This window comes from Mesorhizobium denitrificans (assembly GCF_003403035.1).
GTDB classification, from domain to species: domain Bacteria; phylum Pseudomonadota; class Alphaproteobacteria; order Rhizobiales; family Rhizobiaceae; genus Mesorhizobium_G; species Mesorhizobium_G denitrificans.
Genome location: NZ_QURN01000021.1, coordinates 1 through 49,280 on the forward strand (window position 1 = coordinate 1; position 49,280 = coordinate 49,280).

Genomic DNA, 49,280 nt, shown 5'->3' on the forward strand with positions numbered 1-49,280 from the left:
TGACCGGGCGCTAATCGGCGTGCCCTTCAACGCCCCTAAACAGGGGTCCCTTTTGCGCGAAAATACGGGGTCCCAATTCCACGGTCATTGACAGTCATACTTCTCACTGCAAATGTTGCGCTGCTCATTTGAGGAAACCCAATTGCGCACTCAATGCATCTCAAGTTGTTTTTATATCTCGATTTTTATCTGTCGTTTAATAAATGATAGTTGTATTCAAAAGTTCCTTGAAGCGTAAGTTTTAATGGAAATTTGTATTTCTTTATTTTCTAAAGTAACCATAGGTTGTATTTCAGTGATTTATAATATGCTTTTTGCATCGCGATATAATTTGTTTTCAGGCCATCACGGTTCGGCCTTTATTGCGGCGCAGCACGCATAAGTTGCTATCTAGCAAAATCCGGAGAATTTCTGAAATGCCGAAAAATCTCGTCTCACTCGCGGCAGCGCTAACGCTAACCGTCAGCGCTTGCACCCTGCCCTCAACATTGACGTTCGCGGCTGACACGCAGGCTCGCGAAACTCCGCCAGCAGCAGACGATTTCGGTGGGGTGAAGATTGGCACGCTCCGCTGCGAAGTAGGCGGCGGGATAGGCTATGTGTTCGGTTCGGCCAAGCAAATCGATTGCACATTCCGCTCAGTCCACGGCGGCAGCGACAGCTATTCAGGCGTTATTCGCAAGCTCGGCGTTGATCTTGGCTTTACGACGCATGGGCGACTCGTGTGGGCTGTGTTTGCGCCGACGGCAGGTTATCACCACGGTTCGCTCGCAGGGCGCTATCGCGGCGCAACTGCCGAGGCCACCGTGGGGCTGGGCGCGGGCGCGAATGTGCTCGTGGGCGGAACGACCGGCTCGGTGCATCTGCAGCTTTTGAGCCTGACCGGCCAAACCGGGCTGAATGTCGCCGCCACCGGTACGTCAATGACGCTTAATCCTGCTTGACGGTTTCTTAGCCGGCAGTGGCACGGAATCTACGACTTTGGCTGCGTCACCAAGCAGCCAAAGCTGACCGAGCGGCTCGCCACCTTCAAGCGGCGCGCGCGGCACGCCATCTACGCTCGTGCGCTCCAGAACGGCGGGCGTGACCACCACGACAACCGCGACCTCCAGCGGAACGACACGGCCAGCGCCCTCGGTGCGCTTGGCCATGTTAACGGTGTCGCCGACAACCGTGTAGTTGATGCGCCCGCCATATCCCAAATCGCCGACAACGGCTTCGCCGGAATGGATGCCGATGCGAATGCGGCAGTAATCGACACCAGCCAAGCGCTGCTGCTCAATATAGGGCGTGAGTTCGCGCGATATAGTCAGAGCCGCGGCTACCGCGTGTTTCGCGTGATCTTCATCCGGGACAGGCGCTCCCCAGAATGCCATCAGGCCATCGCCGGTATATTTGTCGATAGTACCGCTGTTTTCCTCGATTATTGGCCCTATTTTGCTGAATATCGCATCCAGATAATTCGCGACTTCATCCGCCGGGCGATCTTTTGCGAAGCGGGTGTAGCCTTGCAGGTCGAGAAACATGACGCTCATGTCGCGGCGAACCGGGCGGCTACTATCGCTGCCAAGCGAGAGCAATTGACGGACAAGCGACTTCGGCACATAGCGCTCGAATGCGGTAAGCGCGCGTGTGGTGCGGCGCATGGCGGCGGCGGTTTCGGCCACCTCCTCAACGCGGCTGTGCTCCCACTGCTGCAGCCCGCGCTCCCTGAAATCAAACTCGCCAATGGCGCGCGAGGCTGCGCCAAAATCCGTAATGGGTCTGGCAAGACCGCGCGCCAGACGCGTGGCGGCAAGGATAGCGAGCAGCATCAACGCCAACCCAACGCCGGTGACAGTGGCACTGAGCCAGCGGTCGCCCTGTGTCGCGGAAGACGGCAGATAGAAGCCCGCCATCATGTCCGCCTGTCCGGGCAAAGCCAGCTTGCGGTAGATGAACGTATAGCTGGTGCCGTCCACATTGGCCCGATGGCCGGTTGCCTCTCGCAACGGCGACGAACCGCCGAGCGGGCTCGTGCTGTCCCACATATGCGCCAGAACCGGATCGCCCAATGTTTTTATCGTCGGAAGTTGCTCGTCATCGACCGCTTTCTTCATAAGCTCCCGCGAAATCATGGCCGGGTGCGCGATAACATATTCGCGGTCTGCGATAACGAACGGCGTCACGTCGAATTGCTTGCCGATGTCGGCGAGATCTTCCGATAGCGCGCGGGCGAGCATAAAGGCACTAAGAACGCCGATAAGCTCATTGTTGCGACGAATCGGCGCCGCGTAGGTGAATATGATCTCACCCGTGACATGAGAAAAGGCAGGCGGCGACCAGCGGCCGGGACCGCCCTCTTTCATAAGTTCCAGTATGCGCTGTCGATATGCATCGCCCGTGGCCTCGGCCAACGCTTCTTCGCCGCTGCGATTCCATCGCCTGAGCGAGCCGTCCGTGCCGATCAAGGCGATGCCGCTGACGCCCGGTGAGGCGGCGAGCAGGCCACGCACGAAGGCACCGAACTCGCCTGTGTTGTCAGGCGAGATTATACCGGTTGCGATGGTAGAAGCGGCCGCGTCGATCTGCTGGGAAACCGGGAGCGTGAGTCGCTCGATGGGCGTAACCACCGATTCGACCAACAGGTCGCCACGATCACGCAGGAGCCAGCCTGTGACCTCGCGCGCGGCGATTGCGCCGACAATAATGACCGGCAGCATGACCGCCAAAATGAGCAGCGCCAGCACCACGGGCAGGAATTTGCCAATAGCCCAGCGCTTTGGCGCGCCCGCATTTGATTCTGTCCGTGCCGTCATCCGCTCTTTCGCTAACGCCCTCTTCCGACACGTCTGTACCTTGTCATGAACAAGCATTATGGGGAAGTGTTGCCACCGAGAGCCTTAAAATCGCGTACAAACATTATGTTACAGCAAACGCTGAATTGTTTTTCGATTGGTTGCAATATTTGCGCACGAGTGGTGTATTCACCGCGACGGAGCGTTCGAACCGCCTGACCGGCCGAACGAAAAGGTATCTGAGGCCATGAAGCGGCGTTTCGACGAAGCTCGTATTCTTATGTACAGTCACGACACGTTCGGTCTGGGCCATCTGCGCCGCTGCCGAACAATAGCGCATGCGCTGGTCGAGGACTATCGCGGGCTGAATGTGCTCATCATTTCCGGCTCGCCGATCGCCGGCGCGTTCGAATATCGCGCGCGCGTGGATTTCGTGAAGATTCCCAGCGTTATCAAGCTGCGCAACGGCGAATATACCTCGCTGGAAAAGCACATCGACCTGCAAGACACACTGACGATGCGGCAGTCGATTATCCGCAGCACGGCGGAAACATTCCGGCCGGATATATTCATCGTCGACAAGGAGCCGTTGGGTCTGCGCGGCGAAGTGGAAGACACGCTCTCCTACCTGAAAACGCGTGGAACGGCGCTGGTTCTGGGTCTGCGCGAGGTGATGGACGCGCCGCAATTGCTGGAAGCCGAATGGAAGCGCGCGGACGTGATGCGCAAAATCGGCATGTTCTACGATTCGATCTGGGTCTATGGACCACCGGATTTTTACGATCCGCTGACCGGTCTTGATGTGCCGCAAGCGGTAAGCTCAAAGATGGATTTCGTAGGCTTCCTGCAGCGCAAGGTGCCGGACGTACAAGCGCCGGACCATCGACCGGAGGGCAACTATCTGCTGGTTACAACCGGCGGTGGCGGCGATGGCGCCGACCTCGTTCACAACGTAATCCATGCATACCAGAGCGACCCAGACCTTACGCACCCCGCGCTGATTGTGCTTGGGCCTTATATGCCTGCGAAAAAGCGTCGCAAACTGATGCGCAAGAGTGCGCCAATCAGCCAAATCCGCATGATCGAGTTCGACAACCGCATGGAGGATTTGATCGCGGGCGCGAGCGGCGTCGTCGCAATGGGCGGCTACAACACCTATTGCGAAATAATGTCGTTCGACAAGCCAGCGCTGATCGTGCCGCGCGTTGCGCCACGGCAGGAACAGCTTATTCGCGCAAAACGCGCCTCCGAACTCGGCCTGCTCGATATGTTGCTGCCGGAGCAGGCGGAAGATCCGGCGATTATGGCCGCGAAGCTAAAAGAGTTGCCGAGTCGCCCCCGCCCCTCTCAAAGCGCACCGAATTTGCGGCTTGAAGGGCTTTCGCGAATCTCAGATCTCGTTGGCGACTGGCTGGAGCGCAGCGAGCGGCGTCATTTCTCCGTTGTCGACGGCGGAAGCTGAGTATAGCGGCCTTCGGAATGAACAACAGAAAACTCGTGATCGTGCTGAAAGGTTATCCGCGTCTTTCGGAAACCTTCATCGCTCAAGAGCTTCGCGGGCTGGAAAAGGCCGGGTTCAAGCTCAACATCGTTGCGTTGCGGCGGCCGACCGACACAAAGCGGCATCCTATCCATGACGAGATAGAAGCCGAGGTTCACTACCTTCCCGAATATCTGCATGATGAGCCGTGGCGCGTGTTGCGTGCGTTCCTGGCCACATTGCCCACCGCCGGATTCTGGCGCGCGTTTGCGGCATTTGCGCGAGATTTGCCGCGGGATTTCACGCGCAACCGCGTGCGCAGGTTCGGTCAGGCGCTGGTGCTGACGCATGAATGGCCGCAGGATGGCTTTTGGCTGCACGCGCACTTCGCGCATACGCCTGCCTCGGTTACGCGCTATGCGGCGCTGATGCTTGGAATGGCGTGGACATGCTCCGCGCATGCAAAGGACATATGGACCTCTCCGGACTGGGAGCTTTCGGAAAAGCTTGCGGATGCGCGCTGGACAGTGACCTGCACACAAAGCGGCTTCGAGCATTTGCGCGATCTGGTGGGTGGACGGTCGGCGGTGCATCTGAGCTATCACGGCCTCGATCTGGATCGGTTCGGGCCATATGATCAGCGACGTCAAATGCGCGACGGGTCTGACGCTGAACAACCGGTGCGAATAGTGAGTGTCGGGCGCGCGGTGGAGAAAAAGGGCTTTGATACGCTGCTGGACGCGCTGGCGCTGCTTCCGCCTGACTTGCATTGGCGGCTGACGCAGATTGGCGCGGGCGAAAAGCTGGCCGAGCTGAAGGCACAGGCCCAGCGGCTGGGAATTGCTGACCGGATTGAATGGAAAGGCGCGCTGGCACAGGCCGAAGTGCTCGCGCAATATCGCGAGTCGGACATTTTCACGCTCGCCTGCCGGATTGCACATGATGGCGACCGTGACGGCTTGCCGAATGTGCTGGTAGAGGCCGCGAGCCAGGCCCTTGCGTGCGTTGCCACCGATGTTTCCGGCATACCGGAATTGCTGACAGACGGCGAAAACGGGCTGGTCGTTCCGTCGGAAAACCCAACCGCGCTTGCGGCGGCATTGGAGCGCGCCGTACGAGAACCGACGCTGCGCGCCAAGCTCGGCAAGGCGGCGGAGCAGCGCGTGCGTCAACATTTCGACCATCATTCGAGCATTGATCAGCTGAAGAAGCTGTTTGATCAGGAATGGGCGAAGGTATGAGCGGTCCGCGCGTTCTGTTCTACGTGCAGCACTTGCTAGGCATCGGGCATTTGGCGCGCGCGAGCCGCATTGCATCTGCGCTGCAAGCAGCGGGCTTTGATCTTACACTCGTTACCGGCGGGACCGCGGTGGATGGATTTCCGGCGCCGGACATCAGGCATTTCGCGCTTGCGCCGGTGATTGCGAGTGAGGGCTTTTCAGGGCTGGCTCAGCCGGACGGAACGCCGGTTGACGATGCGTTTTTGGCGCGGCGGCGAGAGCAGCTTCTGGCTATTTTTGCCGAGTTGCATCCCGACATCGTCATCACCGAGGCGTTTCCGTTTGGACGGAGGCAGATGCGGTTTGAACTGCTGCCCCTGCTTGACGCGATCGAAGCACGAGCGGACCGACCGATGCTGTCGGCGTCCATCCGCGACATTATGCAGGAGCGCGTCAAGCCCGGACGAAATGAAGAAACCGCCGAACTTGTGCGCGAACATTTCGACCTCGTGCTGGTGCATGGCGATGAACGCTTTGCGAAGCTGGAGGAGACATTTCCGCTGGCGGGGTCCATTGCAGACCGAATTGAATATACCGGCCTCGTCGCCGGCCCACCACCAGAGCCGACAACCGAGCGCTTCGATGTGCTGGTTTCGGCGGGAGGCGGTGCCGCCGGGCGCGCGCTGGTGGAGGCGACCGCAGGTGCGGCGCGGAGCGCAAGTCGCAGCCAACAATGGGCGCTGATTACGGGGCCGAACCTGCCGCAAGCCGACTTCGACGCAGCCTTGCGAAATGCGCCTGCGCATCTTTCCATCTACCGATTCAGGCGGGATTTTTCGAGCCTGCTCACGGGTGCGGAACTGTCCGTTTCGCAAGCGGGTTACAATACGGTGTGCGACATTCTGCGAGCGGGTTGCCGGTCGTTGCTGGTGCCGTTTGCCGCGGGTGGCGAGACGGAGCAGACAAGCCGCGCTGAGCGGCTCGCGGCAATGGGATTGGCAAGCGTTCTAACGGAGGCGGAGCTCACCGCGGATTCGCTTTCGAGCGCCATCCAAAACGAGCTTTCCAAGCCACGGCCGCCGTCAAATGCGCTCGATCTGGACGGAGCAAAAAAGACGGCGGACGCGCTTCGGAAACGCTGGACCACTTTCAGAAAATAGGCATTCAACTCAACTGCTTATGCATATTATATTATGCATTATCTGAGGAACTTAAACTGATCCTATAAGCATGAAGCGGTTGTATTTCTTCTGTGGCAAGGTGCCTGAAAAACGTATATCGGCCAGGCGCGCAAGCTGCTCAAATGCCTGTTGCGACTCGACGCAGTTAATGTGGGTCGGCTCGGCAAAATAATCGTTCGATTGCAGCAACACCTTCGTGCCTTTGGGCAGCATATCCAGCCAGCCGCGCACGTCTGCAATGTGCTCGCAGCTTGTGTTGACAACCAGATCGGGCGTGGCGCTGGCATAGTCCAGCGCGTACATATCGGCGGTTACGGCGCGAAAGCCGGGTGCGTCCTTGTTCATGGTTTCGGCAACTGCGGCGACATCCTCATCGATGTCGATTGAGTCGATCTGGCTGATGTCGAAACGCGCATCATCTAGGAGCATGGCAGCAAGCACACCATACCACCCACCCAACACCCAAATGCGCTGGAATGCGCCGCCACAGGTGTTGAAAAGCTCGTCGCGCGCCCACATCTTGCAAGCCACCTGTTTGTGGTTGAATGCATTCGCGATGTCCGCATCGGGATGTTTCGCGATAATTTTTGCGAGGCGTCCAACCAGACCGGATTGCGTGTAAGCGGCGATGCCGCGCGTGAGGTCAAAGGCGTTCTCGCGCCAATCGACAGTTGCATCAATGCGGTTGTTCTGATCCATGCGTGTGTTCTATGTTGAGTTGCCGTTTGCGACAACAATTTCCAGCAAATAGCCTGCCCCAGCAAATAGCCTGCCAAGGAATTCCGAATGCTCAACCCCGAATACCTGCCCGCCGATGCATTTGACAGTCTGCCGCATCTGGCTGGGCCTGCGGCGGAAATCCGTCAGGTTTTGGCTGCGCATTTCGTGCGCGATTGCGAGCATATTGTGGAGATCGGCGGGCACATTCGACCGGTGACCGGCTATCTGACCCACACGCCAAAGTCGGTGCTTTCGGTTGACCCCAAGACGCCGGACTATGAGTCGTTCGAGCTTAACGGCAAGCCGAGCCATGTGCGGCATATAGCAAAGAAATTTCAGGAGGTTGAATATAATTATTCACCCGGCTCTTATGGGCTTGTGCTGCTTGGCTACTCGCTGAAACCATTTGGCAAGCGCGAGCCGCTGGGCGAGCTTCTGTTTTCGCTGATCGACAATGCGAAGGTGGTTGTGATCGAATATCCGCCGGAGCTTGAGCGCGCAACTTCGCAGGTGCCGGAAATCGTGACGCGGCCTTCGCTGAAACAGTTTTGCAGCTTCGCACTCGATCTGCATGACGACGCGATAGAAGACTCGCCCTATACGCGCCGCCTCTTTTACGTTTTGCATCCGGCTGGCTGAGGCGCAATGGAGCCGTCGCTACTCCGCTACATCTGGACTCACACCTGGCGCCAACAGCTTTGGATCGTGGCGATCGTCGTGCTTTCGATGATCCCCTACTATATGTCGTTCGACCTGCCAAAGCTGATCGTCAACGGGCCGATACAGGGCGGAGGTTTTGAAAAGCCGGGCGCTACGCAGACCTTTATGAACATCGCCTATGATTTTCCGCTGATCGGTCATGTCGAGTTCTTTTCCGGTTTCCAGCTAGGGCGCGAGCAGATGTTGCTTGCGCTCAGCATGGTTTTTCTGCTGCTGGTCGTGATTAACGGCCTCTTCAAGCTCTACATCAACACCTATAAGGGGCGGCTCGGCGAGCGGATGTTGCGTCGCGTGCGCTACCAGCTTGTCGATCTGGTGCTGCGGTTCCCCATCAGCCACTTCAAGCGCGTGAAATCCGCCGAAGTGGCGACCATGATCAAGGATGAGGTCGAGCCGATGGGCGGCTTCATCGGTGACGCATTTGTGCAGCCCGTTTTTCTCGGCGGGCAGGCTCTGACGGCGCTGATATTCATCATGGTGCAGAGCTTTTGGCTGGGCTTGATCGCGCTGGCTATCGTGGCGGTGCAGATCGTTCTCATTCCCAGAATGCGCCGGCGCCTGCTGGTGCTGGGGCGCGAACGTCAGCTTACCGCGCGCGAGCTTTCAGGCCGCGTTGGCGAGATCGTGGACGGCATCGGCGCGATCCATATCAACGACACTTCCAATTTCGAGCGCGCCGACATTGCAGCGCGGCTGGGACGTATCTTCAAGATCAGGTACGACCTCTATCAATGGAAGTTTATGGTCAAGTTTATCAATAACTTCCTGGCGCAGATTACACCATTTCTGTTCTACATGATCGGCGGTTATCTGGCGCTTGAGGGGCGGCTGGACGTTGGCCAGCTCGTTGCCGTTATCGCTGCGTATAAGGATTTGCCGGGGCCGATGAAAGACCTGATCGACTGGGACCAGATGCGGCAGGACGTGCAGGTCAAGTACGCACAGGTGGTCGAGCAATTCACCGTGGACCGCATGCTGGAAGCCAAGCAGCAGGCGATAACGCTGGACGCGATTTCGCCCATGGCGGGCGCACTGGCGGCAGTGAACCTGACTATGCACGACGACGGTGGCGCGCCGCTGGTAGAGCATGTTTCCTTCGAGGTGCATCCGGGCGACCATGTTGCGCTGGTGGGAACCGCAGCCGGAGGCGCGGACTCGCTGGGCGAGGCTTTCGCGCGGCTGACGCAGCCAATTTCAGGACGTGTCACGCATGGCGATTCGGACCTGCTCGACATTTCCGAATCCGTTACCGGGCGACGTATGGCCTACGCGTCGTCGGATGTTTCGATGTTCCAGGGCACGCTGCGGGACAATTTGCTCTATGGTTTGAAACACGCGCCGATGCGCCCAAAAACCTACGATGAAGGCGGCATGACGCAGCGCAAATGGGAGATTGCTGAAGCGCGCAATGCGGGCAATCCCGACTTCGACATTCTGAGTGACTGGATCGACTATGAATCGGCGGGCGTGAAAGGCCCGGACGACATTTACAACGCTATCCGGCCTGTTCTTGAGGCGGTGCTGTTGTCGCGCGATGTGCTTGATCTGGGGCTACGCTCGCCCGCCCATCCGGCACGCCACACCAAGCTTGTCGAGCATATCGGCGAATTGCGCAGCGCTTTGCGTGCGCGCCTGGAAAAGGCGGATATGAGCGGCATGGTCGTTCCGTTCGAGCCCGGCAGCTATAATCGCGAGGCGACAGTCGGCGAAAACCTGCTGTTTGGTGCGGCGACGGGACCGGAACTGCGCGGCAAAGGGCTGGCGGAAAATCCCTATTTCATATCGGTGCTGAGGGAGTCCGGGTTGGGCGAACGGCTCTATACGATGGGTCTGGATATCGCCGAGCAAGCGATCGAACTGTTTGCGGACTTGCCGCCCGACCATCCGTTTTTCCAGCAGCTCGCCTTTATGACGCCGGAAGAAATTCCGACTTTTCAGGCGCTGTTGCAGAAGCTGAAAGGCAAGCCGTTTGCGTCTGTCAGCTCGGATGATCGCGCCGCGATTATCGCGCTGAGCTTTGCTTACATAGAGCCGCGCCATCGCTTCGGTTTGCTGACCGACGAGTTGATGAAGAAGATCGTCGATGCGCGCGAAGCCTTCTACCGCAACATGCCAGATGACCTGAAGGGCGCAATCGAGCGTTACGACCCCAACCGCTACACCGATGCGGCGAGCGTGATGGACAATGTGCTGTTTGGTCGCCTGAGCCACGGCCAGGCCGATGGCGCAGAGCGAGTGCGCACGATGGTCTGCGAGATTCTCGACGAGTATGGCGTTTATGATGAAGTGCTGGACGTTGGATTGAGCTTCAATGTCGGCGTTGGCGGCAGACGATTGAGCGGCGCGCAGCGACAAAAGCTCGACCTTGCGCGCGCGATTCTCAAGCGGTCCGACTTCCTGATCATAAACCGGCCGCTGCTCGCACTCGACAGTCGCACGCAAGACCAGATCTTGCGCAACGTTCTGGAAGAGGTGAAACGCGGTGATCGGAACCCAGCAGTTCTGTGGGTGGTGAGCGCGCCGGCCATGTCACAATATTTCGACCGGGTGCTGGTATTCGACGGAAGCCACCTTGTGGGCGACGGAACGAATGAGACTTTGCGCTCCGATAACGCTATCTTCAAACAGCTGGTAAGTTGAGGCTGCCATCATGATGTTGAAAGAAGAAGTGGGTATGTTGCGGCAGGTGCCGCTCTTTTCGGGAATTGAGCCGGCCAAGCTCAAGCTTCTCGCTTTCACCTCCGACCGCGTGAGCTATCGCGATGGGCAGGACCTGTTTCGGCAGGGCGATGAGGGCGATGCGGCCTACGTGATTCTTTCCGGCGAGGCAGACATTATCGTGGATTCAGATGCCGGACCGATTACCGTTGCGCATGTGGAGCCAAACTCCATCGTGGGCGAAATCGCCATTCTTTGCGATGTTTCGCGAACCGCGACCGTGCGCGCAAGGGGGCCGGTAGAAACACTGCGCATTCGCAAGGACCATTTTCTGCGGATGTTGCGCGAATTTCCTGAAATGACGATCGAGATCGTTCGTGTGTTGGCAAACCGGCTTTCCAGCACAACCGCCGAACTTGCCGAAGCGAAGTCCAACCACCACTAGGATGCCAGTCTCGCCAATCCCGAATTGCGGGTCTATGGTGCCGTTATGGGGGAAGTGAAGTCGAGGCAGATGGCTGGGGAAGCGTTTCGCGTAAAATTCTGGGGGGTGCGGGGTAGCATTCCCGTATCAGGCGCAGAATTCATGAAGGTTGGCGGAAATACGGCTTGCATCGAAATGCGTTGTGGGTCGCACACGCTCATATTCGACGCAGGCTCTGGCATTCGCGGACTGGGGGAAGCACTGCATCGCGAAGGCATTGCCAAACTCGACCTGTTTTTCACCCACTGCCACTATGACCACATTATCGGCTTTCCATTTTTTCCGCCGCTCTATGACCGGCAGACAAAGCTAACTATTTGGTCGGGGCATCTGGCAGGCCGGATGACCACGCAGGAAATGATAGAGACGTTCGTTTCCCCGCCGTGGTTTCCCGGCAAGATCGGCATTTGTCGTGCAAAATTTCAGTGGGAGGATTTCGTGTCAGGCGATGTGCTGATGCCGCAAGATGGCGTCGTGATTCGTACTGCAAGCTTGAATCATCCCGGCGGATGCATCGGTTATCGCGTGGAATGGAATGGCAAGGTCGCTGCCTATGTCAGCGACACGGAACATGTGAGCGAAGAGCTGGACGAGGCCGTTCTGGGCTTGATGAAAAACGCCGATCTGGCGATTTACGACTGCACCTATACAGAAGCGGAAATGCCGCATCGGGTCGGGTTCGGGCATTCGACATGGGAGCGCGGCGTGCGGCTGTGCGAGGCGGCGGGCGCGAAACGCCTTGCGATATTCCACCACGATCCTGCCCGAACGGATGCCGAACTGGCCAAGCATGAGCGCGCGGCACAGGAGGCATTTGAGGGCGCTTTTGTTGCGCGCGACGGACTTACGCTGAACCTCTGAGCAGCGCTTCGCCCGTCAGCCATTCAATGTTGAATGAGCGCGTGATGGCGAAGAGCTTTTCAAAGAAGGTCCACACCGCTTCGTCATGCACGAGGTGGTGCGCGAGAATGCCAACCGGCTCGCGTTGGCCGAGGCGCTCGACAATCTGATTCACCAACGCGGAATGATCGACGCAGCCGCGCGTGCCATGCCAGTCGATCAGATCGACATTGCTGTTGATGGTTCGGATCGGGCCGGGTTCTGCGGGGCCGAAGGTGGACAACGCCTCGAAGCCGATATTTGGAAGCAGCGGCGGTATCCGTGGATCGATGCGATTCCACGGCGGGACAAGCATTGGGATGAAGCGCTGGCTGTGCAGGACCGCCAGCTTTTCGCGCCCCGTCCGCAACTCATTAAGTATCTCGTCCAATGGACGCTGCGGCCCCAATTCCTGCTTTTTCTCTGTCGGACCTGCGTGGTTCTGATGCGCCCAACCATGCACGGCGACGCTGACGGATTTGGCGTTGGCAAGGCGTTCCGCAAGAGCCTCTCCGGTGGGTTGCGGGATGACCGCCAGCACTAGTGGAACATCGGCTTGCTCGCAGGTTGCGATGAGACGGTCCAATGCTTCAGTCGGCTCAATCGCGTCATCATCGCGCAGCCAGAATTTCGGGCGGATGCCGCTTTCGAGCGCATGAGTGAGCGGCGCCCAGATGGCGTCAGACATGCACGACCTCCGCAAGTATTTTGTCGAGACGCTGGGCGGCGGCTTCAAGCGAGCGCTCGGTGGTTACAAACGCCCTGCCCCGCTCGCCCATGTGCTGCCGAAGGTTTGCGTCGGTTAGCAGTTTTGCGATGGCATTCGCGAAGGCCGCAACATCGCCGGGTTCTGTGAGCATCGCGGTTTCTCCATCGCGCACAGCTTCCGGCACACCAGCGATGCGCTGCGCCACAACAGGTAATTCGGCGGCCTGCGCTTCCAGATAAGCGAGGCCGTAGGCTTCGCCAAAGCCCGGCCAGACGTAGAGGTCTGCCTGTGCGAGAACGGCCGGCACATCTTGCGGCGCGACCTGGCCGGCCCAATGAATACGGCTCGGCTGAATGGAACTGAAAAGCTGACGCACGTCCGGCGCGGCGGGTCCGTCGCCAACTATGGTGATCGTCCACGGCAACTCGCCAAGCAGCACCAAGACGTCGGCGAGCATGCGATAGCTTTCGAGCTTGTCGCCGGGGCGCATCATCGCGACAGTGATAAGGCGAAGCGGATCGTTGAGTTGCTTCACTGGTTTCGCAGCGGGCTTGATGAAAGGCGAAAAGCGCTCGAGGCGCGCGTTGGGCGCTGCAAATTTCAGGCCGGATGCATCGCGCTCGGTGAAACAGAGATTGACCGTTGCGCGTTGCACGGCCTCGACGATGGTGTCCTGCGTTTGCCTCCAGACGCCCTCATTGCGACGTACTGAATAGGACGCCTCGGCGGTGATGTAGGGGATGCCCGCGCGCTGCGCGAGCACCAGCCCGAGCAGGTCTGGCGCTTTGTAATAAGGATGGTAGGTGAACCAGACGTCAGGCACGCCCGCGCTCTGCCATGCTTGCTCGATGCGCATGCCTTCGGTCGTGGCGCCAGCCGCAAGCGCTTCGTAGTGTGCCGGGTCAGGCGTTGCGCAGAACGCACGCAGGCTCGAGGCGAGTTCCACTGTGTGGCCGGCAAATTCCAGCGCTTCGATCAACAACCGCGCCATCTGGCGGTCGCCGGACGGAACGGGGTGATCTGGAGCCTTGAGTGGAGCGTAAAAGGCAATGCGCATCGATATGGCTCATTGTCCGAAACTGCGCCTGAGTCAAATTCGCTTTGAGAAGGACGCGACACGCAACTTGTGATAGTCCAGCGCTGATGGATAGCCTGAATGCGGACAGGACCTTTCTTGACACTCTGCCGGTGTTTGCCGCGTTTGAGAACGTAACGGATTTTGAGCAGTACAGGCCCCTGCCCGCCGATTGGGTGCTGGCCGCCGCCGACATTGTGAATTCGACCCAGGCGATTGCGGCCGGACGCTACAAATCCGTGAACACGGCGGGCGCGAGCGTGATTTCCGCTCTGCTCAACCAGAGCGGTACGCGTGATCTGCCTTTCGTTTTTGGCGGAGATGGCGCGCTGGTGGCATTGCCTCCCGCAAACAGGCAAGACGCGGAACAAGCGCTGGCTGCTGTGCAGAGCTGGGTTGCGGAAGAACTGAACCTAGAATTGCGGGCTGCGCTCGTGCCGGTGGAAGACGTGCGCAAGCATGGTTTCGACGTGCGCGTGGCGCGGGTGCAGGTTTCAGAACATGTGACCTACGCCATGTTTGCCGGCGGCGGGGCCAGTTGGGCCGAGAGCGAGATGAAGGCCGGCCACTATCGCGTTGCGCCAGCACCGGCCGGGTCGAGGCCCGATCTGACCGGTCTTTCTTGCCGCTGGGACCCTATCGATGCGCGCAATGGCGAGATTGTTTCCGTGATCGCGGTGCCGAATGGAGCCGACAGCCTGCCGGGCTTTGCAGTGCTGGTGGTCGATTTGGTTGCGCTGGCGGGGCAGCAAGAACGCGGCGGGCATCCGATACCGCTTGAAGGATTGCACCACAGCTTTCCGCCACGTGGTCTAGACATTGAAGCTCGCGCGCTGGCACCCAAGGGGCACAGGATCGTTCCCAAGCTATGGATCCTTTTTCAGCTTGCGCTGAACATTTACAGCGAAAAGACGGGACGCTCGCTGGGGCGGTTCAACGCTGCGCGCTACAAACGCGACGTCGCCAACAATTCGGATTTTCGCAAGTTTGACGATGGCCTGAAAATGACCATCGACGTGGATGCCGAAACGCTGTCGAAAATCGAGCAGAGGCTGACGCTGGCGGAGCACGATGGCGTGTGCCGCTTCGGCATTCACCGGCAAAAGACAGCGTTGATGACGTGCATTGTCGCGACACCGCTTGCGCCGGATCACATCCATTTCGTTGACGGTGCAGCGGGCGGCTACGCGATGGCAGCAATGAACCTCAAATCGAAGATCGCAGCTTGAGGTTGGCTAGGCGGCTGCCTACCTAAGCCTTTATGCCTCCCAAGGCTCCTGCCCTGCGCAGAAAGGTTGCCCATGTCTTCCTCTACCAATGAAATTTCCCGTATCATGCTCGACCGCGTGACCGATTGGCTGACTAAAGCCTCGCTGCGCGGTGAAAGTCTTGAAACGATTGTTCGAGGCTTTTGCGACAGGCTGGCTGCGACCGGAATGCCGCTGCTGCGCGCGCATATGAGCTTTTCAATGCTGCATCCGCTCTATGATGCGCTTGGCTTCACATGGGTTCGCGGTCAACCGATGGAGGTTGAAGGCTATCGCAAAGGCGTGGATGGCGCGTCCGCGCGGTTTCTCGCCAGCCCCTATTATTACCTGTTCTCGAACAATCTGGAGCATCTGCGGCGCAGGATTGATCCCGACATACAGTATGAATTTCCAGTCCTTGAAGATCTCAAGGAGATGGGCGCGACAGACTATCTGGCATTCCGCCATTCGTTCGACAGCACGGAAGAGCGAGGCATGATTGGCTCATGGGCAACCGACTACCCCACGGGATTCAGTGATGAAATGATCGGCGAGCTTCTGCGCCTGCAGAGCCACCTCGCAATGGCGTGCAAAATGGCGGTGCTGAGCAAGCTCGCGGACAATATGATGTCCACCTATCTTGGCGACGAAGCGGGGCGGCGCGTGCTGAACGGCAAGATCAAGCGCGGCGAAGGTGACACAATCCGCGCGGCGCTGGTGATCGCGGATATGCGTGGCTCGACCATGCTGGCGGAGACTGCCGGGCGCGAGGTCTATATCGACACGCTGAACCAGTTTTTCGATGCGCTGGCGACACCATTCAATCGCGCGGGCGGGCAGATATTGAGCTTTCTCGGCGATGGCTTTCTGGCACTTTTTCCCTGCGAGCGGCACCGGGAGCCTTCCGAAGAGGCGTGCCGCTCGGCGCTGATGGCCGCGCGCCAAGCCGTAGCTCGAATGGATGCGCTGAACGCTCGCAGACAAGCAAATGGCCAGCAACAGATTGGCTTCGGCATCGGCTTGAATGTCGGCAACGTCATGTTCGGCAATGTCGGCCTTTCAGACCGGCTGACATTCTCCGTGTTCGGATCTGCCGTGAACGAGGCGGACCGCCTGCAGAGCCTGACAAAAAAATATCCGAACCGATTGATCGCCAGCCGCGATTTTGCCAATTATTGCGGCGGAGAAGGTTGGCAAACGCTCGGCAAGGAGAAACTCGCAGGCATCCGGAACAAGGTTACTGTCCTGACGCCGGAAATTGGCAGTATCGAAGACTATGTTGAGGATGGCGCGGCATATGAACCGCTCGACCACATGTCTGATGCCGAGCGCCTGATCATGCTGCATCGTGAGCCGGAAAAAACGAGTGGTGAGGGGAAAAAATTCCAATGATAAACGGCGCGCGAGCGAAGCTTCTGGCCTTAGCCATTGCCGGTCTGACCAGTTTGCCCGCCGCCGCCCAAAGTACGAAACTGACGGACGGTTTCGAAGGCACGGATTTTGCGCCGGAGGGCGGTCTCTATTATCGCGAGAATGCCGAGCAAAAGGCCGGCTCGGTCGAGTTTCAGCATGACGTCGTTTACGAAGGCAAAGGCGCGCTGAAGCTGAGCGTGAAGGCAATGTGCGCGGTCGACGACGAGCGGTGCAGCGAGCGCGCGGAGATTTGGGAAAAGACGGATCTGCGCGTGCCTTACGACCAGGGTGTGTGGCACGGCTTTGCGGTGAAGCTGGCAGATCCCATTCCAGCCGACGACCATCGCTATCTGATTGCGCAATGGAAGCGCGAGATAAACCCCGGCGCGGAGGGCGATTTCAGTCCATTTCTCGCGCTGCGCCTGCTGAACGGCAAGCTGCACGTGACCGTGGAGACGAATTACCGCCCCGGCCTTGAGGGCGCCAAGCCATCGGGTCCAGGTGCGTGCGCGCCGAAAGGCGTGCCGGTTTGGCTGCGGCCCGACACCAACCAGATGCGCGCGCTGGTGACGGCTGACCCCAACTGGAAACCTGAAGATGGCGAACTCTATGCCGACTGCACCGACAAGATAACGGTGGTGCAGCACAACCCGCTGCCGACGCCCGATTCGGGCTGGATCGACTTCGTGGTGTACTCTCACCCCGGACCAGAGGGTGATGGACGCATTGAGCTTTTTGCCAATGGCAAGGCCATAACCACCATTACCGGCATGATCGGCCATAACGACAGAGATCTCGGCAAGAACCAATATTTCAAGTTTGGCCCTTATCGCGCGGGCCATTCGAATGATTGGACGGTGTATTACGACAAGTTTCGCCGCTCGCCCGATTGCGCCGATGTGCTTGCGGGCGGCGCGTGTCCGCAATTTTAATGAGTTGATTTCACGGCCTAGGCAGTCTCAATTGCTTCCGATAGTCTGGTTTTGGGCACCATCCGTGCCCGCAGATTCAGGGACTTGAGATGGTAACTGCGACCGATCTCTTGAGGGTTGAAGATCTGGGCATATCGTTCACCACGATGGGCGGGCCGATCCATGCCGTGCGCAATGCGAGCTTGCGCGTGCTACCCGGCAAGGTGACCGCGCTGGTGGGTGAATCCGGCTCAGGAAAATCCGTTACCAGTCAGGCCGTCATGGGCATTTTGCCGAACACGGCGAATGTGCGCGGGCGTATTCTCTTTTCCGACCCCGCCACGCCGGGCAAGACTGTGGATCTTCTTGAAATGCCGGTCGATGGCGAGGAAATCCGCGCCATACGCGGCAGCCGCATTGCCAAGATTTTTCAGGAGCCAATGACCTCACTTTCGCCGCTGCACACAATCGGCAACCAGATTGGCGAAGTGCTGGCGATCCATACAGATTTGCCCAAGGCTGAACGGCGAGCGCGCACTGAGGAGATGCTTGGCCTCGTTGGCTTCAAAAACCCAAAGCGCGCGCACGACATGTATTCGTTCGAGCTATCGGGCGGTTTGCGCCAACGCGCCATGATCGCGATGGCGCTGATCTGCCGGCCGGCGCTGCTGGTGGCGGATGAGCCTACCACCGCGCTCGACGTGACCATTCAGGCGCAGATTCTGCAATTGCTACGCGAACTGCAGCAAAAGCTGAACATGGCGATGCTGCTGATTACGCACGATCTCGGCGTCGTGGCCAATGTCGCCGATGAAGTCGTGGTTATGTATCACGGCGAGGTCATGGAAGCCGGGACGGTTGAGGATATCTTTCGCAATCCGAGCCACCCCTATCTGAAAGGGCTGATGGCAGCGGTGCCGCATTTCGACATGAAGCCCGGTGAGCGCCTTAAAGCGCTGCGCGAAATACCCATAAACGTTGAGCATTTGCTGGGCCGCAAGAAGGAGGTAGCGCCGAAGGGCGACGTGCTTCTTGAAGTGCGAGACCTGTCAAAGTCTTTCGTTACGCGCAGCTCCGGCTGGTTCGGCAAGAGCGAACCGCCCGTGAAGGCCGTGGATGGTGTGAGCTTCGACATCAAGCGCGGCGAATGCCTTGGCCTTGTGGGCGAAAGCGGTTGCGGCAAGACGACCGTAAGCAAGATATTGATGCGTGCGCTGACGCCGGATAGCGGCTCTGTGATCTATCACGGCGCAAATGGTCCGATAGATGTTCTCAAGGCCGAAGGCGACGACCTGCGAACACTGCGCACCAAAATCCAGATGGTGTTTCAGGACCCGGTGTCCTCGCTTTCGCCGCGCATGACGATTGAGAATGTTCTCAGCGAACCGCTGGAAATACATAATCGCGGCGATGCGAAGCAGCGTTCGGAAAAAGTGAAGTCGCTGATGGAGGCCATCGGCCTGGATAAGCGTTTTCTCAAACGATACCCGCACAGCTTTTCCGGTGGGCAGCGCCAGCGCATAGGCATTGCGCGTGCGATTGCGCTCGGTCCCGATCTTGTCGTTTGCGATGAACCAGTGTCCGCTCTGGACGTTTCCGTTCAGGCGCAGATTTTGAATCTTCTCAAAGACTTGCAGAAAAATCTTGGACTAACATATCTGTTTATATCGCATAATTTGGCAGTGGTTGATTATATGGCCGACCGCATTGCGGTGATGTATGCGGGGCGGATCGTGGAACTCGCGCCGCGCGAGGTGCTGATGCGCAAACCTGTTCACCCCTACACCCGCGCGCTGCTGGCGGCGGTGCCATTTCCCGACCTCAATCGGCCGCTCGACTTCGGTGAAATTCGGGCGACAAGCGTGTTGGAAAAAGGCTGGGCGCCGCAGTTTCGCGCGGACGAGCAGGACAGCCTTTCACCCGCTGATCTGGGCGACGGGCATTTCGTGCTCGCGCGCCGCAATGTCGATGCACGGGAGTTGCGGCCATGATGGATCGGCGCACGGCTCTTGGCGTTATCGCGGCGGCGCTCATGCCGCAGCGTGTGCTTGCGGCAGCGTCTGAACCGGAAATGTTTGCCGACGCGCTGAAAAGCGGCTCGTTGCCACCGATGGCGGACCGCCTGCCAAAAGTGCCGCGCGTGATGGACCTCGTCGCTATGGGGCGCGAACCCGGCAAATATGGCGGGCAACTCCGCATGTTGATCGGCAGCCAGAAAGACATCCGCTATATGACCATCAATGGTTATTCGCGGCTGGTCGGCTACGATAACGAGCTCAAGCTGCATGCCGATATTCTCGAAAGTTATGAGCAGGAGCAGGACCGCGTTTTCACGTTCCGGCTGCGCAAGGGCCACAAATGGTCCGACGGAAGCCCGCTGACCCCGGAAGATTTCCGCTATTCGCTTGAAGATGTGTGGCTCAACGAAGACCTCTCACCAGTGGGCCCGCCGACGGCGCTGGTGGTGGATGAAAAGACGCCGAAGTTTGAAATACTGGACCCGCTTACGATCCGATATAGCTGGGATGCGCCGAACCCGGACTTTCTGCCATCGCTGGCAGCAGCGCAACCCTTGGTGATTGCGCAGCCATCAGCCTACCTGAAGCAGTTTCACAAGAAATATCAGACTGAGGACAAGCTTGCCGAGCTTCAGAAGAAATATCGGGCGAAGCGGTGGTCTTCACTACACATCAAAATGGCGCGGGCCTACCGCCCGGAAAACCCCGATTTGCCAACGCTCGACCCTTGGCGCAACACGACCGAACCGCCAGCCGAGCAGTTTGTTTTCGAGCGCAACCCTTACTTCCATCGGGTCGATCCGAACGGGACGCAACTGCCCTATATCGATCGCTTTATCCTGAACGTGTCCTCGTCAGCCATTCTGCCGGCCAAGGTGGGTGCGGGCGATTCCGATCTGCAAGGCACTGGCATCGACTTTGCGGACTACACCTACCTGAAAGAGGCGGAGAAGCGATTCCCGGTGAAGGTACAGCTCTGGAAGCGCACCATCGGTTCGCGGTTCGCACTGCTGCCCAACATGAATTCCGCCGATCCCGATTGGGGACCGCTGTTGCGCGATGTGCGGGTGCGCCGTGCGCTTTCGGTCGCGGTCAACCGCGATGAAATCAACAAGGTCGTCTTCTTCGGGCTGGGTCATATCAGCTCGGACACGGTGCTGCAGGCAAGCCCCCTCTTCCGGCCCGAATATGCAAAAGCGTGGACCCAGTACGACCCCGCGCTGGCGGCTGATTTGCTGGCGCAAGCGGGTTTGAAGGAGATTGGTGACGATGGCATTCGTCTGCTGCCGGATGGCCGACCGGCACAGATCGTGGTTGAGACGGCAGGCGAAGGCACGCAGGAAACGGACGTGCTGGAACTCATCACCGATCATTGGCAGAAGGTTGGCATCGCGCTCTTCATTCGCACCTCGCAGCGCGACGTTTTCCGCAGCCGCGGCATGGCCGGGCAGATCATGATGTCCATGTGGTCAGGCGTCGATAACGGCATTCCCACAGCGGACATGAACCCCAAGCAGTTTGCACCGATGACCGACGATCAGCTTCAATGGCCGGTCTGGGGTGCGCATTTTCTTTCGCGTGGCCAGCGCGGCACCGCGCCGGACCTTCCCGCTGCGCAGACCCTGCTCGAACTGGCGGTTCGCTGGCGTCAAACAACGGACACGGAAGACCGCGCAAGGCTTTGGGCGTCAATCCTTGCGCTCTATGCAGACCAGGTGTTTTCCATCGGCTTCGTAAACACCACGCCGCAACCGGTGTTGCGCTCTACCTATTTGCAGAACTTTCCGAAGGAAGCTTTCTTCGGCTTCGATCCCACCGCATATTTCGGAACGCTGTCGCCCGACACGTTCTGGCTTTCCGATCAGGAGGCATAGGCCTTCATGCTGCGTTACATTATCTGGCGCATTGCGATGATGGTGCCAACACTCCTGATAATTTCCGCTTTGGTCTTCACCATTATCGAATTGCCGCCGGGCGACTATTTCGAGAGCTACGCGGCGGAACTCAAAGCGCAAGGCGAGGATGTCGACACGGCCTATCTCGACACGCTGCGCAAAGAGTACAACTTCGATAAGCCGCCGGTGATCCGCTATTTCTATTGGCTCGGCGGCATGTTGCAGGGCGATTTCGGCTATTCGTTCGAATATCAGCTGCCGGTGACGGAAGTCGTGGGCGACCGCATGTGGCTAACGGTTCTGGTATCCTTCGTCACCATCGTGTTTACTTGGCTGCTCGCCTTCCCGATCGGCATTTACTCGGCAACGCATCAATATAGTTGGGGCGACTATGGCCTGACATTTCTGGGGCTATTGGGCATCGCGATACCCAACTTCATGCTGGCACTGATCCTGATGTATTTCGCAAATATCTGGTTCGGCGTTTCCATCGGGCATTTGATGGACCTGAAATATCTTGGCCAACCCATGAGTTGGGACAAGGCCAAATCCATTCTCGATCATCTGTGGATTCCGGTCATCATTGTCGGCACTGCCGGAACTGCCGGCATGATCCGCCGACTGCGCGCCAACCTGCTAGACGAATTGCAAAAGCAATATGTGGTGACGGCGCGCGCCAAGGGTCTTTCACCCTTCCGCACGCTGGTGAAATATCCGCTGCGCATGTCGCTGAACTTCTTCATTTCGGACATCGGATCGATCCTGCCCGCAATTATTTCCGGCGCGGAAATCACCGCAATCGTGCTTTCGCTGGAAACAACGGGACCGATGCTCATCAAGGCGCTGCAAAGTCAGGACATGTATCTGGCCGGTTCGTTCCTGATGTTCCTGGCGTTTCTCACCGTCATCGGCGTGCTGATTTCCGACCTCGCCTTGGCATTGCTTGATCCACGCATTCGCTTACAGGGCGGCAGTACGAAATGACGGAATCATCCCTTCCGCCGCCCGGCGCGCCGCTCAAGCATTATGTTTCTTCCGCGCCGTTCGACGCCATGTCGATCGAGGCGATGACGGCGCAGCAGGAGCGCGTTTATCAGGCTTCCCAGCTTCAACTGATGTGGTGGAAGTTCAAGCGCCACAAGCTGGCGCTTTGGTCGGGCATTTTCCTGATCTGCCTCTATTCCATGATTCTGGTCTGCGAGTTTCTCGCGCCGTACAATCTTCATACGCGTAATGTGGATCACATCTACGAGCCGCCGCAGCGCATTCGACTGTTTGACCATGGGCAGTTTGTCGGGCCGTTCGTCTATGGCCGCCAGATGACGCTGGATATTGAAAACCTGCGGCGTGTCTATCGCGACAATCCGAGCGATGTGCAGCCGCTTCGGTTTTTCTGCCGTGGCGACGCGTATCGTTTCTGGGGCCTGATTGAAGGCAATTTGCATCTCGTCTGCCCGGCAGAAAACGGCAATCTGTTCTTGCTGGGAACGGACCGACTGGGCCGCGACGTGCTTTCGCGCATCATTTATGGCGCGCGCATTTCACTCACCATCGGCCTGATCGGAATCGCGTTCAGTTTCGTGCTCGGCATCGTGATTGGCGGGTTGGCCGGCTACAAGGGCGGCGTTTTCGACCTGATCGTCCAGCGCATTATCGAAGTGCTGCAATCGATTCCGAGCATTCCGCTATGGATGGCGCTGGCCGCAATCATGCCGGTGACGTGGAGCCCGATTTTCATCTATTTCGGCATTACGCTTATTCTCGGCCTGCTCGACTGGACCGGACTGGCGCGCGCCGTGCGCTCCAAGCTGCTGGCGCTGCGCGAGGAAGATTATGTGCTGGCCGCGCAACTCATGGGCGCGAAAACAAGCCGGATTATCGGCAAGCATCTCATTCCCGGATTTATGTCGCACCTCATCGCAACCGCTACGATTTCGGTGCCGGGCATGATTTTGGGCGAGACGGCACTGAGCTTCCTCGGATTGGGGCTGCGTCCGCCTATTACCAGTTGGGGCATTCTGCTGACTGAGGCGCGCAGCGTGAGTACGATCGCGTTCTATCCGTGGCTGCTGTTTCCGATGATCCCGGTGATTTTGGTGATCCTAGCGTTCAATTTCCTCGGTGATGGATTGCGCGACGCCGCCGATCCTTATCGCTGAGCCTCGCGCTGCCCCTCACCCTCACGCCGTAAGAACAGGGAGAGGATGAGGGGAAACGTATTAAGTTCGCCGATAGATGAAATAGCGGCTTTCGGTGGCGCCGGGCGGAAGTGGCAAAGGCTCGGTTCCCTGCACGTCCAGCTTGAGGTCTGACACCAGCAAACCACCCGGTGCCAAGGCTGGAGCCAGCGTCGCGTTCAACAATTGCTGCATGGCGCTGTTGTGCTTGTCGCCGTAAGACCCCGTATCGGCGTGGAGGAGAACCACCTGCCCCGAGAAGCGCTGCACGGCTTCCGGTACAGTCTCGCGCATGTCGCCAAGGATCATCTTGTCCGACGGCGGAATGCAATCTTCGTAGCAATCCACCTCGCGGTCGAACACGTAGATCTCGCGGTCAGGCAAATGCGTGCGGATATGATCATACGTGCGGCCATGACCAAGCCCAAGCTCGAACACGATGCCGGGCTTGCCAGCAATGTCGTTGAACGCCCAGCCGAGGCAGGCATCCTGAGCCACCAGTCTCAGCCGCAATTTGTCCAGACGCGTAAGCTTCACGTATCACCCGCAATGATTGTGTTGAGTTGTGGTGTCCTAGCGCTGCTTTAGCGCCAAGGCAAATATTGGACATGCTTCGTGGCCTGTGCGAATGACCGTGGCATGAAGATATTGCTCACTGGTGCTGCGGGTTTCATCGGCCATCACACGGCAGTACGGCTGCTGGAACGCGGCGACACTGTCGTCGGTATCGATAATTTGAACGACTACTATCCTGTCAGTCTCAAACAGGATCGGCTGACGATCACCGAACAGTATCGTGGTTTCCGCTTCATGCGGCTGGATATCGGGACACCGGACCTGTTTGAAGCCATCGGCGCGAGTGTCGAGGATGCGGACGTTATCGTGCATCTCGCCGCGCAGGCGGGCGTGCGATATTCAATGCAGAACCCATACGCTTACGTGCATTCAAACGTGATGGGCCAGGTGGCGATTATGGAGCTTGCGGCCAAGCTGCCGAAGCACCCGCCGGTCGTCTATGCGAGTTCCTCGTCGGCTTATGGCATGGGTGAGAAGACACCTTTTTCCGAGAGCGCGCGGGCGGACAAGCCCATTTCAGTCTATGCGGCGACCAAGCGCGCCGGCGAAATGCTGGCGCATGTGTATGAGGAATTGCACGGCATTCGCTCGACCGGGCTGCGCTTCTTTACGGTCTATGGTCGCTATGGTCGGCCCGACATGGCTCCGTGGCTTTTCACCGATGCGATTTTGAACGGTGAGCCGATTTCCGTGTTCAACAATGGCGACATGCTGCGGGATTTCACGCATGTCAGTGACATTGTGTCCGGTGTGGTCGGTGCGATTGATCGTGCCGCGGATGCAAAGCTGCCACTGGAACCGGTCTACAATCTCGGCAACAACAAGCCGGTGAAACTCGCAGATTTCATAGCGGTGATTGAAAGCGCTGCGGGTCGCGAGGCGATCAAGGAATTTAAGCCGAAGCCGCCCGGTGACGTGACCGTGACCTATGCCGATATCGAACTTGCCGAACGCGATCTTGGTTTCTCGCCGAAGACAAGAATTGAGGCGGGAATGACCGATTTTGTGGATTGGTTCAGGGGATACAATCGCAGGGGCGGTGTTTAAATACCCTCATCCGCCTGCGGATGAGGGTAAGTATCCTCATGCGACGTTGCGCTTGCGCTCTGCCTGCATCGACTTGACGTCGGCCTGACGCAGCGAGTCGCCGCGGCCAATCGCCAGATAGAGCAGACCCTGCTGACGCACGCGCTCTGGGTCGTACAGGTTGCGGCCATCCACGATGATCGGATTGCGAAGGTTCTGGCGGAGCCATTCGAAATCCGCGACACGGAACTGCTTCCATTCCGTGCAAATCACCAGCGCGTCGGCACCCTTCGCAGCTTCGTCGGCGTTCTTTGCCAAAACGAGATCGGCGCGCTCGCCATAGATTTTGCGCGTTTCGTCCATCGACTCGGGATCGAATGCACTGACCGTACCGCCTGCCGCCCAGATGGATTCCAGCAATGCACGGCTCGGAGCTTCGCGCATGTCGTCGGTATTCGGCTTGAATGCCAAGCCCCAAACCGCAATCCTGCGGCCCTTGATTTCGCCGTCCAGTGCGAGGCTGAGCTTCGCGAAAAGCTGGTCCTTCTGGCGTTCGTTGACGGATTCGACGGCGTCCAGCAGTTCGGGCTGGTGGCCGTGATCATGCGCAACCTTGGCGAGTGCGCGCACATCCTTCGGGAAGCACGAGCCGCCATAGCCTGCGCCGGGATAAATGAAGTGGTAGCCAATACGCGGATCAGAACCGATGCCGCGACGCACCTGCTCGATGTCTGCGCCGAGATGTTCCGCGATGTTCGCGATCTCGTTCATGAAGCTGATCTTGGTGGCAAGCATTGCGTTGGCGGCGTATTTCGTCAGCTCCGCCGCGCGCACATCCATCGTCATCAGCTTATCGTGGTTGCGGTTGTAAGGCGCGTAGCACTCCTGCATGGCCTCACGCACACGCTGCGACGACGTGCCGACGATGATACGCGCGGGACGCATGAAGTCTTCAACCGCGCTGCCTTCCTTGAGAAATTCCGGGTTCGAGCAAACGTCAAATTCAACATTTGAGCCGCGCGCGTTCAGCACCGCGCGAATGCGGGCGTCGACCATCTCGGCGGAACCAACGGGCACCGTCGATTTGTTGACGATGACCTTGTAGCTTTCGATGTGCTTACCGATGGTGTCGGCCACGGCCTGCACGTAGCGCACGTCCGCGGAGCCATCTTCCATCGCGGGTGTGCCCACAGCGATGAAAATGATCTCGCCATGACGGACACCGTGAGCAGAATCGGTTGAGAAGCTCAAACGCTTTGCTTCCGCGTTGCGAATGACGAGTTCCTTGAGGCCCGGTTCGTAGATCGGGATCTTGCCCTCATTCAGCGCCGCGATTCTGCTGGCGTCGATGTCGATGCAGGCGACGTTGTGGCCCACATCCGAAAGGCAAGCCGCCGTGACCAGCCCGACATATCCGGTTCCGAAAATTGTTAGTTGCACTGCCCTATCCCTGATCCGCCAATCATCGGCGTTCCTATCATCACAGTCTCATATGTGTCTGCAATGTCCACTTTCGAGTAAAGACTAACCCATTAAGCCCGACTCATCACCCTACGACTATGACGAGCCTCCCGCAGACCATGCCGAAAATGATCTTTGTAGGCCCGCGACAGGCACGAACTCGAAGCAAAACCGGAGCGCGCAGCGATTTCGCTCGCGCTAAGCGAGGTCTCCTCTACCAGCGAACGGGCCACATCCAAACGGATGTTTTGGTAATAGCGCCCCGGTCCAATGCCGAATTCGCGCTCGAACAGGCGCGCAAGCGTGCGCTCCGAAAGCGCTGCCTGCGCCGCCAACAACGCCAGCCCAATTGGGTGCTCCACATTGGCCCGCATGATCGCCACCGCCTTGGTTAGCTGAGGCGCGCGCACGACTACATCGCCATCCTGCGGCCTGCGCTGGCGGCTGTCATAGACAAACATGTTGGACACATCGAACGCCAAGGCCCCGCCGCCCCGGTCGCCGATCAGCTTGAGCATCAAATCGGTTACGGTCGTTGCGCCGCCTGCGGTGACGCGATTGCCGTCCATGACATAGCGATCTGTTACAACTTCGACGTTCAAGTGCGTCTCTGAAAACTGGTTGATGTCCTGCCAGTGTATCGTGGCTTTGTGACCGTCCAGCAAACCCGCGGAAGCCAGCAGCCAAGCGCCGGAATCAAGCGCGCCAAGCATGGGAACGCGGCGCTCAACCAGTTGCAGCGCCTTGGTCAGCGCGGGCTTTGTTTGCGAACGCGCGCCATAGCCCGCAACGACAAACAGAATGTCCAGATCCCGCGCCTGATTGAGCGGCGCGTCGCAGCGAATGGTCATTCCGCTGGAACTGGTGACGTCGCGCCCGTCTACAGACAGCAGCCGCCATGTGAACTGAGCGTTGTCGCTATAGTCTCGCGCGACGCGCAGCGGCTCGATTGCACTGGCGAGCACCATATTCGAGAAACCGTCCAGAACGAGAAAGCCGCAGCGCAGCAACGATATGCCCCCTTCTCCGATTGGCTGTTTTTGCAAATATATCGGCAGATAATGCAATCTTTCTATTGTTGTGCAAGCGGATAGTTGAGGCGAGGCAAATCAGGGAGCAGCGCTTTGAACTGGGACGTTTTCATCACCTGTGCAGTCACAGGGTCGGGCGGCACAGCCGACAAGAGCGACAAGGTGCCCGTCACGCCCAAGCAGATCGCGGAAGCCTGCGTCGAAGCAGCAAAGGAAGGCGCGGCAATCGCGCATATCCATGTGCGCAATCCCGAGACAGGAAAAGGTTCGCGCGACCCTGCGCTTTACCGCGAAGTGGTGGGGCGCGTGCGCGACAGCGGCGTTGATGTAGTACTGAATCTCACGGCGGGCATGGGTGGTGATATCGTGCTAGGTTCGCCGGAACAGCCCCTGCCCTTCAACGCCGATCAAACGGATATGGTTGGCGCGACAGAGCGCCTTATCCACGTCGAAGAACTGCTGCCGGAAATCTGCACGCTGGATTGCGGCACCATGAACTTCGCCGAAGCCGACTACGTGATGACCAATACGCCCGGCATGTTGCGGGCTATGGCGAAGCGCATTCAGGATTGTGGCGTGAAGCCGGAAATCGAGGTGTTCGACACCGGCCATCTGGTGTTGGCCAAGCAGTTGGTGAAGGAAGGGCTTATCGACGATCCCGTCATGATCCAGCTTTGCATGGGCATCCCCTACGGGGCACCCGATGATCCACTGACAATGATGGCATTGGCGAAGGCCGTGCCGGAAAGCTGGACGTTCTCGGCGTTTTCCATCGGACGTATGCAGTTGCCCTATGTTGCTATGGCCGCACTGGCGGGCGGCAACGTACGCGTCGGACTGGAGGACAATCTGATGCTTTCGCGCGGCAAGCTGGCGACGAACGGTCAACTGGTTGAGCGTGCGGCGACAATCCTTTCCTCGATGAATGCCAACATTCTCGGACCCGATGAGGTTCGCAAGAAACTCAATTTGAAGAAGCGCGGCTAAATGTCTGAAAAAACTTCTGTTACCGCCGCGATTGGCGGCGGCGTGATCGGCGGCGGCTGGATCGCCCGCTTCCTGCTGAACGGGCATGACGTGAACGTTTATGACCCGCATCCCGATGCGCAGCGGCTGGTCAATGAAGTGCTTTCCAACGCAGAGCGCGCTTTGCGGCGAATGACGATGGCCCCGCTTCCTACCAAGGGTAAGCTGACCTTCGTTTCGTCGATTGCGGAAGCTGTTCGGGATGCGGACTACATTCAGGAAAGCGTGCCGGAACGGCTGGATCTGAAGCTGAAAATATTCGCGGAGATAGAGAAGCACGCCCAGCCGGATGCGATGATCGGCTCATCTACCTCCGGCTTTCGTCCGACGCAGCTTGCGGAAGGCCTGAAAACGCCGGAGCGCCTGTTTGTCGCGCATCCGTTTAATCCAGTCTATCTGCTGCCGGTGGTTGAGGTTGTGCCGAGCGCGATGACTTCGCCTGCGGTGGTGGAACGCGCATCCGCGTTTCTGACCACGATTGGCATGAAGCCGCTGGTCGTGCGCAAGGAGATCGACGCGCATATTGCCGACCGCCTGCTGGAGGCGGTGTGGCGAGAGGGGTTGTGGCTGGTCAATGACGGCATCGCGACCACGCAGGAAATCGACGATGTGATCCGCTTCGGTTTCGGCCTGCGCTGGGCACAGATGGGCCTGTTCGAGACATACCGCATCGCTGGCGGCGAGGCTGGCATGGCGCATTTTATTGCACAGTTTGGTCCGGCGCTGAAATGGCCGTGGACGAAGCTGATGGACGTGCCGGAAATGACGGATGAGCTTATTGCTACCATCGCCAGCCAGTCCGATGCTCAATCAGGTATGCATTCGATCCGTGAACTTGAGCGCATTCGCGACGACAATCTCGTCGCAATCATGCAGGCATTGAAGGCGAAGCCGTGGGGAGCCGGCGAAATCCTGAAATCCTACGAGGATGGCCTGTATGCCAAGGCACATGCGCACGCCGCGACAGCGAACACTGAGCCGAGCGGGCCGCTGGCATTGCATACGGACCGGGTGCGCGAGGATTTCGTGGACTATAATGGTCACATGACCGAAAGCCGCTATCTGCAGGTGTTCGGAGACGCGACCGATGCCTTTCTGCATTATATCGGCATGAACACGGATTACCTCGCGACGGGACGCTCGATGTACACCGTCGAGACGCATATCCGGCACTTGCGCGAAGTGAAGATGGGCGAGCCGTTGAGGGTCGAAACACGGCTGCTGGGATACGATTCGAAGCGCGCGCGAATCTTGCATGAACTGTTCGGCGGACCGGGCGATGAACTGCTGGCAACCGCCGAGCATATGCTCCTTCATGTAGACACGAAGAAATCCACGGCCTCCGAAATGGGCGAAGAACTGCGCCGCGCGCTGGCCAATATATGGGCCTATCACAAGACGCTGGAAACGCCGGATTATGCCGGAAAACCTGTGCGCAATATCGCCACGGATGGCTTGTAGACTGAAGCAGTGATACGGTAGCGACCTGCTGCGGGTCGAGGGCCGGCCTATGCGAACACTGCCGAGAAGGGCTTTCGTTGTCGAAGACGAATATTTCGTCTTACTCGATATCAAGGATGCATTGACCCGAATGGGTTGCGTTGTTGTTCACGCAGTAGGATCACTCAGGGAAGCGATGGAGTGGGCCGCGAAGGTGGAAGCAGACTTCGCGGTTGTCGACGTCAACGTCAAGGGTGAAAAGGTTTACCCCGCCGCCGAAATTCTCAAGGAGCGGGGTTTGCCGTTCGTCTTCTGCACCGGCTATGATCAGGAATACCTTGACCCGCAATGGGCTGATTATCCCAGCATTCAGAAGCCGTTTTCAGTTGAGGAACTGGCCATCGCAATAGAAAAGTGGCTGGCCAGTCTGAACTGAATTAGTTGCTCGCTGTCGCGATATTGCGCAGATAAGTGGCATAGGCGGTCTTGCCGAGCTGTTCCGCACGGCGAAGCACTTGCTCGCGTTCCAGCCATTTCTGACCCAGCGCTATCTCTTCCAGACAGGCGATCTGAAAGCCTTGCCGCCGCTCAATGGATCTTACAAAAGACCCCGCATCGAACAGGCTTTCGCAAGTGCCCGTATCCAGCCACGCATAGCCGCGCCCAAGCCGCGCGACGTTCAAATCGCCACGTTCGAGGTAAATGTTGTTGACTGACGTGATTTCCAGCTCGCCGCGCGCGGATGGCTTGATCGACGCAGCAATGTCCACGACGTCGTTGTCGTAGAAATACAGCCCTGTGACAGCCCAATTGGATTTTGGCTTGGCGGGCTTTTCTTCGATGTCGCGCGCCACACCGGTCTTGGGATCGAAGCTGACAATGCCGTAGCGCTCCGGCTCATCCACCTGATAGGCGAAAACCGTCGCACCGCTTGTGCGCTGCGCGGCTTCGCTGCAGATATCCGGCAGACCGTGGCCGAAAAAGAGGTTGTCGCCCAGAACCATTGCGACACTGCCGTCGCCAATAAAGTCGCGACCGATGATAAAAGCCTCGGCCAGGCCGTTCGGATGCTCCTGCACAGCGTATTCGAGCTTGATGCCGAACTCGGAACCGTCACCAAGCAACGCCTGAAAGCCCGGCAAGTCGCGGCTTGTCGAGATAATCAAAATTTCGCGGATGCCCGCCAGCATCAGCACGCTCAATGGATAGTAGATCATCGGCTTGTCGTAGATCGGTAGGATCTGCTTCGAAACCGCGATTGTCAGCGGATAGAGGCGCGTGCCGCTACCGCCTGCCAGAATTATGCCCTTCATTTGCCACCCGTACTCCTTAGCCCGGCGCAAATGTGCTTCAGCTCTGCGCGCTGCGTAAGCCAGAGCTTTGGCGAAGGAACTAATCCATTGGATTTAGCGAAGGAGCCAGGGCTACCCCTTATCGGGCCTGTTCTTTTACATATGCCCGCATGTGCATTTCAGGTTTAGATGAATTCTGCGAGCGCTCAAACCTCTCGTGAACAGAAATACCTAGCGGCAAGAGGGGTTTAGAGATGTACACGGTGGACGCCCCTAGTCCCTTCGGACTAAGCTATATGTCACCCTACACCACCCCTCGACCTAGGCCGAAAGCGCGGTTTTCATCCCAATGGCCCCGTCGAACTTTGGGGAACTCCTCTCTATTATTCGAGGCAATTAACGGGAGGAGCCGACGAGCCATGAGCCTCGGTTACCATGCAGCCTTGAATATGAGTGATGGAATGGAAGGTATTTTGCCGATTGAGCAACCGCCGCGCGGCGCAGAACGCGCTGACCTGCGTCGAACTCTCATGTTCGTTTCGCTGAACGTTTCCGACAGTATTGCCGGAGCGCTGGAGCGTGAATTTCCGTGGGTAGCGGTCCAACAGTCCGCCACGCTCGATGACGCGCTGGGTGCGACACAGAACCCTGTCTCGCTGATACTTGTTGACCAGATGTTCTTGTCGGAAATCGAAGCCAATGCGGCAGCGATCTCTCGCCGCCATCCCTACGCGACACTAGCGCTGATGCAGCCCGACCCCGCAAACTCCAACATCACTCTGCGCGATATTATGGGCCTCAAAGCGGTGCGCTCGATATTGCCGATGAATCTCCAGCTCGACGTCTGGCTTTCGGTGGTGCGTTTGCTCTTAAGCGGTGGCGAATACCTGCCGCCCGCAATGGTGCATGCTTATGCTTCGCAACCGCGCAAACCGGAACCGTTCCCCGGACCTGATCCATTCGCTTCGCCTGCCAATCGGCCGGGCGAACTGGCAAATCTGACGAACCGCGAGACACAGATCCTGGCTTTGGTTTCACAGGGTTTGCAGAATAAGGCGATTGCCGCCGAGTGCCAGATTTCGGAACACACGGTCAAAATTCACCTGCACAACATCATCAGCAAGCTTGGTTCGCATAACCGGACAGAAGCCGCGGCGCGTTTCCGCAGCCACTTTGCCCAGTATCGCGCGCCGGCCAATACTGAAGAAGAGCGACAAAATCAGGCGCGCGGGTAAACAGCAGTGAAAATCACTCCCACCGATCTGCCGGGCGTTCTTCTGCTCGAACCGCGCAAGTTTGAGGATTCGCGCGGATTCTTTGCTGAAACATGGCACCGCGCCAAGCTGGCGGAAGCCGGATTGTCCATCGATTTCGTGCAAGAGAACCAGTCGCTTTCGCGTCAGGTTGGTACGGTTCGCGGACTTCACTGCCAGCTTGCACCACATGCACAGGCAAAGCTCGTGCGCGTTGTACGCGGCGCTGTGTTTGACGTTGCCGTCGACATAAGGCCGGGGTCGCCGACCTACCGCAAATGGACGGGCGCAATCCTGAGCGCTGACAACATGCATCAGCTTTTCATCCCGGCAGGGTTTCTGCATGGCTTCGTAACGCACGAGCCAGACACCGAAGTCGTCTATAAGTGCAGCGATTTTTATGCGCCGACGCATGAGTGTTCGGTGCGCTTCGACGATCCCGAAATCGGTATCGACTGGGGAATCGACCCCAAGAACGCAATACTTTCCGACAAGGACGCAAAGGCGCCAACGCTGCGCCAATTCTCAACTGAAGAGGTTTCGATATGAAGATCCTTGTGACCGGCGGCTGTGGCTTTATCGGCTCTGCTGTCGTGAGAAAGGCGATCGCGCGCGGCATCGAGATCGTTAACCTCGATGCGCTGACCTATGCCGGATGCCTCGACAATGTCGCCTCGGTGGCAAATTCGCCTCTGTACTCTTTTGAGCACGCAGACATCTGCGACCGTGCGGCGCTGGACCGCATTTTCAAAACGCATAAGCCTGATGCGGTTCTGCATCTGGCCGCTGAAAGCCATGTTGACCGTTCGATTGATGGCCCGCTGGCATTTCTCAACACCAACATTATGGGCACCGGCACTTTGCTGGAAGCCTCGCGCGCCTATTGGGAAGTCAATGACCGACCGGCTGGCTTCCGGTTCCATCACGTCTCGACCGACGAGGTGTTCGGTTCGCTTGGCGAAACGGGTGAGTTCACGGAAGAAACGCCCTATTCGCCACGCAGCCCCTATTCCGCCTCCAAGGCATCGTCAGACCATCTGGTGCGCGCATGGCATGAAACATATGGCCTGCCGGTTGTTCTGACGAATTGCTCGAACAATTACGGGCCGTATCAATTCCCGGAAAAGCTTATTCCGGTTGTCATTCTGAAGGCGCTCGCAGGCCAGCCGATCCCGGTTTACGGCAAGGGCGAAAATGTGCGCGACTGGCTGCATGTCGAAGATCACGCAGAAGCACTGCTGACCGTTCTGCTCAATGGTGAGAATGGCCGCAGCTACAACATTGGCGGCGACAGCGAGGCACGCAATATCGACCTCGTACGCATGTTGTGCGAAATTCTCGACCGGCTGCGTCCGGCGGCGCATCCGCATGCCGATTTGATCACCTACGTTACTGATCGTCCGGGCCACGACCAGCGCTATGCTATCGATCCGACCCGTGTGCGCACTGAACTGAACTGGAAGCCATCCTACACCCTGGCTGAAGGGCTTGAGCAAACAGTGGACTGGTATCTTCAGAACGAGCGTTGGCTGCGAGCGCTGCAGAATCGTCCGGGTGTCAACCAGCGTTTGGGCAAAGTCGCATGAACATTCTCATGTTCGGTCGCTCAGGTCAGGTAGCGACCGAAATGATCCGGCGCGCGCCAGACGGTGTGAGCATCACCGCGCTAGGCAGGCCGAACGCCGATCTGGTCGATCCGCGCGGCTGCGCGAAGATCGTGCAGGAAACGAACGCGGACGTCATTGTCAATGCAGCCGCGTATACCGCTGTGGATCAGGCGGAAAAGGACAAGGTTCTTTCCAATATCATCAACGCGCAGGCACCGGCGGCAATCGCCAATGCCGCTGCCATTCGCGGCATACCCTTCATACATATCTCGACCGACTATGTGTTTGATGGCAGCGGCACGACGCCGTGGAAACCGGATGATCGCTGCGCACCGCTGAACGCCTATGGCCGCACCAAGCGGCGTGGCGAAGAAGGCATCCTCGCTGCAGGTGGCCAATGGGCGATCCTGCGCACATCATGGGTGTTTTCCGCTCATGGCAACAATTTCGTAAAGACGATGCTGCGCCTCGGCAGCGAGCGCGACAAGCTGCGGATCGTAGCCGATCAAACCGGTGGGCCGACTGCCGCAGCCGATATCGCCGATACGATCTATCGTATGGCTATGCGCATGACGACCGGCCCGAAAGTGGGCGGAATATTCCATTTTTCCGGAACGCCGGACGTGAATTGGGCACAGTTTGCCCGTGAGATATTCATGCAGGCCGGGCTGTTCACGCAAGTGGAGGATATCTCGACCGCAGATTACCCTACCCCCGCGAAACGTCCGCACAATTCGCGTCTCGATTGTGAGTCGTTGAAGAAGATATTCGGCGTAGAGCGTCCCGATTGGCGCATCAGCCTGAGACGGGTTCTGGACGAACTGGGTCGACTGCCCTCCCCTGCAAAAGGAGGCAGTCGCGCTGCGTAAAACGCAGTGTCGCCTTTGGGGTAATCTACTTCGTTTAGACTAGCACAAAGGACTAGCCTGATAACCCAGGCGCTAACTAACAAAACGAGCAGCAATCCCGCAGATTGAGGCACGGGCAGCGGCAGGGCGGCCGCGTTTGCGTATGCAAAGGCAGGGAACCGAGATGGTCATCAAGGGCAGCAATTCAATTCGCGTCGGACGGTCGGCTATTGCCGTGACGGCAGCTATCGCATTGGCGTGCATAATGGGCGCGTCCGCCGCGACGGCAGCCGAGCTGACACCGCAGACCAAGCTGCGCATGAAGGTGGTGCAGTGGATTCCGGTCAAGAGCGCCTACGAAGAATGGGGCGCACTCGGTGGCGAATTCACAGTGTCGAGCACTGGCGAAATCGCGCTGCCGGTGGTCGGTCAGTTTGCAGTGTCGGGCATGGATACCGAAGCATTCGCAAAAGAGGTGGCCACCCGATTGCAGAAGCAGACCGGCCTCGTGAACAAGCCGGAGGTTTCAATCGAGATCGTCGAGTATCCGCCGGTTTATGTTGCAGGTGATGTCACCAGTCCGGGTGAATACAAATATCGCGAAGGCATGACGGTGATGCAAGCGCTGGCAGTTGCCGGCGGTGAACGGCGCGGCATCAATGACTCCACGGAAACACTGCGTCTGGTGAGCGACCTGAGAGGTAGCAGCGACGAGATAGTACGCGCGACAGCCAGAATTGCTCGCCTTCAGGCTGAACAGGACGGCGCGGACGACGTTACCTTTCCGAGCATACCAGAGGCCGATACTCTGGGAGCCGCAGACGAAATTTTCCAGCGTGAGCGCATCCTGTTCAAGGCGCGCATAGAAGAGCTTGAGCGCCAGACCAAATCGCTGACCGAACTTCGTGACCTGTTCAATCAGGAAATCGCGGTTCTTGAGCAGAAGCGCGAGGCTTCCGAACAGGGTGAGGCAAGCGCGCAAAAAGAGCTGGCCGGCGTTTCTTCACTGGTAGACAAGGGCTTTGCAGTTGCGGCCCGCAAATCGGAAATGGAGCGTGTGGTCAACGGTTACAAGACCGACGCACTGGACCAGACGACCGCCATCATGCGCGCGCGCCAAGGCGTGGCCGAAGCGACCCGCAATCTCGATAGCCTTCAGGACCGCCGACGTTCAGACGCGGCACGAGAAATGCAGGACGCAAAAGCAGCGCTGACGCAGACCAAGCTGAAGCGCGATACCGCTCAGCGATTGCTTTCGGACCTGATGGTTCAAGCGACGCCAGACGGCAGCAACCGCGCATCGCTGAAACTGTCTATCGTTCGGACGGTGGACAACAAGGCAACGCAGATCGACGCGGATGAGACGACGATGCTCCAGCCGGGCGATGTGGTGAGCGCAAAGATCAGCAGCACCGGCGACGCCAAGAATGGCAAGCCGGAAACCACCGGATCTGCCAGCCAATGAGCCTCGCAGAAGTCCAACCTATAGAGACTTCTGGAGCCACCGTGAAAAAGCCGACAGATCAACCGGCCAGTGCGGCGGGGGCAACCGAAGCCGCTCCTGCACAAGGCGAGCGTTCATACCTCCAGATTTTCAAATCGAGCGCGACTATCGCTGGTTCGTCGCTCGTACAGCTTATTTTTTCAATCGCCCGCAACAAATCCGCCGCTCTCTGGCTGGGGCCTGATGGCGTCGGGTTGATGGGGCTCTACAATTCCATCATCGATCTGGCGCAAGGGTTGGCTGGAAGCGGTCTGGTCGGCAGCGGTGTTCGCCAGATTGCCGAAGCCAACGGCACTGGCGATGCGACGCTGATCGCGCGGACGGCGACAGCACTTCGCTGGCTCGCCCTGGCACTGGGCATATGCGGCGCGCTTCTGTTGATATTGTTCGCTACGCCGGTTGCTTCGCTGACGTTCGGTGACTCCACGCATTCGGTCGGTGTCGCGATGGTGGCCGCGGCTGTTTTCCTGCGCTTGTTCGCATCAGGGCAGACGGCGCTTCTGCAGGGGCTGCGGAAAATCGGCGACCTCGCGCGAGTAAACATATTTGCTGCGATGTTTGGCGCGTGTTCGTTCATTGCGCTGATCTGGGCCTTTGGCAAGGACGGCATAGTTCCAGCGTTGATACTCGATGGCGGGATTCTGGCTGCACTGGCGTGGTATCACGCGCGGCGCATCGACGTTGCGAAGTCTGATTTTACCGCCCGTGAAATATCAACCGAAGCGCGCCAGATGCTTCGGCTCGGCCTAGTCTTTATGGCGAATGGTCTTTTCACGCTTGGTGCGACCTATGCCGTGCGCATCATAGTTACGCACGAAGCTGGAATTGGCGCCGCAGGGCTTTATCAGGCCGCATGGGCCTTGGCGTCGCTTTATGCCGGATTCATCCTGCAAGCGATGGGCGTTGATTTTTATCCACGCCTGACGGCGGCGGCGAAGGATAATGACGAGTGCAACCGGCTCGTGAATGAGCAGACGCATGTCTCTATTCTTCTGGCAGGTCCAGGGCTGCTGGCGACGCTCACGCTCGCTCCGCTCGTGGTTCATCTTTTCTATTCGGCCGAGTTTTCGGGTGCGGTGGATATTCTGCGCTGGTTCTGCCTTGGCATGATGCTGCGCATCGTGGCCTGGCCAATGGGCTTCATTGTGCTCGCGAAGAACGAGCAGCGCATATTCTTCTGGACCGAGCTTATCGCCGCGCTCGTTCAGGTCGGGCTCTCATTCCTGCTCGTCCAGCGATATGGTCCAGCCGGTGCAGGCGCGGCGTTCTTTGGCCTCTACCTTTGGCATAGCGCGCTGATCGGCTATCTGGCCAATCGCATCAGCGGCTTTCGCTGGTCGGCGGAAAACATTCGGGTCGGCGGGAGCTACATTCTCATGGCGATCGTCGTTTGCGTCGCCTTCGCAGAGCTGGATAGCTTGCAAGCAATGGGCTTGGGCCTTGTGCTCACTGCCTTGTGCAGCCTGCATTCCCTCCACGCGCTGCTGACGCTGGTGCCGCATGAACGCCTGCCGCGCGCAATCGCACGGTTCGTTCGCAAATAACAAATTCGGAAAGTAGTCGTACGTTGAGCGCGCAAAGGCGTTCAACGTTCATTGCGTTTAAAGATCAGCCGGATGTGCGGGGAAAATAAGTTCCCCTTCTGCTCGCCCAGCGATGTTCCACCCTGTTAAGGAACTTCTTGTGCAGAATTTCCTGCGCTTTGACAGCCATGCAGGAACTCGCATCACGAATACGAGCTATGGTGTGCGCACCCTTGTCAATCGGTGCGTAACGCTCGCTGGCCTTGCCTTCGGGATAAAGCGTGTCCGCAAAAGCTAGGTACTCTTCGGCCGACAGATCATTCTCGTCGGGGAAATAGGTCAGCTTGCGCGCGTGCTGAACGGTTGTGAATGCCAGCGCCTTTCTGGCCATCGCGTATAGAGCGTCCCGCTCCGGCAGCGTCGCGCCTTCCTTTTCAAAGGTCGAACGGAAAGCCAGCTCCCTGCCCTTCAGGTCGTTCATCATTCCGGCATGGATCGTGCGCTGCATGCTGGCCGGATGAATGCGATAATAAGCCTGATCGGCGCCGCGCACATAACCGATGTCGGAGATCGCCGCGATGCGCAGCCACATCTCCATATCGCCGGAATGCGGCAAAGCTGGATCGTAGCCGCCAATACGGCGCTGGATGCTGGCGCGGACGATGCCTTCCGGGCTGACCAGAAAATTCCGCCCGGAGCGGCACATGATCTGCATCCACTTACGGCCGCTCCAGATGGTGGAGCCCGTCATATTTGTCCTTGCCGGGCTTGGCTCTCCCCAAAACGAAATGGCATTGCCATAGACCATGCCGACATTGGGATTCGCTTCCATGATGGAGGTCGCGCGCTGCAAAGCGCCCGGCGTCAACAAGTCGTCGGCAGACAGCAGCAGGAAGTAATCGCCGCGAATATCGGCAATGCCTTCATTGTAGGTCGCGATGTGACGCATGTTTTTTTCGTGGCGAATGACACGAATACGGCTGTCGCGCGCCATCAGCTCGCGGCACACTTCCGGCGTGTTATCGCTGGAACAATCGTCGATGATCAGAATATCAAGATCGACGCCTGGTTGGCTCGTAACGCTCTCAACGCAGGCTGTCAGATACCTTGCATAGTTGTAGCAAGGTATGAGGATTTGCACCTTCGCCATTCGGCACCGCCCCATTCAAATGGCTTGATTTCTGTCGGCTGCATCTAAGCGAGATGAGCCGACAGATCAAATCTATTCCTCAGGCCGACAGTGCAGCCGGTTTCGCGTTAGCCAGCGCGTATTCGAGCGCCTCGGCCACGGTATTCACCTCGGCCTCGGTCATCTGGCCATAGAGCGGCAGGATGATGCAGTTTTCCTGCGCCGCTTCGCTGCGCGAAAGATGCGATGCCGCACGATACGTGCCTGCCGGATAGGAAGGCTCGCGATGCGCGCACATAACGCCGCGACGCGTCGATACGCCATTGTCCAGCATGGATTGCATGACTGCGCGCTGGTCTGCGCCGGCAGGCAGCTTCACGCAATAGCTCTGCCAGTTCGTGCGCGCCCAGGCCGGCTCGCTGGGAATGCCAAGGCCCGGAATGTTGCGCAGACGCTGCGCATAGGCCCGCGCGATGCGGCGGCGATGTTCGAGGATTTCCGGCAAGCGCTTGAGTTGTTCGCGGCCAATCGCGGCCTGAACGTCCGTCATGCGGTAGTTGAAGCCAACTTCCGGGTAGTTCTCGAAAATGACCTGAGCCGAACCATGGCGCACCGTGTCCGGCACATTCATGGAATGCTGACGCCACAGGCGAACCTTCGCGTCCAGCTCCTTGCTTCCGGTGGTGATCATGCCGCCGTCGCCGGTCGTAAGGATCTTGCGCGGATGGAACGAGAAGCAGGCGATGTCGCCATGCGGCTTGCCTATCTTATGCCATTCGACGCCCCACTGGATTTCAGAACCGATGGCGCAAGCTGCGTCTTCGACGACCGGAATTTTGTGAACCTTGCCGATCTCGACGATCTTGCGCAGGTCGCATGGCATGCCAAGCTGATGCACGCAAAGGATCGCCTTGGTCTTTGGCGTGATCGCACGCTCGATAAGCTGCACGTCAATGTTGAAGCCACCCTGCTCGATGTCCACGAACACCGGAGTCGCGCCGCAATAGCGGATGACGCTGGCAGTCGCGATGAACGAATGGCTCACCGTGATGACTTCATCCCCCTGCCCCACGCCAACGGCGAGAAGCGCGAGATGCAGCGCGGTCGTGCAGTTGGAGACGGCGCACGCGTATGGCGCGCCGACAACTTCAGCAAATTCCTTCTCGAAGGCCGCAACCTGCGGCCCCTGCGTGAGCCAGCCGGAAAGGATCACCTTGCTGGCGGCTTCCGTTTCACGCTCGTCAAGCGTCGGCTTGGCGATTGGGATCATCTTGCGTTGCTGTGTCATTCTGCGGCCACCATCGTTGCAGCGCGCTCACGACGCCACCATTCGACCAGATCGCGCAGACCTTCTTCCATCGTGATCTGGGCTTCGAAGCCGATCATGTCGCGAGCCTTGGAGACATCGGCCAGACGACGGGTCACGCCGTTGACCTTGCGCTCCGGACCGTGGTGCGGTGGGATGTTCGAGCCCATGACCTTCGACAGCATTTGCGCCAGTTCGAGAAGGCTGGTTTCCTGGCCGCTCGCGATGTTGAATACCTCGTCGGTTACATCAGCCTTGGCCGCCAGAATGTTGGCGCGGGCGATATCGCGGGCGTCAACGAAATCCATCGTCTGCTTGCCGTCACCGAAGATCAGCGGCGGTTCACCGTTGACGATGCGCTCCATCCAGCGGATCAGAACTTCGGTGTAAACACCGTGCACGTCCATGCGCGGGCCATAAACATTGAAGTAGCGCAGCGCGACATACTTCAAACCATACATTTCCGCGAAGGAGCGGAGCAGACCTTCGTTGAAGGCCTTTGCCGCGCCGTAGATGGTGCGGTTATTATAAGGGTGATGGCTTTCAGTGGTCGGGAAGCTCTCGGCCAAACCGAGCACCGATGCCGACGATGCGGCGACCACTTTCTCAACGCCATTCTTTACGGCTGCTTCCAGCACGTCGAACGTGCCGCCGGCCAGCACCTCAAAAGCAAGGCGCGGATCTTCGGCACACTGGGTGATGCGGATGGCCGCCTGATGGAAAACGATGTCGGTGCGCTTGAAAAGCTTGTCCAGCAATTCGCGGTCGCGAATGTCGCCTTCAACGATCGTCACCGGGGCGAGTTCGATCGCCTGACGGAGATTGTTGCGATTTCCGCGCGTGAAATTGTCGACGATGATGATTTCGCGCGGTTGCTCCAGTGCGACGAGATCAGCGATGTGCGAGCCAATCAGCCCTGCACCGCCGGTGATCAGAATACGCTTGTCCTTCATTTGCCCTGCCCCAAATTTTCTGCTCGTTAAGATGTGAAGGCGCGCGGCTTATGCCGCGCGCTGAATGCTCAAGCTGCGATACGCTGGCCGCCATTATTGACGGCATCGGCGACTGTCTTGACCTGCTCGTCGGTCATTTCCGGGAAGATTGGCAGCGACAGAACTTCCGACGCGACCTTCTCCGAAACCGGGAAATCACCAACCTTGTGGCCTAGATCCTCATGTGCCTTCTGGAGGTGCACAGGGATCGGGTAATGCAGGCCACTCTGGATATTCGCCTTGGTCAATTCTTCGCGGATGCGATCGCGTTCCGGGCTGCGCACCGCGTAGACGTGGTACACGTGCCTGCGGTCTGCCACCTGCGTCGGCGGCGTTACACGGGTCGAACCAGCCAGCCCGGCATCATACAGCTTTGCGCGCGAACGGCGGGATTCGGTCCAGTTTTCCAGATGGCGCAGCTTGACGCGAAGGATCGCGCCCTGAATGCCGTCCATGCGGTAGTTGAAGCCTTTCATCACGTGATGATAGCGCTCACTCTGGCCCCAATCGCGCAACATGCGCATGGTTTCCATCTGCTTGTCGTCGTTGGTGACAACGATGCCACCTTCGCCGCATGCGCCGAGGTTCTTGCCCGGATAGAAGCTGAAGCCAGCCGAAATGCCGATGCTGCCGGCGCGCTTGCCCTTGTATTCTGCACCATGTGCCTGGCAGGCATCCTCGATAACCGGGATGTTGTGGCGCTTGGCGATTTCCATGATCGGGTCCATATCGGCCATCTGGCCGTAGAGATGAACCGGCATGATTGCCTTGGTGCGCGAGGTGATCGCCGCTTCCAGCTTGGTTGGGTCCATGCACATCGTGACGGGATCAATATCCACGAACACGGGCTTGGCGCCAGTGTAGCAGATGGCCGAAACGGTCGCCACGAAGGTGAACGGCACGGTGATGACTTCATCGCCGGGTCCGATGCCTGCAGCCAGCAGAGCCAGATGCAGCGCGCTGGTGCCGGTGTTTACGGCGATTGCGTGCTTGACGTTGCAGAACGCTGCGAATTCGCGCTCAAACGCCGCGACTTCATCGCCGAGGATGTATTGCGTCGAGCCGAGGACACCGAGCACTGCGGCGTCGATTTCCGGCTTGATTGACTGATACTGCGCCTTGAGGTCGAGAAACGGGATCATGCTACACGCCTAACTTCATCGAGTTCGATTACCCGCCCACGCTGAGCGAGAGATTGGGTTGCGGCTTCCAGAATGCGCACGACGCGCAGACCTGCATGGCCGTCAGCGGTCGGCGTCTTCTTGTTCATGACGCAATCCGCAAATTCACTGAGTTCGCCCGACAGAGCTTCGGTCATATCAAGGTGTGGCGCCCACATATCGCCGCTGCGATAACCGACGAGCTGCTGGTAGACGTTCTCGCGCTGAGCCTCACCTTCCTTCACGGTGATGCCCTTGTCGTAGACCTTGATCTTCTCGGAAGGTTCGAGATCGTCATAAACGATCATTTTGTTGGAGCCGCCGATGAGCGTGCGGCGAACCTTGACCGGCGCGAGCCAGTTCACATGGATGTGCGCGATCAGGTTTCCGGGGAAGAACAGGTTGAGATAAGCGATGTTCGCGGGCTGGCCCGGAACGTGCGACATGCCGGCTGCCGACACGGCAACGGGGCGCTCGTTCAGAACATAATCCATGATCGAAAGATCGTGGACCGCGAGATCCCAGATCACGCTTACGTCGTGCTGGAACAGGCCGAGGTTCACGCGAACCGAGTCGTAGTAGTAGATGTCGCCCAGACCGTTATGCACCAGCTCGTGCATCTTCTTCACCGCGCCCGTGTGGACGAAGGTGTGGTCGACTGCCAGCACCAGATTGCGGCGCGCAGCTTCTTCGACAAGCTTCTGTGCTTCCTCGACGGAGGAGGCAATCGGCTTTTCGATGAACACATGCTTGCCAGCCATCATGGCGCGCATTGCAAGCCGAAAGTGGCTGGAAACAGGCGTGGCGATTGCCACTGCATCAACTGCCGGATTTGCAAGCACCTGCTCGAAATCGTCAGAAATTTGAACGCTAGGGTAACGCGCGCTTACAGCCGTCAGCCTTTCCTTGCGAAGGTCGCACACGGCGACGAGTTTCGCATTTCGGCAGTCAGCGATGTTGCGGACCAGGTTCGGCCCCCAATAGCCGTAGCCTACAACAGCAATTCCGATCATTTAACTTTCTCCGCACCTTTGTTTTTCGCTACTCCCGAAGGCTGCTTACCCACGATGCGCGCCGGCACGCCGGCGACGACCGCATGGTCAGGGACATCCTTCGTGACGACAGCGCCCGCGCCCACCAACGCGCCCTCGCCGATTGTCACCCCTGCTAGAATTGTTGCATTGCTGCCGATGGAAGCGCGGGACTTCACCCGCGTTGGAACCACCGTCCAGTCATCACCGCCCTGAAGGCTTCCATCGTCATTCACGGCGCGTGGAAACAGGTCGTTCGTGAACATCACGCCGTGCCCGATGAATACGCCGTCATCGATGGTCACGCCTTCGCAAATGAAGCTGTGGCTGGAGACTTTGCAGTTCTGTCCGATAAAGGCGTCACGCTGGATTTCGACGAACGGCCCGATACGCGTGCCGCTGCCGATCGTGCAGCCGTAGAGATTGACCTGATCACGTTGAAAGATCACAACTTCAGGCCCGAGAACCACGTTAGAAGAAATCATTCGATCCCAAATGCCCCTAGCGCCATGAGCCGGCACCCAACCCCGATACTGAAATCTTTAGGCTCGGCGCCGGTCCCATTGCCTGAGCTTCACAGTGGGAGGACCGAGCAGAACCTCACGTGCTCTAAGGACGGTTTTTCGGGCTCGGAGTAAACCGCCGAAAACGCGGTAAGATCGCCGCCGAAAGGGGTAGTTCTAGTACTGCATCTATACCCTGGTATAGGCAGCTCAACCGCTCTCGACTAAGGGTTTTGACGCATTTTGACACGGAAACGCAGACGCCCTGACTTCGCCTGCGCCTTTTGTTGATCTACATCGCGGCACCGAGGGGAAGTAAGCTCGACGATATAATTCAGGCATGCGCGACGTGCCGCAATTCCAAGGGTATCGGAACATTGTCTCCTTTGCGAAAACTGCGCCTTCCAAAAGAGGGTGCACCGAAGATCTCAATTATCGTCGTGAGCTACAATACGCGCGAGATGACGCTTGATTGCATTCGCTCGGTCTTTGCAGAGACGAAAACAGCATTCGAGATCATTGTTGTCGACAATGCGTCTTCCGATGGCTCTGCGGAGGCGATTGCTTCACAGTTCCCATCCATCAGGTTGATGTCAGAGCGGCACAATCACGGTTTTGCGAAGGCGAACAATATCGCTGCCCGCGAGGCGACCGGGGAGTATGTGCTGCTTCTCAATCCAGACACGCTTGTCCTGGACGGCGCAATCGACAAGTTGGTCGATTTCGCGGAACGGAAACCGGAAGCTGGAATCTGGGGCGGCAAAACGCTCTATGGCGACGGCGAACTGAATCCGGCTAGCTGCTGGGGACGAATGACCCTTTGGAGCATAACGAGCCAGTTGCTCGGGTTCACAAGCATTTTCCGACAATCGGGATTGTTCAATCCAGAGGGTTATGGCGGATGGCCCCGCAACACGGAGCGCGAGGTCGATATCGTCAGCGGATGTTTCCTGCTGATCAAGAGGCAGTTCTGGAATGAACTTGGAGGCTTCGATCTGAGCTATGTGATGTATGGCGAAGAGGCGGACCTCTGCCTGAGGGCACACGAACTGGGCGCGCGTCCGTGCGTCACGCCGGTTTCGCAGATCGTACACTATGCAGGCGCTTCCGAAACCGTGCGGACCGACAAGATGGTGCGCCTTCTGAAGGCAAAGGTGCTTCTGGCTCAGCGGCATCTGCCCGAATGGCAAAAGCCGCTGGCGCTGGCACTGTTGCGGCTCTATCCGCTCAGCAGGAAGATCGGCACCAGCGCGCTGGGCCGCGGATCATCTTCCGCCACATGGGGAGACATCTGGCGCCGTCGTTCGGAATGGTGGAACGGCTGGCCGGAACTGGAACACAATACCTGAATTGATCAGACTTTTTTAGAGGGAGCCTGAAAAACAGGCGTCCTATTTCCGGTTCCAGGCGCCCGATACGGAATGCGAGTTTCCCTCGAAGAACAACGAAAGCATACGCTGTCCGCGGTATAGCCGTATCCGCGCGAGGCAGAGCATTGCGAGCAGCCGTTCATAGGCACCCGACACGCGATTTGAAGTAAGTACGGTGCGCAATTCGAGTGCTGGCGAGCCCGCGACCGCTATTGCGCGCAAGAGCCATTTCAGGCCACCCAGCGGCCTGGATCTCATCCATTCATAGTCATGCGCAATGTGGCGGTCCCACTTGCGCGTAAGCTCCTCAAACGTCTTGCGCGCGGGGTGATAAACGATCATGTCGGGAATATATCGAATCTTGAACCCAAGCTTGCCAGCGCGTAAGCCCCAATCGCGATCTTCCGCGATGGCGATACCGGCGAACGGTCCGACTTCCTTTACTACCGACGCCCGAGCTGCGAGATTTCCTGTGCCTGAGAACCCGTCGGCAATATGCTCATTATTGCGATAGGAGTAGATGCTCTCATACGGCTCCAGAAACGATGGCGATGATGGATCCACATAGCCAACCCTGACGTCTCCGCCGATAATGGTGCACTCTGGGTCGGCGAACTCTTTCTCTATTGCGCTAAGCCACCCCGGGTGAGCCTTGCAGTCCGCATCGATGAAAGCCAGCAACTCGCCTCTCGCAAGCGCTACACCACGATTACGCGCCGGACCGGGGCCCGGCGTCGGCTCACTGGTCAGCCTTACATTGTCCCATTTGGCACAGATGCTTTCCGGCAACTGACGCGAGCCGTTATCGACAACGATGATCTCGATCTCTGACGTTACGCCCTCTTGCGCATGCAACGCCGCAAGGCCGGTTTCGAGAAATTCAGGCTGGTTGAGATGAGGAACTACTACACTGATAAGCACAACCGGTCCCCTTAAAAGAACTCTCGCAAAAAAGTCTCCAATGCAAAGAGTGCCCACAAAGTCTTGTCGTGGTTCTTACGGCCAGAAGCATGTTCTTCAAGAAAACGCCCAACGATCTTGCGATCCAGAAACTGCCCGCTGACAGAGTCAGACGCGAGTAGCAGGTCGCGCGCGGGTTCGCGCAGATTATTGCGGAACCAATACGTCACCGGCATCTTGAAGCCATTCTTCGGCCTGCTCAGAACCTCAGCCGGGATTCGCGATGCAAGCGCGGTGCGCACGATGCGCTTGGTGACCCGCCCTCCGATACGCCAGTGATCGGGCAAGGTAGCCGCGAACTCTGCCAGCTTTACGTCCATGAACGGCGTACGTCCCTCTATCGAGGCCGCCATTGTCATGACATCCATGCGTTCCAGCAGATTGTCCGGCAACCACGACGTTTGGTCGAAATGCAACACCCGACGCAGTGACGACGTGCCGTTGGCGGCCTGGAATGGACGGCGCTCGGCGGGGCGTGAAACGTTCGGCCCAATCCACAATTCCTCCCGCTCCGCTGCCGTGATGGCACCGAACCAGCGCACCATACGCTCATCGAAACTTTTCGCCGACATGGCTCTTGCCGCAAGATTCAGCCTACGGCCGCTCGCCGGGAAAACCGATGTCGCAGCCAGCATCGCACGTCCCGCGACGTTTAAAAGGCCGGGTTGCGGCAAACCGCCGAGATACCGCTCCACAAGATGCTTCGGGTAGCCAGCAAACATCTCGTCCGATCCTTCCCCCGACAGGACGACCCGAACACTCTTCGAGGCTTCCATGGACATAAGATAGATGGGGAGATCGGCCGTTTCCGAGATTGGCGCACCGCGATGCTTGCTCAGCATCGGCAACAACTCGGTCAGCTTATTGGCTTCGATTTCGAGTGAAGTATGCCGGGTGCCGAGAATCTTGGCGGTTTCCGCCGCCGCAGGCAATTCCGATTCCGGATCGTTCCTGAAGCCGACAGAAAATGTGTGAACGTCCTGCGCACCAAGATGCGCAAGGCTTGCAACAATCGCGGTTGAATCCAGGCCACTCGACAGAAACGCTCCAACCGGCACATCGGCGCGCAACCGAATGCGTACCGCCTCGTCGAAGATCTGGCGAAAAGCACCGACCGGATCGTCGATTTCGGCGATGTTTGCCGCGGTTTCTTCAGGGGCTGTCCAATAGCGGTGTGTCTCTATCTCGCCATTCTTCCAAACCATGTAACTGCCGGGTGGCAGCTTCGTAATTCCCTTGAAGAAAGTAAACGGTCCGGGTGCATAGCGCTGGCAGAGATATTGGAAGAGAGTATCGACATCCAGTTCGGGTTTCACCGAAGGATGTACGAGCAGCGCCGAGATTTCAGAGCCGAACACGAGGCAGCGCGACGAGCCCACCTTGCCGTCATGAACGAAAAGCGGCTTTTTGCCGAACTGATCGCGGGCGAGAACAACAGAGCGCTCAACGCTGTCGTAGAGCGCGAATGCGAACATGCCTCGGAATCGTACCAGCGCGTCTGCGCCCCATGCCCGCCATGCTTCAAGGATTACCTCTGTGTCGGAACGCGTTTCAAAGTGCGCACCGCGCGAAACGAGCTCGTCCCGAATTTCGATATAGTTGTAAATCTCGCCGTTGTAGACGATCGTGTATCGTCCATCATGACTCGCCATCGGTTGCGCGCCGCCGGCAAGGTCGATAATCGACAGACGGCGATGGCCAAGCGCTGCAATGTTGCCGCTCGATAGAGGCAGTATAATGTGCCCCTCACCGTTCGGCCCACGGTGGCGGACAACATCCGTCATCTTTTCCAGAAGTCCGACTTCGGACGGTGGCCCCATCCATCCGGCAATGCCGCACATGCTTTATGCCCCTTAGGTTGGCTGTCCTTCGCAGCGATGCGAATGGGATCACGCGGAAAGCCAGCAGATGTGCTTGAACGAACAAATCTGCGGCAGCGTTGAATGGCAATCGATCGCCCTGCCCGTCAAATCCGCCGCTGCCAAAAATTCAAACTGCCTGCCCGCCTTATTTCCATCAACACGATAAGCCGAGAAGCCCCGGTTTCGCGATTCACACAAAGAGAGACAGACCACCGCCAAAGGGTCTAGATACGATGATCTACCCAATACCACTTATGTAGATCACATAGATTACATACCGTAATATTCACTATGTTCATGCTTATCAGGCTTAACAATATCTGAAATTCCAGAATGTTTTGATTCATTCGATAATGATTTGTGTCCAAAATTGGTCGTACTTGTGGCGATATTCTGTAAATCGCCTCAATTGTGGATTGTTGATTGCGATAAGCTTCCACTTATTAAAATCTTACTGGTTTTTTTTGTGATTTATTATTGATCGGTGTGGAGTGATGGCGTAGGTAGGCTACGTCTTTGGCAGTCGATGCTACCGAATCGGATGGAGGGGTGGTCCACCCACTCAACCATCGACCGACAACATTTCTCTGATCGCACATTCGTGCGGTCATTAGACTCAACGGGGTTATTTGGGAGCGCGGGTTCTTACTCGCGCTGGAAATGTGGGCCGGGGGAGCATAGAAAGAAAGGACGCCTTTAATGGCTATTAATCCTGCCAACTACGGCATGCCGGACGCAACTACAGCTGGGGTTCAAGCTGGCGTTTCGTTGAAAACGTATAACGGCCCGATGACGATCACGCAGGATGGCGCTGTC

The 49,280-nt window shown here is 58.1% G+C and carries 42 protein-coding genes; 26 read left to right on the forward strand and 16 right to left on the reverse strand.

Annotation, left to right across the window (positions count from 1 at the left end):
• The first annotated feature begins 416 nt into the window (after positions 1-416).
• Positions 417-944, forward strand: a complete 528-nt coding sequence (locus tag DY251_RS19815; RefSeq protein ID WP_116625637.1) for a DUF992 domain-containing protein — start codon at positions 417-419, stop codon at positions 942-944.
• On the opposite strand, the gene DY251_RS19820 is transcribed toward DY251_RS19815, so the two are convergent.
• Positions 921-2,798: an adenylate/guanylate cyclase domain-containing protein gene (locus DY251_RS19820; RefSeq protein ID WP_158553292.1), complete on the reverse strand. Its 1,878-nt coding sequence runs from the start codon at positions 2,796-2,798 to the stop codon at positions 921-923. The genes DY251_RS19815 and DY251_RS19820 overlap by 24 nt on opposite strands.
• A 226-nt stretch (positions 2,799-3,024) precedes the next feature.
• On the opposite strand from DY251_RS19820, the gene DY251_RS19825 reads away from it, so the two are divergent.
• From DY251_RS19825 to DY251_RS19835, 3 genes are read left to right on the forward strand one after another with little or no spacing between them, the layout of a single operon-like run.
• The gene (locus tag DY251_RS19825) at positions 3,025-4,239 is read left to right on the forward strand and encodes a glycosyltransferase family protein (protein ID WP_116625673.1); all 1,215 of its coding nucleotides are present in this window, start codon (positions 3,025-3,027) and stop codon (positions 4,237-4,239) included.
• A gap of 17 nt (positions 4,240-4,256) precedes the next feature.
• Positions 4,257-5,498, forward strand: a complete 1,242-nt coding sequence (locus DY251_RS19830; RefSeq protein WP_116625639.1) for a glycosyltransferase family 4 protein — start codon at positions 4,257-4,259, stop codon at positions 5,496-5,498.
• The gene (locus DY251_RS19835; protein WP_116625674.1) at positions 5,495-6,637 is read left to right on the forward strand and encodes a glycosyltransferase family protein; all 1,143 of its coding nucleotides are present in this window, start codon (positions 5,495-5,497) and stop codon (positions 6,635-6,637) included. The genes DY251_RS19830 and DY251_RS19835 overlap by 4 nt, the downstream gene beginning before the upstream one ends.
• A 51-nt stretch (positions 6,638-6,688) precedes the next feature.
• On the opposite strand, the gene DY251_RS19840 is transcribed toward DY251_RS19835, so the two are convergent.
• Positions 6,689-7,357 (reverse strand): class I SAM-dependent methyltransferase, encoded by a 669-nt coding sequence (locus DY251_RS19840; protein WP_116625640.1) that lies wholly within the window; start codon positions 7,355-7,357, stop codon positions 6,689-6,691.
• A gap of 87 nt (positions 7,358-7,444) precedes the next feature.
• On the opposite strand from DY251_RS19840, the gene DY251_RS19845 reads away from it, so the two are divergent.
• The 4 genes from DY251_RS19845 to DY251_RS19860 all read left to right on the forward strand — a co-directional run bounded on the left by DY251_RS19845 (position 7,445) and on the right by DY251_RS19860 (position 12,101).
• Positions 7,445-8,017 carry a hypothetical protein gene (locus tag DY251_RS19845; RefSeq protein WP_116625641.1) on the forward strand — a complete coding sequence of 191 codons (573 nt, stop codon included), beginning with the start codon at positions 7,445-7,447 and terminating at the stop codon, positions 8,015-8,017.
• A gap of 6 nt (positions 8,018-8,023) precedes the next feature.
• Positions 8,024-10,738 (forward strand): ABC transporter transmembrane domain-containing protein, encoded by a 2,715-nt coding sequence (locus DY251_RS19850; protein ID WP_116625642.1) that lies wholly within the window; start codon positions 8,024-8,026, stop codon positions 10,736-10,738.
• Positions 10,739-10,748: 10 nt separating this feature from the next.
• On the forward strand, positions 10,749-11,201 hold the full coding sequence (locus DY251_RS19855; protein WP_116625643.1) for a cyclic nucleotide-binding domain-containing protein: 453 nt from the start codon (positions 10,749-10,751) through the stop codon (positions 11,199-11,201).
• A gap of 69 nt (positions 11,202-11,270) precedes the next feature.
• The gene (locus DY251_RS19860; protein WP_116625675.1) at positions 11,271-12,101 is read left to right on the forward strand and encodes an MBL fold metallo-hydrolase; all 831 of its coding nucleotides are present in this window, start codon (positions 11,271-11,273) and stop codon (positions 12,099-12,101) included.
• On the opposite strand, the gene DY251_RS19865 is transcribed toward DY251_RS19860, so the two are convergent.
• Both DY251_RS19865 and DY251_RS19870 read right to left on the reverse strand, forming a co-directional pair.
• Positions 12,085-12,807, reverse strand: coding sequence for a polysaccharide deacetylase family protein (locus tag DY251_RS19865; protein WP_116625644.1), 723 nt, complete (start codon positions 12,805-12,807; stop codon positions 12,085-12,087). The genes DY251_RS19860 and DY251_RS19865 overlap by 17 nt on opposite strands.
• Complete coding sequence (locus DY251_RS19870) at positions 12,800-13,885, reverse strand: glycosyltransferase family 4 protein (RefSeq protein WP_116625645.1); 1,086 nt, start codon at positions 13,883-13,885, stop codon at positions 12,800-12,802. The genes DY251_RS19865 and DY251_RS19870 overlap by 8 nt, the downstream gene beginning before the upstream one ends.
• An 86-nt stretch (positions 13,886-13,971) precedes the next feature.
• On the opposite strand from DY251_RS19870, the gene DY251_RS19875 reads away from it, so the two are divergent.
• The 7 genes from DY251_RS19875 (at position 13,972) to DY251_RS19905 (ending at position 23,546) form a co-directional block, all read left to right on the forward strand.
• A complete protein-coding gene (locus tag DY251_RS19875) occupies positions 13,972-15,132 on the forward strand; it encodes a DUF3095 domain-containing protein (protein ID WP_116625646.1) in 1,161 nt (386 codons plus the stop codon).
• 72 nt (positions 15,133-15,204) lie between these two features.
• On the forward strand, positions 15,205-16,542 hold the full coding sequence (locus DY251_RS19880) for an adenylate/guanylate cyclase domain-containing protein (protein ID WP_116625647.1): 1,338 nt from the start codon (positions 15,205-15,207) through the stop codon (positions 16,540-16,542).
• Positions 16,539-17,495: a polysaccharide lyase family 20 protein gene (locus DY251_RS19885; protein WP_116625648.1), complete on the forward strand. Its 957-nt coding sequence runs from the start codon at positions 16,539-16,541 to the stop codon at positions 17,493-17,495. Before DY251_RS19880 ends, DY251_RS19885 begins: the two co-directional genes overlap by 4 nt.
• An 89-nt stretch (positions 17,496-17,584) precedes the next feature.
• Positions 17,585-19,465 carry an ABC transporter ATP-binding protein gene (locus tag DY251_RS19890; RefSeq protein WP_116625649.1) on the forward strand — a complete coding sequence of 627 codons (1,881 nt, stop codon included), beginning with the start codon at positions 17,585-17,587 and terminating at the stop codon, positions 19,463-19,465.
• Positions 19,462-21,366, forward strand: a complete 1,905-nt coding sequence (locus DY251_RS19895) for an ABC transporter substrate-binding protein (protein ID WP_116625650.1) — start codon at positions 19,462-19,464, stop codon at positions 21,364-21,366. Before DY251_RS19890 ends, DY251_RS19895 begins: the two co-directional genes overlap by 4 nt.
• Before the next feature lie 6 nt (positions 21,367-21,372).
• On the forward strand, positions 21,373-22,371 hold the full coding sequence (locus DY251_RS19900; protein WP_116625651.1) for an ABC transporter permease: 999 nt from the start codon (positions 21,373-21,375) through the stop codon (positions 22,369-22,371).
• On the forward strand, positions 22,368-23,546 hold the full coding sequence (locus tag DY251_RS19905) for an ABC transporter permease (RefSeq protein WP_116625652.1): 1,179 nt from the start codon (positions 22,368-22,370) through the stop codon (positions 23,544-23,546). The genes DY251_RS19900 and DY251_RS19905 overlap by 4 nt, the downstream gene beginning before the upstream one ends.
• A gap of 60 nt (positions 23,547-23,606) precedes the next feature.
• On the opposite strand, the gene DY251_RS19910 is transcribed toward DY251_RS19905, so the two are convergent.
• Entirely contained in the window at positions 23,607-24,101 is a 495-nt protein-coding gene (locus tag DY251_RS19910; protein WP_116625653.1) for a class I SAM-dependent methyltransferase, read from the reverse strand.
• A 102-nt stretch (positions 24,102-24,203) separates the two neighbouring features.
• On the opposite strand from DY251_RS19910, the gene DY251_RS19915 reads away from it, so the two are divergent.
• On the forward strand, positions 24,204-25,187 hold the full coding sequence (locus tag DY251_RS19915; protein ID WP_116625654.1) for an NAD-dependent epimerase/dehydratase family protein: 984 nt from the start codon (positions 24,204-24,206) through the stop codon (positions 25,185-25,187).
• Positions 25,188-25,223: 36 nt separating this feature from the next.
• Here the strand turns inward: DY251_RS19915 and DY251_RS19920 are convergent, their stop codons facing one another.
• Together DY251_RS19920 and DY251_RS19925 are read right to left on the reverse strand one after the other, a co-directional pair.
• Complete coding sequence (locus DY251_RS19920) at positions 25,224-26,606, reverse strand: UDP-glucose dehydrogenase family protein (protein ID WP_116625655.1); 1,383 nt, start codon at positions 26,604-26,606, stop codon at positions 25,224-25,226.
• A 92-nt stretch (positions 26,607-26,698) separates the two neighbouring features.
• Entirely contained in the window at positions 26,699-27,637 is a 939-nt protein-coding gene (locus DY251_RS19925; RefSeq protein ID WP_245416056.1) for a GlxA family transcriptional regulator, read from the reverse strand.
• Positions 27,638-27,751: 114 nt separating this feature from the next.
• On the opposite strand from DY251_RS19925, the gene DY251_RS19930 reads away from it, so the two are divergent.
• The 3 genes from DY251_RS19930 to DY251_RS19940 are packed head-to-tail and all read left to right on the forward strand — an operon-like array spanning position 27,752 to position 30,560.
• Positions 27,752-28,645 (forward strand): beta-keto acid cleavage family enzyme, encoded by an 894-nt coding sequence (locus DY251_RS19930; RefSeq protein WP_116625656.1) that lies wholly within the window; start codon positions 27,752-27,754, stop codon positions 28,643-28,645.
• Positions 28,646-30,145, forward strand: coding sequence for a carnitine 3-dehydrogenase (locus DY251_RS19935; protein WP_116625657.1), 1,500 nt, complete (start codon positions 28,646-28,648; stop codon positions 30,143-30,145).
• A gap of 49 nt (positions 30,146-30,194) precedes the next feature.
• Positions 30,195-30,560, forward strand: a complete 366-nt coding sequence (locus DY251_RS19940) for a response regulator (protein ID WP_116625658.1) — start codon at positions 30,195-30,197, stop codon at positions 30,558-30,560.
• 1 nt (position 30,561) lies between these two features.
• Here the strand turns inward: DY251_RS19940 and rfbA are convergent, their stop codons facing one another.
• Entirely contained in the window at positions 30,562-31,437 is an 876-nt protein-coding gene (gene rfbA / locus DY251_RS19945) for a glucose-1-phosphate thymidylyltransferase RfbA (protein ID WP_116625659.1), read from the reverse strand.
• A 398-nt stretch (positions 31,438-31,835) separates the two neighbouring features.
• Here rfbA and DY251_RS19950 point away from each other — a divergent pair, with 398 nt between their 5' ends.
• From DY251_RS19950 to DY251_RS19975, 6 genes are all read left to right on the forward strand, one after another.
• Positions 31,836-32,651 carry a helix-turn-helix transcriptional regulator gene (locus tag DY251_RS19950; protein ID WP_245416057.1) on the forward strand — a complete coding sequence of 272 codons (816 nt, stop codon included), beginning with the start codon at positions 31,836-31,838 and terminating at the stop codon, positions 32,649-32,651.
• Between the two features lie 6 nt (positions 32,652-32,657).
• Positions 32,658-33,218 carry a dTDP-4-dehydrorhamnose 3,5-epimerase gene (rfbC, locus tag DY251_RS19955; protein WP_116625660.1) on the forward strand — a complete coding sequence of 187 codons (561 nt, stop codon included), beginning with the start codon at positions 32,658-32,660 and terminating at the stop codon, positions 33,216-33,218.
• The gene (rfbB, locus tag DY251_RS19960; RefSeq protein WP_116625661.1) at positions 33,215-34,255 is read left to right on the forward strand and encodes a dTDP-glucose 4,6-dehydratase; all 1,041 of its coding nucleotides are present in this window, start codon (positions 33,215-33,217) and stop codon (positions 34,253-34,255) included. Before rfbC ends, rfbB begins: the two co-directional genes overlap by 4 nt.
• On the forward strand, positions 34,252-35,145 hold the full coding sequence (gene rfbD, locus DY251_RS19965; RefSeq protein ID WP_116625662.1) for a dTDP-4-dehydrorhamnose reductase: 894 nt from the start codon (positions 34,252-34,254) through the stop codon (positions 35,143-35,145). The genes rfbB and rfbD overlap by 4 nt, the downstream gene beginning before the upstream one ends.
• A gap of 142 nt (positions 35,146-35,287) precedes the next feature.
• Positions 35,288-36,589 carry a polysaccharide biosynthesis/export family protein gene (locus DY251_RS19970; RefSeq protein ID WP_116625663.1) on the forward strand — a complete coding sequence of 434 codons (1,302 nt, stop codon included), beginning with the start codon at positions 35,288-35,290 and terminating at the stop codon, positions 36,587-36,589.
• Positions 36,590-36,714: 125 nt separating this feature from the next.
• Positions 36,715-38,172, forward strand: a complete 1,458-nt coding sequence (locus DY251_RS19975; protein WP_245416058.1) for an O-antigen translocase — start codon at positions 36,715-36,717, stop codon at positions 38,170-38,172.
• Between the two features lie 64 nt (positions 38,173-38,236).
• Here DY251_RS19975 and DY251_RS19980 read toward each other — a convergent pair whose 3' ends face one another.
• From DY251_RS19980 to DY251_RS20005, 6 genes are all read right to left on the reverse strand, one after another.
• Positions 38,237-39,301 (reverse strand): glycosyltransferase family 2 protein, encoded by a 1,065-nt coding sequence (locus tag DY251_RS19980; RefSeq protein WP_158553293.1) that lies wholly within the window; start codon positions 39,299-39,301, stop codon positions 38,237-38,239.
• A 79-nt stretch (positions 39,302-39,380) separates the two neighbouring features.
• Complete coding sequence (locus DY251_RS19985; protein WP_116625666.1) at positions 39,381-40,568, reverse strand: DegT/DnrJ/EryC1/StrS family aminotransferase; 1,188 nt, start codon at positions 40,566-40,568, stop codon at positions 39,381-39,383.
• A complete protein-coding gene (locus DY251_RS19990) occupies positions 40,565-41,539 on the reverse strand; it encodes an NAD-dependent epimerase/dehydratase family protein (protein ID WP_116625667.1) in 975 nt (324 codons plus the stop codon). The genes DY251_RS19985 and DY251_RS19990 overlap by 4 nt, the downstream gene beginning before the upstream one ends.
• A 68-nt stretch (positions 41,540-41,607) precedes the next feature.
• Entirely contained in the window at positions 41,608-42,720 is a 1,113-nt protein-coding gene (locus DY251_RS19995; RefSeq protein ID WP_116625668.1) for a DegT/DnrJ/EryC1/StrS family aminotransferase, read from the reverse strand.
• Positions 42,717-43,751 carry a Gfo/Idh/MocA family protein gene (locus DY251_RS20000; protein ID WP_116625669.1) on the reverse strand — a complete coding sequence of 345 codons (1,035 nt, stop codon included), beginning with the start codon at positions 43,749-43,751 and terminating at the stop codon, positions 42,717-42,719. Before DY251_RS20000 ends, DY251_RS19995 begins: the two co-directional genes overlap by 4 nt.
• Positions 43,748-44,254, reverse strand: coding sequence for an acyltransferase (locus DY251_RS20005; protein ID WP_116625670.1), 507 nt, complete (start codon positions 44,252-44,254; stop codon positions 43,748-43,750). Before DY251_RS20005 ends, DY251_RS20000 begins: the two co-directional genes overlap by 4 nt.
• A 404-nt stretch (positions 44,255-44,658) precedes the next feature.
• Between DY251_RS20005 and DY251_RS20010 the strand changes: the two genes are divergently transcribed.
• Positions 44,659-45,621: a glycosyltransferase family 2 protein gene (locus tag DY251_RS20010; protein ID WP_281004487.1), complete on the forward strand. Its 963-nt coding sequence runs from the start codon at positions 44,659-44,661 to the stop codon at positions 45,619-45,621.
• Positions 45,622-45,663: 42 nt separating this feature from the next.
• Here DY251_RS20010 and DY251_RS20015 read toward each other — a convergent pair whose 3' ends face one another.
• A complete protein-coding gene (locus tag DY251_RS20015) occupies positions 45,664-46,563 on the reverse strand; it encodes a glycosyltransferase family 2 protein (RefSeq protein ID WP_116625671.1) in 900 nt (299 codons plus the stop codon).
• Between the two features lie 11 nt (positions 46,564-46,574).
• Entirely contained in the window at positions 46,575-48,443 is a 1,869-nt protein-coding gene (gene asnB, locus DY251_RS20020) for an asparagine synthase (glutamine-hydrolyzing) (RefSeq protein ID WP_116625672.1), read from the reverse strand.
• Between the last annotated feature and the right edge of the window lie 837 nt (positions 48,444-49,280).

What these genes read in the sequence shown, in the direction of transcription:
- DY251_RS19875 (WP_116625646.1), top strand. Translation starts at nt 13,972, where the DNA reads ATGGATAGCCTGAATGCGGACAGGACCTTTCTTGACACTCTGCCGGTG.
- DY251_RS19835 (WP_116625674.1), top strand. Translation starts at nt 5,495, where the DNA reads ATGAGCGGTCCGCGCGTTCTGTTCTACGTGCAGCACTTGCTAGGCATC.
- DY251_RS19870 (WP_116625645.1), bottom strand. Translation starts at nt 13,885, where the DNA reads ATGCGCATTGCCTTTTACGCTCCACTCAAGGCTCCAGATCACCCCGTT.
- DY251_RS19905 (WP_116625652.1), top strand. Translation starts at nt 22,368, where the DNA reads ATGACGGAATCATCCCTTCCGCCGCCCGGCGCGCCGCTCAAGCATTAT.
- DY251_RS19880 (WP_116625647.1), top strand. Translation starts at nt 15,205, where the DNA reads ATGTCTTCCTCTACCAATGAAATTTCCCGTATCATGCTCGACCGCGTG.
- DY251_RS19885 (WP_116625648.1), top strand. Translation starts at nt 16,539, where the DNA reads ATGATAAACGGCGCGCGAGCGAAGCTTCTGGCCTTAGCCATTGCCGGT.
- DY251_RS19825 (WP_116625673.1), top strand. Translation starts at nt 3,025, where the DNA reads ATGAAGCGGCGTTTCGACGAAGCTCGTATTCTTATGTACAGTCACGAC.
- DY251_RS19970 (WP_116625663.1), top strand. Translation starts at nt 35,288, where the DNA reads ATGCAAAGGCAGGGAACCGAGATGGTCATCAAGGGCAGCAATTCAATT.
- DY251_RS19815 (WP_116625637.1), top strand. Translation starts at nt 417, where the DNA reads ATGCCGAAAAATCTCGTCTCACTCGCGGCAGCGCTAACGCTAACCGTC.
- DY251_RS19900 (WP_116625651.1), top strand. Translation starts at nt 21,373, where the DNA reads ATGCTGCGTTACATTATCTGGCGCATTGCGATGATGGTGCCAACACTC.
- DY251_RS19985 (WP_116625666.1), bottom strand. Translation starts at nt 40,568, where the DNA reads ATGACACAGCAACGCAAGATGATCCCAATCGCCAAGCCGACGCTTGAC.
- DY251_RS19895 (WP_116625650.1), top strand. Translation starts at nt 19,462, where the DNA reads ATGATGGATCGGCGCACGGCTCTTGGCGTTATCGCGGCGGCGCTCATG.
- DY251_RS19915 (WP_116625654.1), top strand. Translation starts at nt 24,204, where the DNA reads ATGAAGATATTGCTCACTGGTGCTGCGGGTTTCATCGGCCATCACACG.
- DY251_RS19860 (WP_116625675.1), top strand. Translation starts at nt 11,271, where the DNA reads ATGGCTGGGGAAGCGTTTCGCGTAAAATTCTGGGGGGTGCGGGGTAGC.
- DY251_RS19890 (WP_116625649.1), top strand. Translation starts at nt 17,585, where the DNA reads ATGGTAACTGCGACCGATCTCTTGAGGGTTGAAGATCTGGGCATATCG.
- DY251_RS19935 (WP_116625657.1), top strand. Translation starts at nt 28,646, where the DNA reads ATGTCTGAAAAAACTTCTGTTACCGCCGCGATTGGCGGCGGCGTGATC.
- DY251_RS19865 (WP_116625644.1), bottom strand. Translation starts at nt 12,807, where the DNA reads ATGTCTGACGCCATCTGGGCGCCGCTCACTCATGCGCTCGAAAGCGGC.
- rfbB (WP_116625661.1), top strand. Translation starts at nt 33,215, where the DNA reads ATGAAGATCCTTGTGACCGGCGGCTGTGGCTTTATCGGCTCTGCTGTC.
- DY251_RS20000 (WP_116625669.1), bottom strand. Translation starts at nt 43,751, where the DNA reads ATGATCGGAATTGCTGTTGTAGGCTACGGCTATTGGGGGCCGAACCTG.
- DY251_RS19995 (WP_116625668.1), bottom strand. Translation starts at nt 42,720, where the DNA reads ATGATCCCGTTTCTCGACCTCAAGGCGCAGTATCAGTCAATCAAGCCG.
- asnB (WP_116625672.1), bottom strand. Translation starts at nt 48,443, where the DNA reads ATGTGCGGCATTGCCGGATGGATGGGGCCACCGTCCGAAGTCGGACTT.
- rfbA (WP_116625659.1), bottom strand. Translation starts at nt 31,437, where the DNA reads ATGAAGGGCATAATTCTGGCAGGCGGTAGCGGCACGCGCCTCTATCCG.
- DY251_RS19850 (WP_116625642.1), top strand. Translation starts at nt 8,024, where the DNA reads ATGGAGCCGTCGCTACTCCGCTACATCTGGACTCACACCTGGCGCCAA.
- DY251_RS19980 (WP_158553293.1), bottom strand. Translation starts at nt 39,301, where the DNA reads ATGGCGAAGGTGCAAATCCTCATACCTTGCTACAACTATGCAAGGTAT.
- DY251_RS20005 (WP_116625670.1), bottom strand. Translation starts at nt 44,254, where the DNA reads ATGATTTCTTCTAACGTGGTTCTCGGGCCTGAAGTTGTGATCTTTCAA.
- DY251_RS19840 (WP_116625640.1), bottom strand. Translation starts at nt 7,357, where the DNA reads ATGGATCAGAACAACCGCATTGATGCAACTGTCGATTGGCGCGAGAAC.
- DY251_RS19820 (WP_158553292.1), bottom strand. Translation starts at nt 2,798, where the DNA reads ATGACGGCACGGACAGAATCAAATGCGGGCGCGCCAAAGCGCTGGGCT.
- DY251_RS19830 (WP_116625639.1), top strand. Translation starts at nt 4,257, where the DNA reads ATGAACAACAGAAAACTCGTGATCGTGCTGAAAGGTTATCCGCGTCTT.
- DY251_RS19845 (WP_116625641.1), top strand. Translation starts at nt 7,445, where the DNA reads ATGCTCAACCCCGAATACCTGCCCGCCGATGCATTTGACAGTCTGCCG.
- DY251_RS19950 (WP_245416057.1), top strand. Translation starts at nt 31,836, where the DNA reads ATGAGCCTCGGTTACCATGCAGCCTTGAATATGAGTGATGGAATGGAA.
- DY251_RS19990 (WP_116625667.1), bottom strand. Translation starts at nt 41,539, where the DNA reads ATGAAGGACAAGCGTATTCTGATCACCGGCGGTGCAGGGCTGATTGGC.
- rfbD (WP_116625662.1), top strand. Translation starts at nt 34,252, where the DNA reads ATGAACATTCTCATGTTCGGTCGCTCAGGTCAGGTAGCGACCGAAATG.
- DY251_RS19940 (WP_116625658.1), top strand. Translation starts at nt 30,195, where the DNA reads ATGCGAACACTGCCGAGAAGGGCTTTCGTTGTCGAAGACGAATATTTC.
- DY251_RS19855 (WP_116625643.1), top strand. Translation starts at nt 10,749, where the DNA reads ATGATGTTGAAAGAAGAAGTGGGTATGTTGCGGCAGGTGCCGCTCTTT.